Genomic DNA, 45,964 nt, shown 5'->3' with positions numbered 1-45,964 from the left:
AAGAAAAAATAGCACTTACTAATGACCATATCTTATCTTTGAAATCTTAAAACGCTCTTTCTTTTTTGGCTCTTCTTAGAGGGGATACCATCACCGGTACGAGGGGGTATCATCACCGGAATTTACACAATATGAGATTTAAGCCATTTGCGAATTTGGATGTTCGTAAGTATGGGCTTGATGTCAAGAGTGCCACTTCCAATAGTTGCTGATGCCATCATGTTATTCAATACCTGCAATACATTCAGACTTATTGAATTAATACATGACAGGTAAAAGGCCCTATCAATTGGTTCTTCCTCTAAAAGAATATTACTGGCAGTACAAATACCAGCTATCTGTGTTCGCAGTTCATGGGCGAGCATTCCAACAAAAAGCCGAGTTGTTTCAGTACTAACTTCTGGTATAGCATTGGGAATACAGTTGGGCGGTACTAACATTTGCATGTTTTAAGGGAGTTAATGACATAGAGAAGCCGCATGCCATTTAGGAACGGCAATTAACCGAGATCTAGTAAGTTGTGGGTAGGAGTGCTTGCTGAAAAGAAGAAGGTATAAAAGAAAAAGCGCAGGTCACACCTACTGCCCTGAGGTACTGGTATACCTGACTGCGAATAAGTGCGCCCACGCCGTAACGTGAGCGGTTCACCTATGTCTTGCAGTCGTAAAAATTACCAGTTTTCAGGACAAGACTTAAAGCGATACGCTAATATGAATATTTTTTATCTCCTATTAAGGGCGATAAATATACAACATGTTAGACTATGGGGGCAATGAAATCATGGGAAATAAGTTTTTTGTTATGCTTAAAATTAAAACAAAACCACACTAAATTAAATTAATATTTTAATTATTAAACCATATAGTTGTTTTATTAAAACACAATTTTAATAAATGCTTTTAAAACCAGCAATTTAAATATGATTATATTTGGTTATAACCAGTAAAAATGAGTATCAAAGATTATAACAGGATTAAAGCCGTATTAGCGGAGAAGAAAAAGACCAATAAGGAATTGGCGGCTTACCTTGGGAAGTCGGAGCAGATGATTTCTAAGTGGGCAACTAATAGTTCTCAGCCGTCTGTCGAAACACTATATAGTATAGCGAAGTTTTTGAAGGTGGGTGTTTGCGAACTTCTCGTGACACCGGAAATCTATAAGTTGAAGGAATAACAAATTCTTATGCGACAGACCCAAAAGTATATAATAATTAAATGATAAATCATTCATTTCTAAATGGATACCAATCATTTCTATAATAAACTCACTCCGTTTTTTCCTTAATATAGCCGATACGGCAGCTACCCGCATCCATTATAAAAAAGTCAGCAATTGTCTTGACATCGATATTAATAGAAGTCGCAATTAGGGTCTTTGCTTCATCTTCAGTCAACTCAATGCCATCATCTGTTTGCTTCCATTTCATAGGATCTTTCGTATATTTCTCTTCAACAACTTCTGAAGTCACCATTTTGACATATACAGCCAGTTCATTATCAACCCATTGCTCATTCGTTCTACATTTCATTAAAAAGGCCGAAGCAAAATCTGCAACAATAAAAGTACCAACCAATAAATCATTTTGTAATGCCAATATAGGGATGCCTTCAAATGTCCCAATAAAGTTGTTGCCTAAACCTAAGTATATAAATTCCTGAGGAATAACTGGATCAAAGGATGTTGCACTCCGAATGTCATTCTGTCGATATAAGTATTCACGACCAACCATAATAATAGTAGGTGTGATTCCATCTTTACGAAGGCTTTCTATTTCTGCCAATAGTAAATCACAAACATACTGCCCCTCTAATTTCTGCACATTTGATTTAGTAACAACTGTAAGAAACAGTGAATTTTCATTTCTCGCCACATCCGCCCCCAGACGTTCAATACCATGAATAGGCTGGTGATATGCTCCGTCAATAAAAGCAACTTTTCCTTTCTCCAAAAAGACATAAGGACCTAATCTCTTTAATTCAATTACTGAATCTCCAATATCTTCTCGATTTTGGAAATGCAAGAAAAGCTTTCTAATAACAGATCGCTTTTTCCATTCCGAGGCGACTATGTTTTGAAAATCACTAATTTTTTGGGGGCTTAAAGCAGCATCCGCAATATTACGTTCCTTTTCTCCTATAACTCTCCTTTCTACCCTTGCCACCGAATTAAGTAACGCATCCAATCGATCCAAAAACTCCTGTTTATTAGAAAGCGAAAAAATCTTATTCCATCTTGTAAAATCATTTAAAATTCGATTAGCCTCCTCATTAAATGATAATTTTAAATCCTTCACACTTCCAAGCAATTCGGTAGGAACAGCTATAGTTTCAAAGCGCGCATTATTATTAACTATTCGATCCAATAGAAACCCCATTGTCATCCAGTCGGATGCCATTGGAGGATAGTAAATTTTTCCGTCTGGTCGAGCCGTAAAGTCCCAATTCTCCCATCCCATGTATTTACGAAGATCTTGGGTTCGGAAAAATAGCAAATCGGCCACCTCATCATCGGGACTGTAGCGAAATTCATTTAACTCGGTAAAAATATCCATCAACTGTTCCGGCTTAATTAGGTCTTCTGCGTATAGAAACCATAACCAATAACGGAGAGCTAACAAGGTGCGCCTTTTATATTCAGCAAACTTTCCTGTGATTTCAAGTTCTTTGCTTATGACTTTAATTTGCTGATCGTTCTGGCTGTCAACATTCGATCTCTTAAGGTCATCCAACGCTAATCTCTTCTGAAATAAATCATCAAAGATCTCATTGGGAAGTTGTTGAAAATAATTCAACGCAACTTTCAACAACGCCCAATCTTGCTTACGGGATAGAATATAAAAGAAATCGTTAAAACTAACAAATGCGTGATAATAAAATTGATTTAAAAGCTCCTTCTCATCAGTCGTCTTGGCATTCTCTGAATAAAAGCCTAATTCAAACCATATTACTTCTTTAAGATGTAACGGTAATATAGGCAAGATTGTGTTTGCTAATCCAGAGTATAGTGTCGATCCAGTCGACTTAGCTGTTATTTCAATATAAATCCGAGAAGGAAAAAATATGTACTGCTGAAAATACTGGAGCTTTCGGTAGTCAACACTTTTACGAATAATTGAACGAAAAAAAGAAATAAAAGCCTCGACATTCTCGATTGAGTTTGAGGAGATTGCCTTTTGAGTCGATGACCATACTTGCCCATCGATTCCTTCTAAAAAATTGGTAGAGCGAGCCATGGTTATAAGCATTTCATTTGCAATTCATATATATCGTCAAAAAGATTAAGTATCTCCTTGACTTTTTGGGGCTTGTTATCTTTTATATATTCATCAAGCTTATCACGAAAATAGTCTTCGAATTCACTATCTACCTTTAACTGCTTGTTAGGATTAACAACTGAAACACAACTTGACAAATCAACATTTTTCCCATTCTTCCTTTTCAATTTGGGCCAGATATAATTCTGATGCTCATTAGTGGCAATATTGATGGAAAGTTCAATGGTGTAAAATAACTGCGTTTCACCTCGATACTTCGTCAAAATACCCTCTAGCTTAGGTAAATCTATATCCTGAATAAGGACATCCTTCACCGATATGAATGGATCTTCGTCTACAACAGTAACATCTTGAACATTTCCCCAGTCAACTTTATATTCCTTAATGTCCAGCTTGTTCATTAATACAACAAAATCAGTCCTACTATAATCAGTTAAAAGTTTAATGTAGATTTTTGCTTTTATTTCAGATAGGTACTCTTCCTTAAAACGGGCCATTATCGAGTCAGAGCTTGCAAAGTTAATAATGGTTCCAAATAAATAAGCGATAGCAATAGGTATCGTGATTGCCAGATACGTCCCGGCTAGAACGAAACGATCAAACCAATCCACTGACAATGTATTTCGAAGTGTGGAAATAATTATCAAACAGACTATGACAGACAATGTATAATAAATTATAAAATATAACTTTGATTTTACAAAGGCCATCCTATATGATTTCGAATCTTTTATTGCGAGATTACTAAGTAAAAGCCCAATAACGGCTAAAGTCATACTAATAATAGTTGCTACATTTGATGTCCGTTGATCAATAATTGTAGCACCTGTACCATCATTAAAAACGATAACGTCCAAAAATGGGAATCTAAAAGTAAGCAGACAAAGTAATCCAAAAACAAACGGAATTACAAGATAATATCCCTTCTTAGAAAACAGCAAATTGACGATCTTCCTTCTCCATCCAAAGTTATGAGGTGCAATTTCAGGATATTTTGATATAATTCGTGACTTTACATTATTCCTTAAAGAATTCCTTTTGCGTATTCCCATTGAACTAATAGTTCTATCGAATATACTAAAATATAGTCAATCCTCTAACGTCTGTAAATACAGACAGAGAACAACATTACAAATCTCATTTTCCAGTTATAATAACCGTTTGAGCATCATCGCTACAATATGGCAATTAACAGATTGTTCGTGTAAGCCTATTATTTAGTCTTGAACATAATATTCATCGTAACATTTTTTTGTTATATTCATTATTATAAAATATCAACATGGCACGTTCTCGCGATGGATTTACACCTAAAACGATACGAACTTTAGAAGTTCGTGTCGGTACGACTTGCTCAAACCCGACTTGTCGCATCAATACAACTGCAGCACATACTAATCCTGATGGGGTATTGAGAATAGGTGTAGCAGCACATATCAAAGCAGCTGCACCAGGGGGGCCTCGCTATGACCCTAATATGACTCCTGAACAACGTTCGGATATTTCAAATGGAATATGGCTTTGCCAGAACTGCGCAAGAATGATTGATGTCGATGATATTCTTTTTCCGGTGGATCTACTGATGGCGTGGAAAGCGGAAGCGGAAGGCAGAATCAGAGCAATCGTCACCAGCAGAAGAGCTCAACAACAGGAACAGATCGTACAGCCGGTACCTTACATGGATGTAGAATTAGTTTGGACACATGGAGGACGGTTTCGTCGAGGCATTAGCCATAAGAATCCCCTCACAGAGGTAGAGGGGCGGCAGGTGATTCTCGTTGACGTGGGAGATCCAATCATTATTCATTGGGATCTGGATTGGAATTATGAACTTCGTCTTTACAATAATTCAAGAAGGGAAATGTTTAATGTAGCTGTGGAATTCGGTGAAATTTCTTTTGATGAAATAACTAGCTTACCTAATATAAATAATCTGGAACCACTTTCTAATTTTTCGTTGACAGCCAGAGCAGAAAGTTGTTATGAAGGGATTTGGAAGGATGCTGATATAGAACTGAGACGGGATTATCCTATTTACATGGAAGGCATGACACTCACTGTTCGATATAGAGACGATCAACAACAACAATATACACAAACTTATCGTCTTCAAAACGGAGATTTTGAAAAAATGCCGTAGTTGGTTATTTAAAATTAACCAATGTGTGTCAAAGTTTCTTCATACTAACTTATGCTGGGCTAATGTATTTCTTCATGCAGATAGCCCTCATAGTAGAAGCTGTATTTTCTATTACACCCTTTAGATATGCTATTCTGAATTTTTAAAATATCGTGACGTAAATAAAGAAACTGCGTTCAATCCCCCATTTAATTCGGCTACAGCAGACATCGAACTAAAATGACAATTGATCTATCAATATTTGGAGTTCATATCCACTAGTATTATATGAGCAAAAGTATTACAAGGTTTTGGAATCCTTTTCAAAGTGTTATACATAAAAAAGATAGAACCAATTCTTTATTTCAATACTCAACTTGTAAAACTTGTTGTCTCCCCAAGAAATCAGCCTAGCATATCGATAATCACTGGATACACTAACCGCTTCGAGCAGCTGACCGTCACTAGATATCTCGAATTTTATATGTCCAAAATCTTTTGAAACTTTTAGTAAAATTTCGGTATCATTATCAAAATTAGTTATGACTGTATGATTATTAAATATAGGCAGGCCATCTTCACCATGTAAGGCCAAACGAATCTGATCATCAGTTTGTTCTATAGAAAATAGTAAATACCCTGTTTCCAAGTGCGGATGGATATGAACATTTGGCAACTTTCGCATTTTTAAACCGATTCGCCAATATTCACGTCTTGTATTCTCTGCTTTTATGAGAATTCTACATTGATCTTTTGAAAAATCAAAAAGTCTAGGAACTGCCTGAGTAACATAATCAGGGGCATCATACAATAAGTATATCTTACCTTTGGGGCGCCAACCAAATAACTGGAGGATCAAAGTCAGTCCTAATCCCATGGTCGATATAAGTGGTTCTATTTCTGCTGGATTTCGATATATCCAAATATAAGAATAGATAAACATCACAAACGTAACAACAATAGAGATTGCCTTTTGCAATATTTCATTCATAAAGGGAAACATATATTTATAAGTTACTAAGTGCAAAGACGATAATGAATATTATTTACTTCATTTCCACAATATAACACGGTCAATCAAGTATTAAAACTTAGAAAGTAATTTACTCCGCTGAGATCATTAATGCGTTAACTGGTTTACCGAATAAATTACTACATACATTCTCTCTTTTTACGATTATTGGCCTTAAATTATTTGCCAAAATTCGTCGATACAAACAATCCAATATACTGTAATCATTTCGAGGAATTCCATTTTCCAAAACAACGGAAATAAAATCCCCGGTGGACAATGGTTTCACTATTAAAGCATTGGGAACCCCAGTAACATTATGAAATGCTTCAATAAACTGACCATTGAACCCAGACAATAAAAATATGATACTTTTATACTTCGCCTCAATCGCAAGCTCATCAATATCTTTATATATCAAAGTACCTTCAGCCAGTAATGGAACGGTTGCAATAGGACTTGGATCTATTTTAAATTGACATAAAGCAGACGCACTATAGTACCTTTCCTCTGGCAATAATGTTTGTTTTAATAATAAGGCCAATTGCCTTGATGCCCAGTTTTGGAGAACATCAACGGGAGCTGAAAATTTCCCTTCGTCTCTCTTAGCTGAATTGGGAATATAATTAATATAGCCAACTATAAATTGATCATGTCGTCCTTGAGCAGATAGCGCTAGCCCCCCAATTGCTTTGATTCCCATGAAACCGCTATGCCGATCAGGAAGAGTATTTATAGCTGCGAATCCACATAAAATTTCATTGTTAATAATAGGCTCAAGTCTCTCAATAACATTATTCAAGTTATTGGAACTTTCAAAGTATGATCCAAAGCCTAAAAGAGAAATATCCTTCAACCATGCCCCGACAGCTTCAATACTTCTATCTGCAATCAATTTAGACACACTTCTATGAATAATCCTTTCTTCCTCTTTGTCAAAGCTATAAAAGAGATCAATATCCAAACCTACTGCTAGAGAGGCGATAAACTTATCTAAGGGCATCCGGAAATCCGCTATATCTGCCAAACCAGGCTTTACTTCCACCATTAAATCTTTATCGATAATATGTGGTTTAAGCTTTACTTTAATTTGTGTCGAAATTGAAGAGCCAAAATCTTCTGGCCTTCCCCTTGATAAAATAGGTCTTAATGTTAAGCCAGTATTAAACTTCAATGTTTTTACCTCATGGATTCCCAAATTGAAGTTCCTTGAAGCAACATGTACTTGATCGGAAATCATAAAAATAGAGTAGAAGCCGATACCAAATTTGCCAATGGATCTGTATTTTGATGATCGGAGCCCTGGGAACTCAGATTGAATAAGGCTAGAAGTCCAGAAACTTGTTCCAAAATCAAGTAAGGGACCAGTTAAGACTCTTTCTGACATTCCAATACCATTATCTTCCAATATTAACCAAATATCATTTCCCTCGGCAATTATCTTAATTGACACCTTACTCGAGACACCCTTATCATAACTTTCTCTTGCCTTAACTGCATCCCTCGCATTTTGAATTAACTCCCGGATCACAATTTCCAATTGATTAGAAGCTACGCCATATAACATTTCTCCCCCGAGATTAGTAATAAGTTTTTCTATGTTACTTACATGTAACATAGACGAATTTGGTTGCCAACCATCCGTTTTAACATACTGAGATAATACTTTTGGAGAGTCCACTCCTTTAACACTTTTCACCTGAAACCCACCTTCAATTCTATCCTCTAATAAATTATTACAGGCTCTCAGTTCTTTATCTACGAGGTTAATTGCATCATATGCCACAAACCAAGCCTTTGCATCTTCTTCCTTAAATCCTACTGTCGAAGTAAATAATAACATGTCCCTATCTTTCCCATTTTGATCTATATCAACTTTTGCCAATCTATTCTGAGCTTTCCAATGATCCAACGACATACCACTGATCTTCAATAAAGCCATTAGAAAATCTGGTGCCCTCTCATTATCAATATGTGCAGCATCCGCACATCGAAGTATACATGCAATCTTTATAGGATCAATTCTCCATTCTCGTGGAAATTGTGCGAGCGCATTTACCTGAGTGTTAAAGGATGCTACGACATTCTCTAAGTCCCAATGATGACTCGAGGCCAATTTCCCAATTAATTCACCCAAATGAATTCTCAATACCTGATTTTCAAGTAAAAAGAAATCATCTGATCCTGAAAAATTCCATTTCCTTTCGAGCAATTTCTCTGCTTGGCTAGCATGCAAATTACGTAACGTCGAAAAATCCGCCATGTGCCGGATTTCCTCATCCGAAAGTTCAGCCGATTCCTTAAAGTCAACATATGCATCCTTCCATTGATCAGTTTCCCTCAAACCATCCATTCCTCCTTCATAAGCTTCAAAACACAGAGCAGAGTCATGCAACAAAATGGCACCACCTAACACGAAGCCCTCTAAGGGAGTTAGCGGAAAATCTTCACCTATTATCAAACTAGCAGTTTCCCATAAAGCATCCAAATGGGTTATATCATGTTGTGTTAACCCGGGTAAAGTAGACGAGACTCGAGACACCAAACGATCTGTATTTCTCCGAAAGTCCCAAAAAGCATTTCTTAAAGATTCCCTCTCATTTTTATAGACGTCCTTTTTTTGTTCTCCAAGGGTCCTTTTCCATATGGAAGTTCGTTCAATTCTCTCCCTAGACATAATTATTTCCTATATATTATCTTACAAAGATCTATACTTACATACTGTCAATTAGCAATGGCATTGTTGCATAATTCATTCAGCTCATTCACAATGAATTACGAAACACTCTGATGAAGAAAATATGCGTGTTTTACGCTTTCTTCTAAAATTTATAAACGTATATACCTCATAATGAAATGATTAAATTGGCAACAAATGCCATTAGCAATTAAGACCATTTTTGAAATGCCTTAATTATAAGTTACAACTTATAATTGAATATTAAATCGACTGAAAAAAAGGAAATAAATAAAATAATGACGACAACCTAAACTAAATAATATAAATGCAAAACTATGACGCACACATACTTGACCAAGTCAAGCTATTGTAATCAATTTCACCTTTCCAATACCGCCTTGGATATAGTGTCATTAAAATCCTCCACCCAACAGTTCGACACTTGTCCGGCCCGTTGTACGAAGAAAAGGAACATCAAATGATGTTCCTTTTTTGTTTTAGCCGCTTCCGGGATTTCCTCCCCTCTACCTGGACTATGAGAAACGATAATTAAAGTATACTTTAGAAGATAGACTATTCTCCCTTTTCAACATGAAGACTATTTTCTACTTGGTTTTGTTGCTACCCTTATCAGTTATCGCACAACTGTCCCCTGGCGCACCTAACAAATACGATTCACTTATTCCGGAAATTAATAGCATTATAAAAAACACAATACAGATGTGTTGTCCCTTTTTTGTTTCCTGCACAATAGCACGGTTTACCTGGATCAAAAATGGTATAAAAACACCACATCACCCGTGTAAGCCGGCTTGGCTTTACCTTTAATATTGAGAGTGGCAGTAATTATCACTTTTGTGACACCCCTTAAATCAACTATAGATTTAAGTTTCGCATTCAATTGAACTTCGTCATTCACAAGCACTGCCTGACCAAATTTAAAAGTCTCGATACCGTAGTTTATTTCCATTTTAACATTGCGGATATCTGCAATCTGCTTCCATAGATAAGGAATTAACGACAACGTCAGATAACCATGTGCAATGGTGGTTTTGAAGGGTCCTTCATTTTTTGCTCTGTCCTCATCGCAATGGATCCATTGATGATCAAGCGTTGCATCTGCAAATTTATTGATCTGCTCCTGATCTATTTTATGCCATTCAGAATTACCTATTTCTTTACCCTCGTACGCTTGATATTCTGCGAAACTATTGACGATTACCATAATTTTTTCCTTTTAGTATTCAAAGATATAAGAACCTGAAGATACTTTGTATCGTTATCAGGATACGCGAATTTATAACATGCTCCTGTTTTTCCTGCTTCTAAGCGCTATAACATTTCCATTTATTTTAAGATAATTGTTACTTTTTGTTACCAGGTTCATCTACTCAATACGCTATCCCGCCCTAATTCCCTATATCGCTTCTGGTCAGAATGGTCTTATTGGTTAACCCATATTCTGCCAACCTATAGTTTAAATTTGCCAGAATATAATTCTTCTCCTCCGGAAATTTTTCAGCGATCCGTTTATAGTGTTCCAGGAGCTTCTTACTACGTACATCAGAAAGTGCCTGCAATGTTATATGAATGACCTGATCTGAGTGATCATTCAATCCCTTTATAAAGGTGTCTAAAAAATCACTTTTATTTTTTAATTGTCCTAGTGTATAGAATGCTGTTACCCGTATTTTCTCATCATCTTTTTGTGTGAATGGAACGATCAGATGGCCGAAATCTGTCTTTGTTCCAACCAGTATATAGGTACAAAACCTGAAATCTTCAGCATCATCAATACTTCCTATATACTCACTGATCAAGGATAACCATTCGGCACTTTTGCCTTTCGCATACCAGTGAACAAACTTACAAACAGATCCTAAATCAGTCCGGACCAGTTGAACCAGGTAGGGCTTTGCTCTTTCATATGCAAATTTGGTAAGTATTTGAAGCAGTTCCATTTTAAATTCATCGGCGCCATTCACATATTGTTCTTCAACAATTTGTATTGTTACCGCTTCAATTTTTTTCTTACTTAAAATACCTGTTAAACAATCTTCCTTCTGTTGAATGCTGCTAGTTTCCAGGAATAGATGGATCATTGCTGAATCGGGCCCTCCCATTGAATAGCCGAACCAGCCAGGGCCATCGTCCAGTAGTTCTCCCGAAATAATTTCGTCAAGCCATCGTTCGTACCAATCCAGGAAATTGTTCTCAAAAGTGAATTTAGGCTTTTGTCCGTCTGCAGATAGATTTACTACACGCCCCCGGTATCTTCCATTTATAATAATTCCGTGAAGATATGAGCAACCCTGAGATCCTACGGGAAGAATTCCCCCAAATATTTTGCCCTTCTCTTTCTCATAGTCCTCATCTGAAATATCATCATTATCAATGTTCACATTCAATGATTGCCAATATTCGTCAGACATTCCAGGATAAATGATACAATCGTTCCTCAGGTATATTTCTGTGTTATCTCCAATAAGCTCGTCAATGTTTTCCCCCAATGGATAAATTCCATAAAAAGGTCCTGCGGCAGAATTCAGATATGCAATACCGCCATTTCCAACCTGCAGTATAAAGGATTTGTAGCAGTCTGGTAATTCAATACCGTATTCTTCTTCCAGTCTTGATACCCTCTCTGCAGTTGCCGGATCATTTATTCGGTATTTATGATTGCTTGCACCAAATACCGTTAAATCTTTATCTCTTTTTCGGGCCTGGGAAAGTTTATCTTTTATTCTTTGTACCTGATCTTCAAATAATGCCATATCCTTTGCGAAATTATTTACATACAATGGAGGTTAAACATACAATTTAAGTAATTCAAATCCATAAATTACTATACAGAAAAAAGCTGGGGCGATCTTTTCTACATCATTTTAATACAAGATGAACGAAAAACCGCAACTAAATGATTTACAATACTTTTAATGAGAAAAAATCCAGATTTATCCTTGCAAATCGAACATTCAGTGTTATAATTACAAGGATGATACCCCATAACACACTGCCCAATACCTTCAGCAATTAATCCTATCTTTATGAAAACCAGTTCCATTGTATATGGCCCAACAAAATTCCATACTCCCATTCACCGGTAAACTCGGTAACCTGATCGGCTATAGGCGCAACGGAAAATTCCTCCTGCGTAGCATGCCGGAAATTGTCCGGCAAACCAGAGGTACCCGTCGTGCTGCCCAACGTTTTGGCATGGCCAGCAAAAAGGGAGCACTCATCCGCCATGCTTTCTATTCTGAATTAGACGTTTGCCATGACAAAAGTCATATCAACCGGCTAACAGGAATACTTATTCCATCCGCAGGCAATAACATAAAAAGCATAACTGGCTTCCGGTTCAACAAACATACCGGAACAGACAGGTTCTTTATCCAGGCGCCTCAGCTATCTGCGGATGGCATCCTGCACATTCCCGCGCAAACATTACCTGTATGCAAAGGTATTACCTCCCTGGAAGCAAAAGTGATCGTAACGCGTATCAATTTTGCCACACACCAGGTCGTAGCTACAGAAAGCAATGTCCTGGTCATAGACCTTCATGAATCTTTTAACGGTGCGGTAGTCTCTGTAGATATACCGGGTAAAGGTGCCCTGGTCGTAACCTTGCAGGTAAGAGGCGTGCAGGATAATATCCCTTCCCGCAACACCAGGTACCTCGCTGCCGATATTGTTGCCGTCCAACTACCTCAAACGCTGCCGGTCTTTCACAAACAGGTATATCCGCAGCCTCAAAATATATTATACACTAACTACACTCACTCACAACCATCCATCATCCTGCGGGAATAAACCATCCCGGCCCTATAGATGATACTGGTAAATGCCCCTGTCCTTTGAGCTCTTCTCTCATCCCACTTGCCTGCAGAACACCTCTGCAGCTGTATTTCCCTTGGCCAGACATACCATTATACCCCTTCCTGGTAGACTTTACTCATACTGCATACCTGAAGGTCACATCCGTATCATGTCCACGTTTACTCCTACTATACTATATAGATAGTAGCTGGATAGTAGCTATATACAACCAGGGTAATATCCCTCCCTGCAATAAGCAGATACCGTTACAATAAAAAAAAGCTGTGCAGCTTCTTTTTTCATTATTCAGCTATGACACGTTAAAGACCTTACTCCAAAATCTATCACTAATAGTATGAATAGCATTTTCTGCCTTATCCTTCTCTTTTTGCAGCTTACCAATGTTCGCTGAAGGATGAGCTCCCAGCAGCTCAACGGCTACCTCCGTATCATGCCATCTACCAATAACATCCTGCATCTGGCCAAGGTAATCAATATTCAGCGGCAATACAGCTGCTAACCGTTTATGAAATATCCCATGCACATATATGAGGTTCTTTATTCTCTTACGGGCGCTATGAAATTTATTTGTAGATGATGTAGTTACAATAGCAGCTATCTTCCTCAATTGCCGGGTAACCCAATCATTGATATCGCTATTCCTGATAGGGTGTAATAGCTTTGTAAGAGATTTTATCATACTCCTGATCTGCTTATCATAATGAGCCATATCTAAACGGAACCTCTCAGATTCCTTTTGTATGATACGCTTTGCATTAGCAGTAAATGCAGGATAACTGATATGGAACTGTTTTACTATTTGCAGGTTAATACCCGCTTCGCGGATCATTCCCGCATGATGAAACATTTCCCTGACGGACTTCAACTCTATAGCTGTTTTCCTCCCCTTATATAATTTTATGACTGCCTTTATTTTCTTTACCTCCACACGCAGTTTATGCAATGCTTCCTGGCTTCCGGATTCGGCAAAGTCATGCAGCTGGTGTTGTATATCCAGTTGTCTTTTAAGGAGATATTGCCGTTGCCGTTTTCTCTTAAGCATACCTCAAAGTTAGCACTAATTCCCCGCCTGTGCTGCAAAAGGAGATCCCATGATTTTCCTGACAGGAAGATTTTCTTTATTTTACAACACAATAATTAATTACATGAAATACCCTATACTGCTTATTACTGTTATACTTTCGCTGAGCCAATTCCATTTATCCGGACAGATACTGAAACAATTACCTGGAAAATGGTCCATAAACAATGTCTTAATGAAGCCGGAAATGGATACCGTTTCTCAAACAGCTATGGCATTTTTAGCAGGTAAAAACAGTTTCAAACAATTCACTGCCAACAACAGGTTTATTGAGTTTGAAAAAGATTCTTATACCTACGGCGACTGGCTATTGAAAGGAAATAAGTTACTCCTTCTCAGAGATGAGGGCAGTATTATTTCCTATGAAATAACAAGGGCTTCAACAGATACGCTTTCACTATCAATAGGCAGCTACATCTTTTCTTATGTAAATACCCGGGATTCATTGGCTGCTGATAAAAAGCCGGCTGTAAATAAAAAACCGCTGGTTAAGGCAAACAAAAGCCAGCTTGCTAAAAAATGGTTCTTCTCAAAGACCATAGACCTTTCCGGCGGTCCTGAAAACCGTTCCGGTATTGGAAATCTCCTGTTCAAAAAAAGCTGGTATGAATTCAGGAACGATGGTACATGTACACGTAGATTTACTAAACCGGTACAAGGGACCTGGGAACTGACCGATAACGGGAAACGGCTGTTGATCATTGATGATAACGGAGTAGGACAGTTCTGGGACATTGCAGGTATTTCCGGTAAGGAATTAATACTGCAAATGCCAAATGGCCAAATACAGCGTGTTTATAGCACTGAAGAAACGCTCTAAATACAATCTGCATGAACGCAGCCCCCAAAAGCCACCCTCAAAGGATCGATTTCGCTGAAGGTGAGATCGATCCTTTGAGCGGTTTCCCTACATTGAATATCACGAACTGGTACACTTCCCTTTCCAATAAATCTTGTTTATCGTATATAATTTCTTTAAATTTGACAAAACCATATTGTTCACCTTGCCAAAGGCTGAAGATTGATAACAGTGAACCTTTGACCCTTTATTGCCTTTGGTATTAACCACTAAACCCACTTTAAATTCAACACTTATTTTTAGAAAACCCATAGTTACAGGCATTAACATATAATCGTGCTGCTGGCGGTATACGCTTTTATCTTTCTGTAAAAACCTATAAAAGACCATCAAAATTCAAAGACTATGAAAACAAAATGTAGCATCTTAGCTACCGCCATTTTGCTAATGGTGTCCCTCAAATTCACCCATGCACAAACCTTCAATTATGCGGAAGCATTACAAAAATCCATGTTCTTCTACGAATGCCAGCGATCCGGGCAACTCCCTTCGGATAACCGCGTAACCTGGCGTGCCAACTCTGCCCTGAACGACGGCAGCGATGTTGGCAAGAACCTGACAGGCGGCTGGTATGACGCCGGCGACCATGTCAAATTCAACTTCCCAATGGCCTTTTCTGCTACTATGCTGGCGTGGGGAGGTATCGATTTTGCTGCAGGTTATAATACCTCCGGACAAATGAAATACCTGAAAAGCAACCTTCGCTTTGTAAATGATTACTTCATACGTTGCCATACCGCACCCAACGAATTATACGGACAGGTAGGCAATGGAGGTACCGACCACGCCTGGTGGGGCTCTGCAGAAGTAATGGCCATGTCCCGCCCCGCTTATAAGATAGATCAGACCCATCCGGGCTCTGACCTTGCTGCAGAAACAGCAGCAGCGATGGCAGCAGCCAGTATGGTGTTTAAAACTGACGATCCCACGTACAGCGCCACATTGCTCACCCACGCTATACAGTTATACAACTTCGCTGATAACTATCGCGGAAAATATTCCAGCTCCATCACCGATGCTGCCGGATATTATCAATCCTTCAGCGGTTACAATGACGAACTGGTATGGGGCGCCATATGGTTATACCGCGCCACCGGCGATGCAGCATGGCTGACAAAAGCAGAGAGCTATTATGCGAACCTGTCTTCAGAGCCGCAGAGCACTATCAAGTCTTATAAATGGGGTATTGCCTGGGATGATAAATCCTTTGGCTGTTACGCCCTGCTGGCAAAGCTGACAGGTAAATCCCAATACAAAGAAGATATAGAAAGGCACCTCGATTACTGGACAGATGGCTATAACGGACAACGTATTACTTATACTCCCGGCGGGCTTGCATTCCTGGACGTATGGGGCGCATTAAGATATGCTGTCAATACCAGCTTCCTGGCCGCCTACTATAAGGATGCCGCTACCACAACAGCTAAAGGAACTAAGTACTATAACTTTGCGAAAGCGCAAATGAACTATGCGCTGGGTAGCAATCCCAACAACCGCAGCTATGTATGTGGCTTTGGTAACAATCCTCCTGTCAATCCGCATCACCGTACAGCTCATGGCTGCTGGACCAATAACCAGAATGGTCCCCCGGCTGTAACAAGGCATATCTTATACGGCGCACTGGTAGGTGGGCCCGGAAATAACGACGCCTACACAGACGACCGTTCCAACTATGTGAACAACGAAGTTGCGTGCGACTATAACGCTGCTTTTTCAGGATTGCTCTCAAAGTTTGTTGAAGACTATGGCGGAACACCACTGGCTAATTTCCCGGTTGCCGAAACACCTACCGGCGAGTACCTGATCGAAGCTAAACTTAATGGCAGCGGAAGCACTTACACCGAATGGTCTGTTTGGGTAAACAACCATACCGCCTGGCCGGCACGTGTTGCTTCCAAACACACCTTCCGTTTATTTATTGATATTTCAGAAGGGGTAACCGCCGGCTACACTCCCGCCAGCTACGTGGTTTCATCCAACAACGCTGATGTTACCTTTACCCAGCTACAGCCATGGGATTCTGCCCGCCGCATCTATTATACTGAAGTGACTTTCAACTCCAGTATCAAGATCTGGCCCGGCGGACAGGGAGAATCAAGGAAAGAATCACAGATACGCATACGCCTTCCCTATGAAGCAAATGCTTCTGCATGGAACCCTGCAAACGACTGGTCATCTCAAGGTGTTGACGGTACCCTCAAAGAGGTTAGCAACATTCCTCTTTATGTAGATAATACGCTGGTATATGGCAATACCCCAACACCAGGCGTTGTAGTACCTGCTACAGGTGTAAGCGTAAGCCCTGCTACCGGTTCCCTGAATATCAACAACACTTTACAGCTTGCCGCTACTGTAGCGCCAGCCAATGCTACCAATAAAAGCGTAAGCTGGAGTTCCAGCGCTCCTGCCATTGCTACTGTAAGCAGCACTGGCCTTGTAACAGCGCTGGCACAGGGTACTGCTGTCATCACTGCTACTACTGCAGACGGAGGCTTCACCGCCAGTTCTAACATTACCGTTACCAATGTTGTAGTACCTAAACAATACACAGTTACTACAGCCGTAACAGGCTCAGGATCTGTTACGCTCAATCCTGCAGGAGGTATTTATGCAGAAGGCACACAGGTTACTATGACAGCTACTCCATCAGGCGGATATAAATTCAGCAACTGGAGCGGAGCCGTATCAGATACCATCAACCCTGCTACTATAATGGTAAACGCCAACAAGTCGGTAACTGCTAACTTCACACAGGTTATCAACCAGGGCAACTGTGATAATCCTTCCCCTGTTACACTACCATTCCAGAAAGAAGGTGCGGGAGAATATTGCTTCGTTATTTCAGGTAATATTTCTTTCATCAACTCCTGGAACCTGAGCCTGCTGGAGATCAACGGTGTTAACTATACCAATACCTGGTCTAACAGTATGCCGGCCAGAGTGAACGGCAATTACTATGTTCATTACGTTGGACAGTATGGCTGGTCGCACTTTGAGGCTAATGGAACAGAATCCGGTGCAAGAAGGGCTCTCACAAATAATACAGCTGAAGGAAAACTTTCCGGCTCCATCTATCCTAACCCTGTTACACAGCATAGCTTTACTATCCGTTTATCCAATACTGCTGTTACTGATGTGATAGTAACTATTACTGACATGTCAGGTAAAGTAGTAATGAGGAAGGGTGCTAAAGCCAATCAGCTCTTTACTATCGATTCTTCTATACCTGCCGGCATCTATCATGTTGATGTAAGCAGTAAGAATAAAAAAGTGATGAGCACAAAGCTGATGATACAGTAATTGTTTTTAAAACAGAAAGATATACAAACAAAAAGGGCTGTCAGTATTGACAGCTCTTTTTGTTCAGCTTATATAAACCGGAGTTTTTCTTCCTCCGGTTCACGGCGCAAAACTGATTTTACTTTACAGATAACGCAGTTATGATCTTCTCTGCCACCAGCTCTGCAGATGCAGGGTTCTGGCCGGTTATCAGCAAACCATCCTGTACTGCAAACGGGGCCCAGTCTGCACCTCTCTCATACTTCGCACCTCTTTCCTTCAGCATATCTTCCAGGGAGAACGGTGTCAGTGCCGGAGCGCCACCTGCTTTTTCCTCACTGTTGGTAAAGCCTGACACTGTTTTACCTTTAACCAGGTATTCGCCCTTTTTATCTTTCACATTCTTCAATATTGCAGGTGCATGGCATACCAGGGCTACCGGCTTCCCCTGTTCAGAGAAGGTACGGATCAGGGCAATGGACCGGGCATCATCGGTAAGGTCCCACATAGGACCATGTCCGCCGGGATAAAAGACAGCATCATAATCCTGTGCCTTTACTTTACCAAGAGCTACCGTATTATTCAGCTTGTGCTGAGCGGCAGCATCTGCCATGAATTTCTTAACTGAAGGTGTTGCAAACTGCTCTCCCAGGCTCTTGGGGTCAATCGGAGACTTACCTCCTTTAGGAGAGGCAATAGTTACCTGCACTCCTTTTTCTGTAAGCAGGTAATAGGGAGTAGCCAGTTCTTCCGCCCATAAACCTGTTTTACCTACATTCTTCACTTCACCAAACGAGGTAACAACGATAAGTACCTTTTTTGTTGTTTGACCAAAAACCTGTAATGTTGTTAAAATCAATAATACAAGCGCATATTTGATTTTCGTTATCATATTTTATTTTTTTACAAAATTAGGTCAGTGCGCCCTCCCGGTACAAGGACATACATCACTCTTTTGGTGTGAGGTAGATCACAGGCGGCACTTCAAAGGCTTATGACTGATCCGTATAAAGTCCTCAGAGAACATTTTGAGGAACTGATAACTCTGACTGACGCAGAATTCGAGTACATATCCTCCCATTTTCAGCTTAAAAAACTGAGAAAACATTCTATTGTTATCCACCCCGGAGAGATTTCCAGGTATGAATACTTTGTAGTGAAAGGACTGTTGAAAACGTTTATGGCAGATGACAGCGGGAAAGAACATATCTGGCAGTTTGCCATGGAAAACTGGTGGGTATCTGACTATCACTCCTTCCATACCCAGGAGCCGTCTTCTTTTACTGTACAATGCCTGGAAGATGTTGAACTGCTTTGCATGTCTTCGGCAGACAGAAATAAGCTCTGTGCAGAGATGCACAAATTTGAACATTTCAGCCGGTTGAAAATAACCTCCGGGTTTCTAAGCATGCAGAAAAGGGTAATGGCCCTGCTTCAGAATGATGCCCAATCCAGGTACAAACAACTGCTGGAGCAGTATCCCTCCCTTTTCCAGCGCGTTCCCAAAGCGCTTATTGCTGCATATATAGGGGTTTCAAGAGAGACATTGAGCCGCTTACAGATCTGAGTTATTCAAACTTCAGCGCCTTCCTGGCCAGCTCCCTGTAGCTGACTCCCACAGGGACCTCATATTTTCCCAGCTCAATACCGGTAGCAGAGAAAGCCGTGACCTTCTGCATATTCACAATAAAAGAACGATGGGTCCGGAGAAAGCCACGGTTACTGATCTCTGCCTCCAGGTCGCTGATCTTGTATTTGGCAACGATCTCTTTCTCACCCGTCAAGATCTTAACATAGTCTTTCAGGCTCTCGATATAATAAATATCGGCAGTAGGAATACGCTGGTATTTATTGCCCGATTTTATTACCAGGTAAGGATCTTCTGATGGCCCCACATTTACAGGGGCCGATTGCTGCTGTTTCCAGAAGCGGTCAATAGCCTTAATAAAGCGTTCAAACGAAATGGGTTTAAGCAGGTAATCAATCACGCCCAGGTCGTAGGCATCCAATGCAAATTCCCGGTAAGCAGTGGTAAGAATGGCAGGAGGAGGATTTCTGATAGTCTTGAGAAGGTCTATACCGGAAAGCTGTGGCATCCTGATATCCATAAACAGCAGATCAATATCTACAGTCCTCAGCACTTCATATGCCTTTGCTGCGTTTGAACAGGTAGCCACCACCTCAAAATTACTTAGCTGCAGAAGATGTTTCTCCAGCAGTTTAATTGCCAAAGGCTCATCATCTACCAGCAAACATCTTACCTTCATAAGTTTATCGCTAAATGTACCCGAAAATAACCGTTATCTGTCAATATCTGTAATATGTGCTTTCCCGGATAAATAAATTCCAGCTGCTGCTTCAGGTTCTGTAATCCTATCCGCTCCTCCTTACCTGCCTGGCTGCCCGAAGCTACAGAATTGATCACATCAAATTGTATATGCCGGGAGGTAGCCTTCAGGTAAATGCTTATCTGCGGACTGCCCATATCCTCACTGGCTCCATGTTTAAAGGCATTCTCCACTATAGATACCAGCAGCAAAGGCGCTATCTCCACATTCTCTTCGATACTGATCTGCAGATCGAATTTCAGCTGATCATCATATCGTAAACGTTCCAGTCCGCAGTAATTTTCTATCAGCGCAGCCTCTTCCTTTACAGGTACGAAAGCCAGGTTACCACGATACAGGATATAATCCAGTATCTCCGACAATTTAAAGATAGCGCCTGAAGTATGGGGAGAATTATCCAGGGAAAGCGAATAGATATTATTAAGTGTATTGAACAGGAAATGAGGATTGAGCTGCGCCTTCAGCAGTTTAAGCTCAGTCCCTATTTTCTCTTTTTCCAGCTGCAGCGTTCTTTCCCGCATTTCATTCTCGTTTTTGAACAGCTTTATAGCCAGAAATACAAAGGGGATAGCCAGCGTGTGATAGAAATATACCCTGAACAGCTTATACAGGTCAAGACATATCTCTGCAAAAGATTCCTGTCCCGGTTCCACCACACAGTTCGTAAACAGGGTTATCAGGGGCTCTGCAACATATACTATCAGCACCCTGGCCAGTACTGCCAGTATATAAGCGCTCAGCAACCAGACCAGGATAGTGAAAATATTCTTTAGCCGGGGAAGGATATAATAGGCTAAAAAGTAGGTAGCAGGCATCTGGATAAGCAGCAGCACAAGTGCATAGATCATTGAAGGAACGGGCGTCCAGGACGTATCTCCGAAATAGTTGGTGCCGGCAGATAAGATAAACACGCCTATCCAGAAAAAAACATGCGACTGAAACCGGTGTTTCCTGCAATAGTTCAAAAAAGCATACAGCGCGCCCATAGGCAGCAAATATTGAATTTTCACCACACTTCTGCAAAAGCAACGACCGATTCACGAAAATACCCCCTCAATTCACAAATAAAGGGTATCAGCTGATCCTGTCAGTCGTTCTGCAGCTTCTGCCATCCATCAGCCTGTATCTGTCTTACAGGTACCCTTCCATTCTATACCAGGAATACTTTTGCGCAAAAAAACACATGTCTGACAAACGGCTGAACGGGCTGGACCATTTACGCGCACTGGCCATTATACTGGTTTTTCTATTTCATTACGGACGGCTGTTCCCTTCCCCCCAATGGGTGACTGCCATAGGCGCCTTCGGATGGACAGGCGTAGACCTCTTCTTTGTATTAAGCGGCTATCTCATTGCCTCTCAACTATTCTCAGATCTGCAAACAGAAGATGGCATTTCGTTTAAAGACTTCTTCCTCAAACGTTTTTTCAGGATAGTACCGGCATATCTGTTCACAGTAGCCGTTTACTTCCTGCTACCTTCTTTCAGGGAAAGGGAAGCCCCTGCCCCATTATGGAAATACCTGACATTTACGCAGAACCTTGGGCTTGACCTTCGTTACCAGGGTACATTTTCCCATGCCTGGTCACTTTGCATAGAAGAGCAGTTCTACCTCTTGCTTCCCCTGGTACTTATCCTGCTCTCTTACTTCAGGCTGATAAAAAGGGGATGGATCTTACTGTTGATACTGTTCCTGGGAGGATTTTTCATACGTGCATATAACTGGCACTACCAGGTAAGCCCTTTTATTGCGGATGGCGAAGCCTGGATCAACTGGTACAAATGGATCTACTATCCCACCTTTACCCGCCTGGATGGTCTGCTCACGGGCATCTTTATTGCCGGTGTATTTCAATTCAGACCAGCATTAAAGGAGCGCATCAGCCGTTATGGCAACGGCTACCTGCTTCTAAGCATCTTTATCCTGGCAGCAGCCTGGTTTGTCTGCACTGACACTGAAAGCTTTCATGCTTCCGTTTATGGGTTTACACTGACAGACCTGGGATATGGGGTAATGGTGTTGGGGGCTGTGAGTAACACAAGTATCCTGTATAAGTTCCGGCTGCCAGCGGCCTCTCGCCTGGCGATATTGTCTTACGCAATATACCTGCTACATAAGATCACCATACACCTGACACAACTGTCCCTGTCAAAGCTGCACATTGAGAAAGACAGCAACCTGATGTTTGTGCTTTGCATCATCACTTCTGTTCTGGCGGGCCTGATACTCAACCTGTTTATTGAAAAACCATTCTTACGGCTCAGGAATAAACTGTTTTTATGAAAAAAATTCCCCTTCCTTATCAAAGTATCCTCCTGCTCCGTTGTCATTATATAGACCGTGCTTTTTTTTAAACCTCTAAATAAACCATTTATTATGTACAAAATTGCAATGCTCCTGTTAACCGTAGCAGTTCTAAGCAGCTGCGCCAAAGACACCGCTCCAGAGATCAGCGAGGAAACAACTAACACTACTACAGATGCCAATGCCAGGGTATCTGCAGCTGCCGCTACCGTCAATTTCAGCGGCTATACCTGGCAGATAAGACAACAGGGTTTGTCTGCTCCCGGCCCTAACTACTGGAGCAGTAACAACGTATGGGTAGACAGCAATGGCTGGCTGCACCTGAAAATAAGCAGGGACGCCGCTACAGGCTTATGGTATTGTGCTGAAGTGATCTCCAACCAGACCTTCGGCTACGGTACCTATCTATGGGAAGTAGAAGGCGCTGTAGATAAGCTGGACAGGAATATTGTGCTGGGCCTGTTCAATTATAAGTCAGGCGATAACGGGCATCATGAAATAGATATTGAGTTTGCCCGCTGGGGTAATGATGCCTGGCATAACTATAACTATACTGTTTATCCTGCAACAGGTTCAGGAAGCGTAAGCCAGACCAACGAGCTGAAACTGAATGGTACTTATACCACTCATACGTTTACCCGTAACAGCACCTCTGTTTCCTACAAAGGATATCATGGTTTCACTACCAGCGAAGCCAATGCCTTCTTCCCGTGGACAACCCCTGCCGGGTATAATGTAAGTACGCTGGCTCTGCCCATACATATGAATTTATGGCTTTTCAGCGGTCAGGCGCCTGCCAATGGCGCTGAAGTTGAGATAATCATACATTCATTCAGGTTCATTCCGGCATAAAGCAGAATGGCATCGGTTATCATAAACAGAAAAGAGGTTGTAGTTAATACAACCTCTTTCTCGTTTACAAAGCAACTCATCGGCTCTGTCTATATATAAACCTTCACAGACAAATCTATTTTAGTAATTCTCGTTCTGTATCAGCACTCCGTTACTCTTATCGATCTCTGACTGTGGCAGCGGGAAATAATAGTGCTTAGGTCTTACAAAGGTCCTTGCAGCTACCAGTATATTCCCGTTCTTACCGTACTTAGGTTTGTTATAATAGGTAGTGATATCTATCAGTTTGGCTTTATCCCAGCGAATCAGGTCCTGGTGACGCTCATTCTCACCACTTAGCTCACAACGGCGTTCGTGCATCAGTGCCGGCATACCTGCACCACTCACCTCAGCCAGTCCGGCTCTCTTCCTTACCTGGTTGATCTCTGCATCGCCGGCGCCGGCGCCCTGTGTACGGATCTTGGCTTCAGCTACCAGCAGCATGATATCGGCAGTTCTCAGCAGTGGTGTTTTCAGAGAGTAGTTCAACCCTCCGTTAGATTTCCAGGAAGAGAACTTACGGAAATGATATCCTGTTTCTGACATGCTTGCGCTATAGGTAGCTATTTCAGTGCCTATATCTACTTTATCTCCAGGCCCCATTACAGATACGGCCTTACGTGCATCTCCCGCTTCAAATTCATCTACAAGGGTCTGCAACGGCTGATGGAAGTTCCAGCCGCCCCATTCACGTGGCGTATGGTAAGTGGTGAAGTCTGAATACCCCCAGGTATCGCTTGTCTGCACAGCAAACAGCATCTCGTCGTTGTTGCTGGTGGCTGGTGTAAAATTCTCCAGGTAGGTAGAAGCCAATTTATAGTTAGGGCTGGTAGTTACTTTTTCTCCGTAGATAAGAGCCTGGTCCAGCTTTTCCCAGTTCATATACAGTTTACACAGGAAACCCCATGCTGTGCCTTTGGTAACACGGCCTTTATCATTAGCGCCATAAGTGTCAGGCAACAGATCGGCTGCTGCCAGCAGGTCTGTCTGTATCATTCCGCGAAGGCTGTCTGCACTTACTTTAGGATGGTTATAGCTGCTGGCCAGCACATCATCTTCTGTAACCACCGGTACTTCTCCATAGATCAGCATCAGCCGCCAGTAAGCAAATGCGCGCAGGAAATGCGCTTCTCCCAGGCTACGGTTCCTGATATCCTCATCCATCTTTTCTATTTTAGGAATATAGATCAGCGCATTATTTGAACGGTTGATCATCTCATATTTCCATCTCCAGCTGAACCTCACCTGTGCATTGGATGCGTCGTAGGTAAAGTTCTCGATGGCAACATCTTCTGAGTGGTCGCCCGCACGGTATTCATCATCAGAGCAGATGTCGAACGTGAACTCGGCATGCCCTGTAAAGTCTTCTTCCAGTAATATGTTGTATATCCCCGTGATACCGTTCACCGCATCTGACTGTGTGCGCCAGTAGGTTGCGGTAGTATAATTGCCCTTGGGTGTTACGTCCAGTACCTTATCACATGCAGTTACGGAAAGCAACATACCCACTGCCAGTATAATATGTTTAGTTGTCATGATCCCCTGATTTAAAAATTAAGCGAAGCGCCCACAGTAATACTTCTTGCCTGCGGATAAGTAGCTACATCCACACCTCTCTGCCTGTTTCCGTCGGTATATCCCAGCTCCGGATTCAGACCGCTGTAGTTGGTAAGGATGAACATATTCTGTCCTGCCACATACACCCGGATACCAGGGCCGCCGGCGTTACCCCAGAGTTTTGCAGGAATGGTATATCCCAGCGCTACGTTGCGCAGCGCGAAATAATCGCCTTTCTCAATAAACCTGTCTGACGTACGGTAGTTGCCGTTATTGTCTGTCAGCGTCATACGGGGAATGCTGTTGCTGGTACCTTCTCCATGCCAGCGGTTCATCTCCTCTTTATAATAGTTATAAGAGTAAGTAGGATCAAGGCCCTGCATCTTATCAGCGTTATAAAGCTTCACACCTGCTACGCCGGTAAAGGCCAGGCTGAGGTCAAATCCTTTATAGTTGCCACTCATCTGTATACCGTATTGCAGGCGTGGGTTAGGATCTCCCAGGTTCACACGGTCAGCTTCAGTGATAGCGCCATCTCCGTTTACGTCTACAAAGCGAACATCGCCGGGCTTAATGTTAGCGCGCCTGCTGTCGTTTGCCAGGTAGGCGTCATTATCTATCTCACTCTGGGTCTGGTACAGGCCTGCTGTTTTCCAGCCATAGAAGGATGCAATAGGCTGTCCTTCATAGGTACGGGAGATCTCCTGGTTCTGACGGCCATAGTTGGAAGAACTGATGTAAGTATCTTTAGCATACAGCTTCGTTACTTTGTTCCTGATCATTGTAGCGTTGGCCGCCACAAAATAGGTGAAGTCCTTTTTGCCACCCTGGTAAGACAGTTCAAGCTCCACACCATGGTTGTTCAAACGGCCTATGTTCTGGTCAGGCACTACCGATGTACCATGTGTATCCATCTGCACCGCAGGTACCAGCATGTCAATTGTATTCTTATTGAAGTAAGTAACGGTCGCGTTCAGCGCACTTTGCAGGAAGCCCATTTCCATGCTGATGTTTGTCATGTGCGCTTTTTCCCAGGTGATGTTCGGGTTGGCAATACTGGCATTCCAGGTACCGGTTACTGGCAGGTCGCCAAAATTGTAACGGCGGTTCTTGGCTACAGCTGCCAGGTACTGGAATTCACTTACGTTCTGGTTACCCAATACACCCCAGCCTCCGGTAACTTTCAGGTTGCTCATGAAATGAACGTTCTCTTTAAAGAAGTTCTCATCAGATACACGCCAGCCGGCAGATACTGCGGGGAAATATCCCCAGCGATGGCCTTCTGCAAACCTGGAAGAACCGTCAGCACGCATTGTGGCAGTAAGCAGATATTTACCTTTAAAGCTGTAAAAGCCCCTTACAAAACTGGATGCCAGCACATTGGTAGCATGGTAATTACCGGCTGCATCAATTACAAGGGAACCGTTGTCCAGCACCAGCATGTCAGGCGATTCATCATCAAAGCCATTACGTTTGGCAGCAAAATAGCTACCGGTATATTTCTGGTAGGAAACACCTCCTGTCAGGGTGATCTGGTGTTTCTGCGCCAGTGTTTTGTTGAAGGTCAGAAATGCTTCTGCCAGCTGACTGTTGGAGGTAGTATCACCCTGTGTTAATTCAGCGTCGTCCCTGGTACGTACCTGTGTCAGAGTCTTGGGCAAAAAGGTATATGAGTTGCTAAGAGTACCGTCAAAGGCGTAATTCACGCGGAATTTCAGGTCGCGGACAATTTCCAGTTCAGCAAAGGCATTGGCCAGTACCCGGTAGCTTTTCACCCAGGCATCGGTAGTTTCTGCAGTATATACCGGGTTGTTGATGTCCCCCAGTTCATTGCTTGCCTGTGCAGAGCCATAGGCGCCCGTTTCATCTTTCACCGGTATGGCAGGATTGAAACGCAGGGCGCTGAAGATAAGGCCTGTCTGGGAAGAATATGTATCCAGCGCGTTGCGTTTACGGGCGGTCAGCTGCAGGTTCTCGCCCACTTTCAGACGTTTATTCAGCCTGTGCTCTGAGTTGATACGTACTGTATATCTTTTGAAATAGGTATTGGTGATCATGCCTTTCTCATCATAATAACCCACTGAGAAAAGGTAATTGGAAAATGCACTTCCGCCCCTGATCGATATATCTGCATTGGTGACATTTCCGGTATTGAAAAGCGCCTTCTGCCAGTCAGTACGCTGTACAGCATAATAAGGATCCTGCCAGATAGCAGGTACAGACAATCCGTCATTGGTATAACGCTCCTGTTTCAGCGTTACCAGTTCCGGAGCAGTAAGCAGGGGAATATAGCGGCGTACGTTGGAAACGCCCCTGTAGATATTCACCGAAGTATTCAGCTTTTCATTGTAACTGCCCTTTTTGGTAGTGATAATGATCACACCATTTGCAGCGCGGGTACCATAGATAGCAGAGGAAGACGCATCTTTCAGCACTTCCATGGAAGCAATGTCATTATTATTAATATCACTCAGGCTGCTGGCAGGCACTCCGTCTATAATGATCAATGGTTCAGAGTTGTTGATAGTACCTGTACCACGTATGCGGATAGAAGGGGTGGTACCCGGCGATCCGTCAGAGCGTACAATGTCCACACCAGCCACACGGCCCTGAATGGCCTGGGCAGCATCGCTCACTGGCAGGTTCCTGATATCGGCGCCTTTTACAGTAGTGATAGTACCTGTCAGGTCGCGTCTTGTCTGGCTGCCATAACCTACTATTACTACGTCACTGAGGCTGGTAGTGCTGGGAGAGAGGGCAATATTGCCCAGGTTGCCTCCTGCGCTTACAGTCAGTGGAGCAAATCCTATAGCTTTAAATATCAGGGAATCTTTTTCATCTGCCCTGATGGCGAAATTACCGCTGGCATCTGCAGCTACTCCCCTGTTCTTGCCTTTTATGGTGATAGTCACACCTGGCAGGGGTTGTCCTTTATCATCCCTTACTTTGCCCTGCGCAGTGATGGAAGTATCTGCCCATTCCACCATTGTGGGGATAGCCCTGTTCAGGGTGGCAAAGGTCAGGTCCTGCGTGCGTGTAATGATAACCTGCGCTTTGTTCTGCTCAAAACTGAAGTGGTTGGGAGTGAGCAATTGCTGCAGGATAGTCTCCACAGAAGTATTGGTGACATTAATACTAACCGGCGGAATAGCTTTGACCTGGGAAGAATTATATACAAACCGGAAGGGAGTGAGCTGCTGGATCTTGCCCAGGACCTCTTCCAGTTTCTGATGACTGGCGTTCAGGTTTATCTTCACCTCCCTGATATTCTGCCCTTCCATTGTACTGGCAAAGAGCGTGAACGTGGAAGTGCAGATAAAGGCCAATATATAGACCGAACATCGCATAAGGAACAATATGGCTTGGATACACGGCACCCGTGTATGCGCTGTTTTTTTCATAACTTTAATACGATTTATTATTTATTAATAAATAGTAGCACGGGCATACAGGTTTGGCGACATGAGATGCCCTGCTGTAAAACATTCCCCTGTGCCTCCGGGTACAGGGGTGTTTTATCCTGTCTCAGGTACTGTTGACGACGATATTGTTCATATATACAGGTGAAATTTTAGGCTTTTCGTATCAGGGACATCCCTTTCCACTCACGGTTACTACGCTGCTGTCTGCATTGAAAGTGTAACTGGCATTATTGATCCTGCACAGCAGGTCCACAACACGGCTTACAGGCGTTTCTTTCTCGAAACTTGCGGTAAACATGCAATGCTGCAGTGATTCACTGGCAAACACCACTTCTATGTTGTAATTTCTTTTAATAGTCCTGGCTATCTGTACAAATGACTGGTCGTAGAATTCAAGTTGTCCCCTGGTCCATGCGTAGGCAGCTGCTGCCTTGACCTGCGCTACCACAGGCCGATTCTGGTTGTTATATTTCAATTGCCTGTCCGGCGTCAAAAAAGTAATGGTCCTGGTCTTCTTATCCTCCAGCCTGATCTTTCCGCTGGTAACCGTTACGTAGAACGGCTCTCCGGGATATGCTTTTATATTGAATGCTGTTCCCAGTACCCTGGTGGTCATGCTTCCGGAATGAATAATAAATGGTTTCTGCGGATCCCGTACTACATCAAAATATGCCTCCCCTGTCAGTGACAGGCTACGTTCATGTAACAGCGGATAATCTGTATATACCAGCCTGGTATCTGCATTCAACCATACTTTACTCCCATCCGGCAACATGGCAAACCGTGGCTGATGCCCTGTGGCATAGACTTTCCTTCCTTGCAGGATAATGGCCAGCAGTCCTGTGGCCACCAGCAAACATATTGCTGCTGCTACCCGGTAACGACGCATCTGTACCAGCAATCCCTTACGTATGTTCCTTTCCCTGTCTATTTTTTCTTTCAGCCGCGTTTCCAGCATACCCTCGTCCACTCCTTCAGGCAGTTCTGCCACCAATTCTTCTCCTTCAAAAGAATGGTACCACTTTTCCAGTAAGGTTTTTTCTTCGGCATTGGCAGTACCATCCAGGTACTTTCTGGTTAAGACGGATAGCTGTTCTCTGGTCATACAGGGAAATAGTATGGAAAAAGAGGAGTATACCCTACCTCGGGTCTAAAAAAAATTTTCCTACCAGAAAAAAATGAAGTGTTTCAATTGCACCCGTAACTGGCGGAGCGCCCGGGTAATATGCTTCTCTACTGCTTTGGTGGATATATTCAGCTTCTCGGAAATACTTTTATTACACAATCCTTCTTCCCGGCTGTACCTGAAAACCAGCCGGCATTTCTCCGGCAGTTTGCTGATCTCGTCACGGATCTCCCTTTCCAGCAAACGGCTATCGGCCGGGGAAAGTGTAACATCCTGGCTGTTCATTAACGATTCAAGTGAAGTGGTTTTGCCTGCAGGCTGGCTGAAATGGCTAAAAACGGCATATTTGGTGGCGGTGGCCAGGTAAGCGTATAAAGAGCGGATATTGGTCCGTTCCCTGGAAGCCCACAGGCTTACAAAGATCTCCTGTACCACATCTTCGGCCTCACTGCTATCTTTCAGATGATAATAAGCCAAAGCATACAGCTTACGCCAATAGCGCTGATAGACCTCGTCAAAAGCCTTCCCGTCAGAGAGCTTGACCAGATCCAGTAATTCATTGTCCTCTAATGTCCTATATGACATAAGCGTGTGTAAAAAGTACCTTAAAGTAGCAATAATTTTCTAATGCTCATATTATTTTCCGAAGAAGTCCATAATCCCGGAAATGACCTAACTTACCAATCATAACCATTCATTTATGACCAACGTAACCGTAGAATGGCTGCATTCCATTGAAGCCTTACAAGACGTTCCTGCCGATCAGCTCCAATGGCTGATAGACAACAGCGAATGCCATATTCTCCAGCCGGGAGAAGCCCTGTATGAACCTGGCGCCCAGCAGACAGGCACTCACATTCTTGTTTCCGGTACTATACGCCTTACCCAGATACAGAATAACGAGAAAAGGGAACTGCTCATCCTCGAACCTAAAAATATAGGTGGTTACCTGCCCTTCTCCAGGGGATATACTTCTTCGGTGCTGGGAGAAGTGCTGGAAACAGCAGAAGTCATGACACTACCCATAAGTAAGATCCAGGACCTGATACGCCAGCATTTTGAGCTGACCCAGGCACTTGTACATGTCATGACCACCCGCGTCCGGGAATACACCTCCTTCCTGCGCCAGAGTGAAAAGATGATGGCATTGGGTAAATTATCTGCCGGACTGGCGCATGAGCTGAACAACCCCGCAGCAGCAGTAGTAAGAGGAGCGCTGACACTGAAAAAACATTTACAGCTGGAACCAGTAACCTTTAAAAAGGTCATGTCCATCCGCATGGAACCGGAAGATGTGGATGTAGTCAGAGATAAACTGTTCGAAATACTGGAACAGCATAAAACCACGCCGCCTCTTACACTCATGCAACGTTCAGAGAAAGAAGATGAACTGATAGACTGGCTGGATAACAATGATGTTGAAAATGCGGCTGAGCTGGCAGAGAACTTTACAGAGTTCGGGTTCACCACCGCAGATCTCGACAAATTCAGGGAACGCATCAATAAAAATATATCTCCTGTGTTCAACTGGATCAATGACAACCTGGTCATTGAAAAGATAGTAGCAGATATTGAAGAAGCCTCCAGGCGCATCGGCACCCTGGTAGGATCTGTCAAGATGTTCACCCATATGGACCAGGGTTATGATAAACAGCTCACAGATATTCACGATGGCCTCCGGAATACCCTCACTATCCTTCATTATAAACTACGCAAGGCCAATATAGAAGTAGTACAGGAATTTGACACCACCCTTCCTCCCATCAGGGCATTGATAGGAGAACTGAACCAGGTATGGACCAATATTATTGACAATGCCATAGATGCCATGGAGGTTAATAAGAAAGGTAAACTGGAAATAAAGACAGAACGGGACAGGGACTGTTTAAAAGTTATTATTAAGGACAATGGCCCCGGTATACCAGAAAATATCCTCACCAGGATCTACGATCCTTTCTTTACAACAAAAGAACCGGGTAAAGGCACCGGACTGGGACTGGATATCGTTTCACAGATAGTAAGACAACATAAAGGCTACCTGAAAGCAGAATCCAAACCAGGCGAAACAAAGTTCATTATTTCTTTGCCTATCAATGGCTAAGTCTATTTACAAGAGAAACAGTAAAACCGACAATAATTATTCAGGATCATAATAATTATTTTTGACACGGATTTATGCCATTATAAGATCAGAACCATGAGTCAGAATCAACCCTTTATTCTTTGTATTGACGATGACGCGCAGGTGCTGCGTGCCATTGCCCGCGACCTCAAAAGTAAATATCGCGATAGCTATAAAATATTAAGCACAACGGTGGTAAAAGAAGCCCTGGAAACTTTACTGGAGTTAAAGAACAAAGGTGAAACCGTTGCCATGTTCATTTCAGACCAGCGCATGCCTGAAATGGAAGGAGTAGCATTCCTTGAAAAAGCAATGGAATTTTATCCTGACGCGAGGCGTGTACTACTCACCGCCTATTCAGATACCGACGCCGCTATCCGGGCTATCAACTCCGTACAGCTGGACTATTACCTGGTTAAGCCCTGGAGCCCGCCGGAAGAAAAGCTGTATCCGATCATAGACGGACTGCTGGACGACTGGCAGAATATTTATCGTCCTGATTTCAAAGGGATCAAAGTAGTAGGCTACCAGTTCTCTCAGAAATCGCATTCCATCAAGGATTTTCTTGCCGGTAATCTCATCCCCTATCAGTGGCTGGACATACAATCAACCGAAGAAAGCAACAAGCTGCTGACGCTGAACAACCTCTCTCTGCAGGACCTGCCTGTTGTTTTCTTTGAGGATGGCAGCTTCCTGCCCAGTCCCTCTATCATGGAAATAGCGCATAAAGTAGGGCTGAATCCGCAGGTGAAACATGATGTATACGATGTGGTGATCATAGGGGCCGGACCGGCAGGGCTGGCGGCAGGTGTGTATGGCGCTTCCGAAGGATTGAAAACATTACTGATAGAAAGACGCGCTCCCGGCGGACAGGCAGGCACCAGCTCCAGGATAGAGAACTACCTGGGCTTCCCCACAGGACTGAGCGGAGCAGAACTAACCCGCCGTGCACTTACCCAGGCTACCCGCCTTGGTACAGAGATCATCACTCCCCAGTCAGTAAAAGATATACAACAGAGAGACGGCTATAACCAGATCATCCTGGAAGATAACACCGTCATCACCACCCGCAGCGTGATCATCACCACCGGTGTTGATTACCGGCAGCTGGAAACCAAAGGCATTGCAGACTTTACAGGGGCCGGCGTTTATTACGGCGCCGCCATGACAGAAGCTACTGCCTGTAAAGACAAGGAGGTATATATAGTAGGTGGCGGCAACTCCGCCGGGCAGGCCGCTATGTATCTCTCCAAGTTTGCGAAGAACGTATACATCCTGATCCGCAAGGAAGATCTGAGCAGCACCATGTCTGCTTATCTTATAGATCAGATCAACGGCACTCCCAACATCACCATAAAACCAAAGACCGAGATCACCGAGGCAATAGGCCATGAGAAACTGGAAAAGCTGGTGATCGCCAACGTAGATACTAAAGATAGTAATACTGTCAACGCAGACGCCCTCTACATTTTTATTGGCGCCAAACCATTTACCGACTGGATAGCTCTTAATATTATCAAGGATGAGAAAGGGTTCATTGAAACCGGCAGGGAGCTGAAAAATTACGATAGCTTCAGGAAGATCTGGAAACAGGAGCGTGACCCATACCTGCTGGAAACCAGCTGTCCCGGCATCTTTGCCGCCGGCGATGTGCGCGCTACCGCAATGAACCGCGTAGCGGCAGCCGTAGGAGAAGGTTCTATGGCCATCAGCTTTGTGCATAAATATCTTGCGGAAGTTAAATAGGTGTTTTAGCTATTTGTACGACATTTGCTACCCTGTTTTTGTAGTATCTGAGTTTGTCCGCCACGGCGGACAAACAATTCCTTATAAAACAGCTCAAACAGATGTTGATTTACTATGAAGGTTTGCATTGCTGAAAAACCAAGCGTAGCCAGAGATATTGCTGAAATTATCGGGGCCAAACAACGCAAAGACGGATATTATGAAGGCAATGGGTACCAGGTAACCTGGACCTTCGGGCATTTCTGTACCCTGAAGGAACCTCATGATTATACAGAGCAATGGAAATTCTGGCGGCTGGAAGATCTGCCTATGATACCTTCCAGCTTTGGCATCAAACTGATAGAAAATGATGGGGTACAAAGGCAGTTTAAAATAATAGAACAGCTGGTACAGCAATGTGAGGAAGTGATCAACTGTGGTGACGCCGGCCAGGAAGGAGAGCTGATACAGCGCTGGGTATTGCTCAAAGCCCAGTGTACCGCTCCTGTTAAAAGACTGTGGATATCTTCCCTTACAGAAGAAGCCATCCGTGAAGGATTCCAGAAACTGAAAGATGCAGCTCAGTATAATAACCTCTATGCCGCCGGCAGCGCCCGTGCTATTGGCGACTGGCTGCTGGGTATGAATGCTACCCGGCTGTTCACCAAGAAGTTTGCTATGGGGAAAACCGTACTATCCATAGGCAGGGTACAGACACCTACCCTGGCTATGATAGTACAACGCCAGAAAGAAATAAACGCCTTTGTTTCGGAAGAATACTGGGAGCTGAAAACAATTTACCGGGAAACAGAATTTACAGCTACCATAGATCGTATCAAGGTGCTGGACAGGGCACAGAAAGGATTGGCATATCTTAAGGAACATCCTTTTGAGATCACTTCCTTCGAACGAAAGGAAGGTAAAGAAGGCAATCCCCGCCTCTTTGACCTGACGGCCCTGCAGGTGGAAGCCAATAAGAAATACGCTTACTCTGCAGACGATACATTAAAATACGTTCAGAACCTTTATGAGAAAAAGCTGGTCACCTACCCCAGGGTAGATACCACTTACCTCTCGGAAGACCTTCATCCGAAAATTGAAGGTATTTTAAAAGACCTGACGCCATATGCAGCGCTTACCGCTCCCCTGCTGGCTCAACCTATACCCAAACTCAAAACGGTATTCGACGATAAAAAGGTGACAGATCACCATGCTATCATCCCTACCGGTATATATCCGTCCGGCATCAACCTGGAAGAAAAACGTATCTATGACCTGATAGCACGCCGGTTCATTGCGGCATTTTACCCTGAATGTAAGATTGCCAATACCACCGTGTTAGGGAAAGTAGGACAGGTGGAATTTAAGGCTACCGGTAAACAGATACTTGAACCAGGCTGGAAAGAAGTATATGCCAATGATGTGGCGCCCAAAAAAGAAGGTGAAGAGGAAGAAAAAATACTACCTGTATTTACTGCAGGTGAAAGTGGCCCGCATACGCCCCGTATCCACCAGGGTAAAACCACTCCTCCCAAAGCTTTTACGGAAGCTACCCTGCTCAGGGCTATGGAAACGGCAGGCAAGCAGGTAGATGACGAGGAAATGAGGGAACTGCTGAAAGATAACGGTATTGGCAGGCCTTCTACCAGGGCCAATATCATTGAAACCCTTTTCCGCAGAAAATATATAGAGAAACGAAAAAAGAATATCTATGCCACGCAAACAGGCATAGACCTGATAGATACCATTCAGACAGAATTGCTGAAAAGCCCTGAACTGACAGGTATATGGGAACGTAAACTCCGGCAGATAGAGAAAGGGGAATACGCCATGGAAACCTTTAAGCAGGAACTGATACAAATGGTAATAGATCTTACCATTGAGGTTAAGACTGCCAATTACAAAGTGATCACCGTTACCCAGGAACAGCCTCCTGCTCCTGAAGAAAAAGAGAAACCGAAAAAGGAATCCAAACCCAAAGAGCCCAAAAAAGCTGTAGTTATAGCAGAACATGCCTGCCCTAAATGTAAAGACCACCCGCTTAAAAAAGGAAATACCGCTTACGGCTGCGCCAACTTCAAGGTGTGCGGCTTTAAAGTACCATTCGAGATCTTCGGTAAAAAACTGACAGACAAACAAATAGCAGACCTGTTAACCAAGGGTAAAACCGGTAAGATGAAAGGCTGGAAACTGCCGGGGACTGAAGGAGAAATTGAAGGGAAACTGGTATTGAGCCCTGCATTTGAACTGGTAGTTGAGAAATAAGGTATTTACTTTATATTACAGATAATATTATCTGTTTTCAGGGACAATTATTTACTACCAGATATTCAACCTATATACAACATCCAATGACCACAACATTCAAATCAAGATTATGGAGAGTGCTCCGCTGGGCAGCACTTGTTTTTTCCCTGTTCTTTATCTTCCGGTTCATTTACGGCTATGTGTCCGCAGATAACCGGCAAACAGGAGATTACAGTGTAGATTTCTTCGAAAGCATCAGCAATCTCCGTAAGAACTATGCTTCTGAAAAATCATATAAAGGAGAAAGCCTTCAAAGCAGCAGTCCGCAGCAGCATAACTTCTCCACCAATCAGAAGTATGAAAAAACGGCTTCTGTTAAAACTAAATCATCCCAGTTTGATAAAGACAGCAAACTCATTGCAGAGCAAACAAAAGCCTTTAAAGCTATTATTCAATATGAACAGGCGCTGGGACAGAAAGGCAGCAGAGAATTACACCTGCTTATAGGTGTAAACCCTGAAGCATTTGATTCTTTCTACCTTGCCATCCAGAAGATAGGAGTGATCAAAGGTACTGTGGTAACAAAAGTCGACAAGACAAATGAATACCGCCAGCTCAATGCTCAGAAGGAATCCCTGTTGAAAACCCTGCAATCTCTGGATGAGTTAAAATCAAGACCAGGGCCTATTACAGACTTTGTATCCCTGCATGACAAGATACTGGAAATAGAAGGGAAGCTGCAGGAACTGGGCGTTGAACTGGGTAATTTTGATACAGAGAATGAATTCTGTACCGTAAAAGTGTCACTGTATGAAGGAGCTACTGATAGGAAGATCAGTCTGATCCACCGGGTAAGAGTTGCCTTAGAGTGGAGCATTCATTATTTCACATATAGTGTATTTGCAGCGGTATTCGCATTGTGTGGCGCCTTTGTGTTGCTGCTGATCATTGACAGGCTGAAAGTGATTAATCGTATTGCGGAGAAGCTGGAAGAATAGTATTTAAAACTACAACATAAAAAAACGCTTTTGCCTTGGGCAAAAGCGTTTTTTTATGGAAAGAGATCTGGTCTGCAGCGGCTAAGAAAATGGTTAAACTTTCAGGAATAATTTATTCCTGTATAAAAAATATAGTAACACCAGTTGTATCAATGTTACAGATACAGCCGCCAGTACAGGTTGCCAGATAACAGGCAGCAAGTGGATCAATCCACCAAAAATATAGTTGGCTGTATGGGCAAAGTTAACCATACCTTCAGCAGCCATATAGATCACAATTGAGTTCATGCCAATGATCACAAACGGGAAAGCCCAGCGCTTCCATCCTATTACATCTATCACATAATAGAAAACGGCGAATAACAGTAAACTCAATCCTCCTACATACAATACGAAAGAACTTGACCAAAGACGCTTATTGATCGGGAAAAACCTGTTCCACAATAACCCCAGTACTGCCAGCACTACACCGGCGGCACAAAGCAGGTATGCTTTCTTCCGCATATCTATACCAGGCCGGTCACGTTGAAGGAAAGTACCTGTCAGCATTCCCAGCAAAGCGGTCCCTATAGCGGGGAGGGTAGATAACACGCCTTCCGGATCATGTACTTTATCATGCAGTTTGCCAGGCAGCAATATCCTGTCCAGGTATGATTCAAGAGAGCCATCCATCGTCAGCACGCCGGCGCCATACCCAGGTACGGGTACCCACATCATCAGCGCCCAGTATCCCAGTAATAAACCTGTTAGCCAGATAATCTGACCACGAACAGTAGTATTAAGGTAGATCAATCCACCAAAGAACCAGGCCAGCCCTATCCGGCCCAATACACTGGGAAAACGGGTATTTTCCAGGCCATTGAACTTCAGGAGGCCATTCACTATCATACCGAGGATAACCAGGGTAATAGTACGACGCAGCATGCTGGCGTATAACTTCCGTTTTTCTGCAGCCGGTAATAGCTCAGGACTATCCACGCCCGCCAGCTGTACTTTCTTCTGCAGGGAGTAAGGCATAGACACGCCGGCTATGAACAGGAATAGCGGAAAGATCATATCATAAAAGGTAAAACCATTCCACACGGTATGATGCAGCTGGCCGGAAAGCCATACAAACAGTGGCCACCCCGTAGCCTTTGCCAGTTCATGAATGATCTGATCGCCACTCATTATCCAGAACATATCAAATCCCCTCAGGGCGTCCAGTGAAAGTAACCGGGCAGGGCGTGTGGATAAAGTATTACTCATATGCCGCTACTATTGTATGATGATATTTCCTGTACATCTCCTGCGATACCTTCACAGGATCTCCGGTAGTAACAACAGGGAAAGCTTTCTGTTCATTCACCCATTTCCATTCCCAGCCACTGATAGTATACTCAAATGTCTTAAGGTCTGGCGCTACTCCTGTTTTCAGGGATTCTTCCAGTAAGGTAAAGAATTGTTGCCAGCGTTTTTTATAAAAATCATTCAGCAGCCCACTCCATTGGCGGTTGGCATATTCATGCAGGGGGCTTTCAGCATCTCCCCAGAGGGTGATCAGGTCCCGTGCATTCATTTCATACAGTGCTTTCTCTGCCGGCGTAGTACCCCACTTCCTGGCAGATGCCAGCCAGGGGGCCAGCAGGAAATCCTTGCGGGTAGCCAGCAGCTTATCCATATCAGAGATCAGCTGCAGGAATTCAGTACTGTAACGGGTAAATGCCTGTTTATCTCCTGTCCTGAATGCTTTCACCCATTTTGCCTGTAATGGCAGTGCATAATTAGCCATTACCTGCCGGGAGATGTCTACCAGGTCATAAGTAAAGCCATCGGTTTTAACTCCTGTTCCGGCAGCCTGTATAAACAGGTCCCAGGCAGGAATGAGGTCCTGTGGAGGATAGTTCAGTAATGTTCTTGTCCATTTGGTAGTAGAGTCGAATGTTGGCCGGCCGGTAATAATGGATTCGGCGCCATCCCTTATCAGCTTTCCGTTATAGGCTGTTTTACGGAGTATCTGCCATGCTTTGACCAGAGAATCGTTGTCTTTGCCGTAACGGTTCCTGGCATATTTACGCAGCCAGGCGTTCAGTTCTACAGGTTCTGTTTGCCAGGTATGCTGCATGGTCAGCTCATAAATAACAGGGTTCTGTTCTATGGCTTCCATAGTAAGGCCTATACCTGACAGCTTACCGGAAGCGGTATCGTGCAATGCTGCTGCCGGCCCGCTGGCTACGCCATCCAGGCGGCCAAACAGGTTCACATTCCCTCCAAAGTTGTTCAGCATATTCCATATCCAGGGCTTGCCATAGAATGCAGCGGTCCTCTTCCATACAGGCTCTATTTCGGCTGCCAGGTCCAGCAGGATCATCTTATTATCCGGCACTGCTTTCAGCAATGCTTCTATCTGCGGATCATGCCAGAATTTCCGGTCGCTATAAAACAGCCATCCCTGCATTACCCATACTGCTGCCGTATCTGCCTGGCGCATGCCTTCATAGATCTTTGCGCTTAGTTCAGACAGGTATTCCGGTGCATCTGACGGGGGCTCATTCTCATTGAAAGTATCTGCAGAGTACAGATGATCCGTACCGTAAAGCTTAGTTTGTTTTTCCAGGAAGCGTTTCCCTATCTCTGCAAAGAGCGGGTCTTCAGCATCCAAAATATAGGTATCGGCAAAACCATTGGTCCAGTTGGTGGTCTTGAGTTTTGCATTGGGATATTTCTTCCTGAATGCTGCAGGCACATGCCCGGTAAACGCCGGTAGTACAGGTTTCATGCCCAGCGCCCTTTCCTGCCGTACTATTTTTTGCTGCAATTCTTTGTGGCTTTTCATCCAGCTGAGAGGCAGCGGGCCTCCCCAGCCATCCAGATTACCCATCCAGAACCAGGAGAAATAAGCCGGGCCACAGAAGAAATCTGCCAGGTCTTTATCGGAAAATCCCATTTCCTTATACACCTCGTACCAGGTATACTCCTCTCCTGTTACCGCCAGTGGCATGTTAATGCCGTGCAGGGCCATCCAGTCTATCTCTTTCTGCCAGCGCTCCCAGTCCCACCAGCTCATGCTGTAGTTAAAGGTGCAATAGTTCAGATAATAGCGGTACTGGTAAGGCGTTGTTTTCCTGACTGGCTTTTCAGGCATTGGCAGCTCCGCCGGCAATTGCAGGTTGCTGCCGTTCCAGGTGATCTGGCAATGACCATACTCTGTAAGGTAGTAATACAGTGCAGAAGCTACCGCTACGCCATTGTTTCCTTTCAGTACTATCTTTCCATTGTTCGCTGTGATCTCAAAAACATCCTTTGCTTCTTCCTGCGGTAATGCTTCCACTGTAAATGAAACCGCCCGTTGCGGTACTACCCTTTTGATAAGCGCCAGTGCGGCCGCTTTATCCAATTGCGCCCTGGCCTGTGTAATGGTAAAGGCAAATAAGATCACTGCCACACAGCCTGTGCGCAGCCAGCCAGTCAATATGTTCATCATCTTTTATTTCTTTGATAAGCGGAACAACAATGTTCCGTGAGGCTTTACCTCCTGTTTAAAACTGTTCTTAGCAGTACCCATTGCCTGCTGTGTCCAGATATTTTTTGCTTTCCAGCCGCCCTTAAGGCCCAGGTCTGCAAAGTTGAGACTTACTTCTTTTGCGGTGTCGTTCAGGTTGAAGAATGCGATGTTCCAGTCGCCCGTTTCCGGCATTTGTGAAACCCATACCACCAGTTCTTCCTTACGGTATAGCTGACGGTTGTTGATGCTATGCTGATCTATGTCCAGTACGTCTTTGTTGGTGAGCAGCTGTTTTACAAACGCTGTGTTCTCCGGCATGTTTCCTCCCATCATTAAAGGAGAACGGAACATGCACCAGAGTGTCATATGTGTAAGCTGTTCATCCTCTGTAAAACGGGAATAACGTTCCTGTAGTACTGGCCCGCGTTTGGATACTTTACCGAATTGCAGCATGTCAGCATCCGGCCAGTAGCCTGGCGCACCTACTCCCATCCATTCGGCACAATGATCAAACTGGCTTTTCAGCTGTTTCCAGCTATCCCAGAAGTCGTCAGAAATACGGGACAGGTTGGAATTGGCCTTTATGTTTGCCACCTCTTTGATCAGGTGTTTGGGCGACAGGCTCAGTACAATAGGCCTGCCATTCCGCACTATAGCTTTGTGGATGGCTTCAGCTTCTGCCTGATGGTATTCCCGTACTTTGGCATCAGCCGTCATATCGTCCATCTTAATATAATCGACTCCCCAGGAAGCATACAGATCTATCAGTGAATTGTAATATTCCTGTGCTCCTTCTTTTGTCATGTCCAGGCCGTACATGTGGTTCAGCCAGGGACAGATGGAAGCTTTATCGGCAACGGCTGCAGCGGTTGCAGTAGTGCCCGGTATCTTTGTATTGGCCCATACAGCCTGACGGGGTATGCCTCTCATAATATGGATACCGAATTTCAGTCCGAGAGAATGTACATAATCTGCCAGTGGTTTAAAGCCGTTACCATCTTTAGCAGAAGGGAATTTAGATACATCAGGTGTCAGTCTTCCGTATTCATCCATAGAGCACCAGGGTACATATGCTCCGTCTTCCAGCTGGAACTGCGGTGCATTTGAGACCTTTGCTAATGGAGGATGCGGATAATACCAGCAGTAATCCACCACGACATACTCCCATCCGTAAGGTTTCAGGTATTTTGCCATGTAGTCTGCATTAGCCTTTACTTCATCTTCATGTACCGCGCCGCCAAAGCTGTTATAACTATTCCAGCCCATAGGTGGTGTGGCAGCAATCTGACCTATGGCAACATGCCCGGCAAAACAACAAAAAAGGATCGCGACAGAACGTATAAATTGCATGATAAAAAAGGTTTCGTGGAATAAGTGTCTTAAAAACACATAAATGTATGCTTTTTTAGGCAGAGTAGCACTCTTAGTATTTTCAGGGCAGCATATTCTTTCGAACCGATTTGAATTTTTTCTGATGCCGGCTGGTCTGATTATTCAAAAAAATTGCTTTTGCCCCCGGCAAAAGCAATTTTTTTGATAGGAGCTTGCTGGTTTGCGGCCAGCTGGAATCAGTAGCCGGTATTCTGATCCAGTAAGGGGTTTAATGTCCTTGCTGAAGTAGGTATCGGGTAAAGGCGGCGATTCGGATCTGCATTTGTCTTATATCCCCATGAACCTTCAAACTTATCGTAACGGATCATATCGTTACGGTTCCAGCCTTCCCATACCAGCTCGCGCATCCTTTCTGCATAAATGGCTTCCAGGTCTACGCTTGTCAATGTTGTAGTTTTACGGATAGCCCTCAAGTCATTTAGGAGCGATAAAGCGGTCTGGCCGTTAGTGGCAGCAGCACCACGCTGTATTGCCTCTGCTTTTGTAAGCAGGATATCTGAATAACGGAAGATAGGATAATCATTATCCTGGTTCCTGGAAGTAGAGGTACTGTCAGGATAGAACTTGATACAGCGGTAACCTTCTGCCCAGCTCTTCTCATCATTACCTGCATCAAAGTTAGGCACGTTGGTCAGCACGATATTCGGCGTAAATGTCAGCTCATAATTGTATGCCGCTGTAGGGTTGGCGCCGGAATAGGCGGCGTCATATCCTATATTGGTAGTGGAGATCACAATAGGATTTCCGCTATAGTCATACTGTTTTCCTGTAAGCCAGATATTGTTACGCACATCTCCCGGCTGATTGAAGTAACTGTAGAATTCCGGTAATACGCTCACAGCACCGCTTGGTGTAAAAGGCAGCTTGTATTTAGCTCTCAGCGCGCGGTGCAGGTAGTAACGGGCAAAGAACTGGCCGTTAGTCTGCGAATTTGCTGTAGCTGCATTAGTGTTGGGTACTGCAAAGATGAATTCTTTGATCTGGGGACCGTTGTTAATAGCAAACATGCCCTTATAATCACTTTCCAGCGCATACTTACCAGAAGTAATGATGCTGTCACACATTCTTACAGCATCTGCGTTCCGCTCAGTACCGGTATACACTTTTGCATTCAGGTACATCTTTGCCAGGATAGCAAATGCGGCATATTTTGTAGGGCGGCCGTAAGTGCTTGAGTTCACAGTGGTGCTTAAGTTAGGCAATGCGGTATTCAGCTCATTCTCCAGGAAGGTGAACACATCTGCTCTTTTAGTAGTACGTGGCTGTGCAGTATCCCCGAAAGTGGTTACTACAGGAATATTACCGTACAGGTCCATCATCAGGAAGTAAGATAATGCACGCATTGTTTTTACTTCCGCCAGTATCTGCGGATCTGCCGCCACCGGTGAAGAAGCAAAAGTAGACAGCACCTGGTTACAGGTACTGATAGTTGTGGTCAGCAAAGACCAGCCCATGTTTACACAACCGTTGTCAGGCGTCCAGGTATGCAGGTGCATCTGCTGATAGTTGGCCCCATCAAACCAGTTACCGCCCCTGGCAGGAAGTATACATTCATCTGTGCTGAGCGATTGCAGGAACCAGTATTCCCTTGTCAGCGTAGCGCTGCCAAATGCAGTATATACAGGGCCGGAAGCCAGGATAAACTGTGACTGCGTCTGTGGAAAGTTGGAAGGGTTCAGTTTACTTTCCAATGGCACATCCAGGTCGTGACAGGCGCTTAAACAGCCTGCTGACAGGAGTGAGAAAAATATATTTCGAAGTACCTTATTCATGACCAATACTTTTAAATAATTAGAACGTAGCATTCAATCCTACCAGGACAGTGCGTGTTTTTGGATAGAAGTTGTTTGCATCAACACCAGGTGTTAAACCACCCAGGTTCACTTCCGGGTCAATACCTTTATATCCTGTAATAGTGAACAGGTTGTTACCGCTTACATATAACCTGAGAGAACGGAAGTTTTTGGAGATGTTCTTAAAAGTATATGCAACAGTAGCGTTGTCCAGACGCAGGTAATCACCTTTTTCAATGAAGCGGGAAGAATACCTGTAAGCATTAACGTCTTTAGCAGATTCGTTAGCTGAAGAAACCGGCAGGTTGTTGATAGCAGCTGTAGCAGGGCGGTTCAGGTCTGCCTGTGTAGCGTTAAATATCTGGTTGCCCAGGGTAGAGCGGAAGAAGAAATTAAAGGACAGCTGTTTGTAGGTGAAAGAGTTGTTCCATCCCAGCAGCAGCTTAGGCTGTGCATTACCTGCATAATAATAATCTCTTCCGTTCACCAGTGAAGAGACATTTGAAGTAGCTTCTCCTTTTGCATTATAGAACTGGGAGATACCATCAGCGGTTTTACCGGCATATTTAAAGGTGAAGAACTGGCCAATCGGGTGCCCTGATTTTATGAGCTGTAATGTGGCGCCTGTTTGTCCGCCACCATCCGGCTGCATCAGTGGAATAGAGTCCAGCTTGAACCTTTCATTAGACATAGATTCGATCAGGTTCTTGTTATGCGCCAGGTTGAGTGAGCTTGTCCATGAGAAGTCTTTGCTCTTAACCGGCGTTACATTGATGGTCACCTCTATCCCTTTATTCACCATCACACCAGCATTGGCAGTAAGTGTACCTACAGGATATTGCGTGGTAGGTACAGGATAGTTCCATATCAGGTCTGATGTCTTCTTCTTATATACGTCGATGGTACCGGTAATCATACCATTCAGTAATGAATAGTCCAGACCTATATTGCTCATCGCTGTTTTTTCCCATTTCAGGTCAGGGTTAGCATTCTGGGTAGGACCGATAGCAGTTACCCACGCGCCGGCATTATTGAAGTAACCGGCCGTACCATATTGCAGTCTTGAAATGAAAGGATCGAAGCCGAGAGAGTTACCAGTCACGCCATAGCCACCGCGCAGTTTCAGTTCATCAGCAATACCCTGTCCTTTCATGAATCCTTCTTCTGTAATATTCCATGCTGCTGATACAGAAGGGAAGTATCCCCACTGGTTCTGTGTACCGAAGGCAGAAGAGCCGTCACGGCGAACAGTAGCCTGCAGGAAGTATTTGCCGGCATAGTTATAGTTCAGACGGGCATAGTCAGAAATAAGGCGCAGTTTGGTATAATAAGTATTTCCCCAGTCTGTACGGAAATTAGCACCGTTGCTTCCCAGACCTATGCCGTAATAACCCAGCGCATCTGAAGGGAAGTTATAGTTATTGCTCTGGAAACCGTCTCCATTTCCATCTTCCTGGAAAGAGTAGCCAATGAGTGCGGTAATAGAGTGTTGCCCCAGTTTCTTGTCGTAGGTAAGGTAGTTTTCAGCGATAGTATTGGTATTCTGGTAGGAGGAGCGATATGCCAGGCCATTAACGGCTCCCACAGGCAATAAGCTGCCGTAATTGGTAGTGTAATAGCTGTTATAATAAGTACCCTGGTTTCTCTGGATATTCTGCCAGGCCAGGCTGAGGTTGTATTTAAAGCCGAAAGGCAGCTTCAGTTCAGCAGTTACGTTGGCTACTACTGCTTTGGTTTGCAGCTTGCTGAAAGCATTGGTCTGCAGACCTACCGGGTTGAAATATTTCTCTCTTTTGAAGTTCTCTGTCAGGCTGCCGTCTGCCTGGTATACAGGTACAGTGGGCAGGTATTTCACCATGTTTTCCAGGAGGTATCCTTTATTGGTGTTTTCAGGAGAGTTACTTGCAGTGGTCAGTTCTGTCACCTGCAGGTTAGGAATATTATCTGAATTGGTAACAGAGTTGCTGAGGGAGAAGCCCAGTTTCAGGTTGTCGTCAAACGCTTTCTGCTCAAGGTACAGGCGGCCGTTAATACGTTCTGACTGGGTGCCTTTGATGATACCCTGCTTCTTGAAGTAGTTCAGGCTTACGTTATACACTGTTTTATCAGTGCCGCCGCTTACTGAAACGTTATGGTTGTGAGATATGCCTGTATTACGTTCTACTTCTTTCTGCCAGTCGGTATTTCCATTCTGATCGTCTACAGGATCAAAAGCCAGGCCGTTCTTACTCACAAAATCCCTGATCTGTGCGCCGTTCATCATCTTCAGCTTATTGGCTACTTTTTCAAAGCCCACATAACCGCTGTAGGACAATTGCGTTGTCCCTTTCTTAGCACGTTTGGTAGTAACCATGATCACACCATTGGAAGCACGTGTACCATAAATGGAAGTAGCTGCTGCATCTTTCAG

At 43.6% G+C, this 45,964-nt stretch carries 31 protein-coding genes (1 of these 31 only partly in view); 12 read left to right on the top strand and 19 right to left on the bottom strand.

Annotated features, from left to right (window positions below):
• Positions 1-948 precede the first annotated feature (948 nt).
• Positions 949-1,173: a helix-turn-helix transcriptional regulator gene (locus GO493_RS06050; RefSeq protein WP_157305192.1), complete on the top strand. Its 225-nt coding sequence runs from the start codon at positions 949-951 to the stop codon at positions 1,171-1,173.
• A 91-nt stretch (positions 1,174-1,264) separates the two neighbouring features.
• Here the strand turns inward: GO493_RS06050 and GO493_RS06045 are convergent, their stop codons facing one another.
• Positions 1,265-3,232: a hypothetical protein gene (locus GO493_RS06045; RefSeq protein ID WP_157305191.1), complete on the bottom strand. Its 1,968-nt coding sequence runs from the start codon at positions 3,230-3,232 to the stop codon at positions 1,265-1,267.
• A 2-nt stretch (positions 3,233-3,234) separates the two neighbouring features.
• On the bottom strand, positions 3,235-4,326 hold the full coding sequence (locus tag GO493_RS06040; protein WP_157305190.1) for a hypothetical protein: 1,092 nt from the start codon (positions 4,324-4,326) through the stop codon (positions 3,235-3,237).
• Between the two features lie 230 nt (positions 4,327-4,556).
• Here GO493_RS06040 and GO493_RS06035 point away from each other — a divergent pair, with 230 nt between their 5' ends.
• Positions 4,557-5,414 carry a hypothetical protein gene (locus tag GO493_RS06035; protein ID WP_157305189.1) on the top strand — a complete coding sequence of 286 codons (858 nt, stop codon included), beginning with the start codon at positions 4,557-4,559 and terminating at the stop codon, positions 5,412-5,414.
• A gap of 310 nt (positions 5,415-5,724) precedes the next feature.
• On the opposite strand, the gene GO493_RS06030 is transcribed toward GO493_RS06035, so the two are convergent.
• The 4 genes from GO493_RS06030 to GO493_RS06015 all read right to left on the bottom strand — a co-directional run bounded on the left by GO493_RS06030 (position 5,725) and on the right by GO493_RS06015 (position 11,859).
• A complete protein-coding gene (locus GO493_RS06030; RefSeq protein WP_157305188.1) occupies positions 5,725-6,384 on the bottom strand; it encodes a hypothetical protein in 660 nt (219 codons plus the stop codon).
• A gap of 112 nt (positions 6,385-6,496) precedes the next feature.
• Positions 6,497-9,082, bottom strand: coding sequence for an HD domain-containing protein (locus tag GO493_RS06025; RefSeq protein WP_157305187.1), 2,586 nt, complete (start codon positions 9,080-9,082; stop codon positions 6,497-6,499).
• A gap of 772 nt (positions 9,083-9,854) precedes the next feature.
• Positions 9,855-10,310, bottom strand: coding sequence for a MaoC family dehydratase (locus GO493_RS06020; protein ID WP_157305186.1), 456 nt, complete (start codon positions 10,308-10,310; stop codon positions 9,855-9,857).
• A gap of 184 nt (positions 10,311-10,494) precedes the next feature.
• Positions 10,495-11,859, bottom strand: a complete 1,365-nt coding sequence (locus GO493_RS06015) for an SMI1/KNR4 family protein (RefSeq protein WP_157305185.1) — start codon at positions 11,857-11,859, stop codon at positions 10,495-10,497.
• Between the two features lie 295 nt (positions 11,860-12,154).
• Between GO493_RS06015 and GO493_RS06010 the strand changes: the two genes are divergently transcribed.
• Entirely contained in the window at positions 12,155-12,898 is a 744-nt protein-coding gene (locus GO493_RS06010; protein ID WP_157305184.1) for a hypothetical protein, read from the top strand.
• Between the two features lie 316 nt (positions 12,899-13,214).
• On the opposite strand, the gene GO493_RS06005 is transcribed toward GO493_RS06010, so the two are convergent.
• Positions 13,215-13,967, bottom strand: coding sequence for a CHAD domain-containing protein (locus tag GO493_RS06005; RefSeq protein WP_157305183.1), 753 nt, complete (start codon positions 13,965-13,967; stop codon positions 13,215-13,217).
• Between the two features lie 103 nt (positions 13,968-14,070).
• On the opposite strand from GO493_RS06005, the gene GO493_RS06000 reads away from it, so the two are divergent.
• Both GO493_RS06000 and GO493_RS05995 read left to right on the top strand, forming a co-directional pair.
• Positions 14,071-14,826: a hypothetical protein gene (locus GO493_RS06000; RefSeq protein ID WP_157305182.1), complete on the top strand. Its 756-nt coding sequence runs from the start codon at positions 14,071-14,073 to the stop codon at positions 14,824-14,826.
• 384 nt (positions 14,827-15,210) lie between these two features.
• On the top strand, positions 15,211-18,165 hold the full coding sequence (locus GO493_RS05995; protein WP_157305181.1) for a glycoside hydrolase family 9 protein: 2,955 nt from the start codon (positions 15,211-15,213) through the stop codon (positions 18,163-18,165).
• Between the two features lie 118 nt (positions 18,166-18,283).
• Here the strand turns inward: GO493_RS05995 and GO493_RS05990 are convergent, their stop codons facing one another.
• Positions 18,284-19,036, bottom strand: a complete 753-nt coding sequence (locus GO493_RS05990) for a type 1 glutamine amidotransferase domain-containing protein (RefSeq protein WP_157305180.1) — start codon at positions 19,034-19,036, stop codon at positions 18,284-18,286.
• A 102-nt stretch (positions 19,037-19,138) separates the two neighbouring features.
• Between GO493_RS05990 and GO493_RS05985 the strand changes: the two genes are divergently transcribed.
• Entirely contained in the window at positions 19,139-19,711 is a 573-nt protein-coding gene (locus GO493_RS05985) for a Crp/Fnr family transcriptional regulator (protein WP_157305179.1), read from the top strand.
• 1 nt (position 19,712) lies between these two features.
• Here the strand turns inward: GO493_RS05985 and GO493_RS05980 are convergent, their stop codons facing one another.
• A complete protein-coding gene (locus GO493_RS05980) occupies positions 19,713-20,411 on the bottom strand; it encodes a LytR/AlgR family response regulator transcription factor (protein ID WP_157305178.1) in 699 nt (232 codons plus the stop codon).
• Complete coding sequence (locus tag GO493_RS05975) at positions 20,408-21,478, bottom strand: sensor histidine kinase (protein ID WP_157305177.1); 1,071 nt, start codon at positions 21,476-21,478, stop codon at positions 20,408-20,410. The genes GO493_RS05980 and GO493_RS05975 overlap by 4 nt, the downstream gene beginning before the upstream one ends.
• Positions 21,479-21,675: 197 nt before the next feature.
• Here GO493_RS05975 and GO493_RS05970 point away from each other — a divergent pair, with 197 nt between their 5' ends.
• Positions 21,676-22,776, top strand: a complete 1,101-nt coding sequence (locus GO493_RS05970; RefSeq protein ID WP_157305176.1) for an acyltransferase family protein — start codon at positions 21,676-21,678, stop codon at positions 22,774-22,776.
• A gap of 93 nt (positions 22,777-22,869) precedes the next feature.
• On the top strand, positions 22,870-23,649 hold the full coding sequence (locus GO493_RS05965; RefSeq protein ID WP_157305175.1) for a glycoside hydrolase family 16 protein: 780 nt from the start codon (positions 22,870-22,872) through the stop codon (positions 23,647-23,649).
• A 120-nt stretch (positions 23,650-23,769) separates the two neighbouring features.
• Here the strand turns inward: GO493_RS05965 and GO493_RS05960 are convergent, their stop codons facing one another.
• The 4 genes from GO493_RS05960 to GO493_RS05945 form a co-directional block, all read right to left on the bottom strand.
• A complete protein-coding gene (locus GO493_RS05960) occupies positions 23,770-25,224 on the bottom strand; it encodes a RagB/SusD family nutrient uptake outer membrane protein (protein WP_157305174.1) in 1,455 nt (484 codons plus the stop codon).
• 11 nt (positions 25,225-25,235) lie between these two features.
• Positions 25,236-28,592, bottom strand: a complete 3,357-nt coding sequence (locus GO493_RS05955; RefSeq protein ID WP_157305173.1) for a TonB-dependent receptor — start codon at positions 28,590-28,592, stop codon at positions 25,236-25,238.
• A 238-nt stretch (positions 28,593-28,830) separates the two neighbouring features.
• The gene (locus GO493_RS05950; RefSeq protein ID WP_157305172.1) at positions 28,831-29,772 is read right to left on the bottom strand and encodes a FecR family protein; all 942 of its coding nucleotides are present in this window, start codon (positions 29,770-29,772) and stop codon (positions 28,831-28,833) included.
• Between the two features lie 60 nt (positions 29,773-29,832).
• Complete coding sequence (locus GO493_RS05945; RefSeq protein WP_157305171.1) at positions 29,833-30,378, bottom strand: RNA polymerase sigma-70 factor; 546 nt, start codon at positions 30,376-30,378, stop codon at positions 29,833-29,835.
• Between the two features lie 115 nt (positions 30,379-30,493).
• Between GO493_RS05945 and GO493_RS05940 the strand changes: the two genes are divergently transcribed.
• The 4 genes from GO493_RS05940 to GO493_RS05925 all read left to right on the top strand — a co-directional run bounded on the left by GO493_RS05940 (position 30,494) and on the right by GO493_RS05925 (position 36,885).
• Positions 30,494-31,894: an ATP-binding protein gene (locus GO493_RS05940; protein WP_157305170.1), complete on the top strand. Its 1,401-nt coding sequence runs from the start codon at positions 30,494-30,496 to the stop codon at positions 31,892-31,894.
• A gap of 96 nt (positions 31,895-31,990) precedes the next feature.
• Positions 31,991-33,661, top strand: coding sequence for an FAD-dependent oxidoreductase (locus tag GO493_RS05935; RefSeq protein ID WP_157305169.1), 1,671 nt, complete (start codon positions 31,991-31,993; stop codon positions 33,659-33,661).
• Positions 33,662-33,775: 114 nt separating this feature from the next.
• Positions 33,776-35,905, top strand: a complete 2,130-nt coding sequence (locus GO493_RS05930; RefSeq protein ID WP_157305168.1) for a type IA DNA topoisomerase — start codon at positions 33,776-33,778, stop codon at positions 35,903-35,905.
• An 86-nt stretch (positions 35,906-35,991) separates the two neighbouring features.
• Positions 35,992-36,885, top strand: coding sequence for a DUF4349 domain-containing protein (locus GO493_RS05925; protein WP_157305167.1), 894 nt, complete (start codon positions 35,992-35,994; stop codon positions 36,883-36,885).
• A gap of 93 nt (positions 36,886-36,978) precedes the next feature.
• Here GO493_RS05925 and GO493_RS05920 read toward each other — a convergent pair whose 3' ends face one another.
• The 5 genes from GO493_RS05920 to GO493_RS05900 all read right to left on the bottom strand — a co-directional run.
• On the bottom strand, positions 36,979-38,133 hold the full coding sequence (locus tag GO493_RS05920) for an acyltransferase family protein (protein WP_157305166.1): 1,155 nt from the start codon (positions 38,131-38,133) through the stop codon (positions 36,979-36,981).
• Positions 38,126-40,348, bottom strand: coding sequence for an alpha-N-acetylglucosaminidase (locus GO493_RS05915; protein WP_232538746.1), 2,223 nt, complete (start codon positions 40,346-40,348; stop codon positions 38,126-38,128). The genes GO493_RS05920 and GO493_RS05915 overlap by 8 nt, the downstream gene beginning before the upstream one ends.
• Before the next feature lie 3 nt (positions 40,349-40,351).
• Positions 40,352-41,719 (bottom strand): glycoside hydrolase family 27 protein, encoded by a 1,368-nt coding sequence (locus GO493_RS05910; RefSeq protein WP_157305165.1) that lies wholly within the window; start codon positions 41,717-41,719, stop codon positions 40,352-40,354.
• A 218-nt stretch (positions 41,720-41,937) separates the two neighbouring features.
• On the bottom strand, positions 41,938-43,533 hold the full coding sequence (locus GO493_RS05905; RefSeq protein ID WP_157305164.1) for a RagB/SusD family nutrient uptake outer membrane protein: 1,596 nt from the start codon (positions 43,531-43,533) through the stop codon (positions 41,938-41,940).
• Positions 43,534-43,552: 19 nt separating this feature from the next.
• Positions 43,553-45,964, bottom strand: the 3' portion of a protein-coding gene (locus GO493_RS05900; protein ID WP_157305163.1) for a TonB-dependent receptor. 885 nt of this gene lie beyond the right edge of the window; 2,412 of the gene's 3,297 nt are visible here — the last part of the coding sequence; the start codon falls outside the window, past its right edge — the gene reads right to left on this strand; its stop codon occupies positions 43,553-43,555.

This window comes from Chitinophaga tropicalis (genome assembly GCF_009758205.1).
Taxonomy (GTDB): domain Bacteria; phylum Bacteroidota; class Bacteroidia; order Chitinophagales; family Chitinophagaceae; genus Chitinophaga; species Chitinophaga tropicalis.
Note: the sequence above shows the minus strand (reverse complement) of the source record. Positions and strands in the feature narration are given on the sequence as shown.

Bases quoted from the DNA above. Each gene is read 5' to 3' on its own strand.
- GO493_RS06035 (WP_157305189.1), top strand. From the start codon at position 4,557: ATGGCACGTTCTCGCGATGGATTTACACCTAAAACGATACGAACTTTA.
- GO493_RS06020 (WP_157305186.1), bottom strand. From the start codon at position 10,310: ATGGTAATCGTCAATAGTTTCGCAGAATATCAAGCGTACGAGGGTAAA.
- GO493_RS05955 (WP_157305173.1), bottom strand. From the start codon at position 28,592: ATGCGATGTTCGGTCTATATATTGGCCTTTATCTGCACTTCCACGTTC.
- GO493_RS06000 (WP_157305182.1), top strand. From the start codon at position 14,071: ATGAAATACCCTATACTGCTTATTACTGTTATACTTTCGCTGAGCCAA.
- GO493_RS06045 (WP_157305191.1), bottom strand. From the start codon at position 3,232: ATGGCTCGCTCTACCAATTTTTTAGAAGGAATCGATGGGCAAGTATGG.
- GO493_RS05920 (WP_157305166.1), bottom strand. From the start codon at position 38,133: ATGAGTAATACTTTATCCACACGCCCTGCCCGGTTACTTTCACTGGAC.
- GO493_RS05990 (WP_157305180.1), bottom strand. From the start codon at position 19,036: ATGATAACGAAAATCAAATATGCGCTTGTATTATTGATTTTAACAACA.
- GO493_RS05965 (WP_157305175.1), top strand. From the start codon at position 22,870: ATGTACAAAATTGCAATGCTCCTGTTAACCGTAGCAGTTCTAAGCAGC.
- GO493_RS05930 (WP_157305168.1), top strand. From the start codon at position 33,776: ATGAAGGTTTGCATTGCTGAAAAACCAAGCGTAGCCAGAGATATTGCT.
- GO493_RS05910 (WP_157305165.1), bottom strand. From the start codon at position 41,719: ATGCAATTTATACGTTCTGTCGCGATCCTTTTTTGTTGTTTTGCCGGG.
- GO493_RS05915 (WP_232538746.1), bottom strand. From the start codon at position 40,348: ATGATGAACATATTGACTGGCTGGCTGCGCACAGGCTGTGTGGCAGTG.
- GO493_RS05975 (WP_157305177.1), bottom strand. From the start codon at position 21,478: ATGGGCGCGCTGTATGCTTTTTTGAACTATTGCAGGAAACACCGGTTT.
- GO493_RS06015 (WP_157305185.1), bottom strand. From the start codon at position 11,859: ATGGCATTATTTGAAGATCAGGTACAAAGAATAAAAGATAAACTTTCC.
- GO493_RS05925 (WP_157305167.1), top strand. From the start codon at position 35,992: ATGACCACAACATTCAAATCAAGATTATGGAGAGTGCTCCGCTGGGCA.
- GO493_RS05950 (WP_157305172.1), bottom strand. From the start codon at position 29,772: ATGACCAGAGAACAGCTATCCGTCTTAACCAGAAAGTACCTGGATGGT.
- GO493_RS05985 (WP_157305179.1), top strand. From the start codon at position 19,139: ATGACTGATCCGTATAAAGTCCTCAGAGAACATTTTGAGGAACTGATA.
- GO493_RS06050 (WP_157305192.1), top strand. From the start codon at position 949: ATGAGTATCAAAGATTATAACAGGATTAAAGCCGTATTAGCGGAGAAG.
- GO493_RS06025 (WP_157305187.1), bottom strand. From the start codon at position 9,082: ATGTCTAGGGAGAGAATTGAACGAACTTCCATATGGAAAAGGACCCTT.
- GO493_RS06030 (WP_157305188.1), bottom strand. From the start codon at position 6,384: ATGAATGAAATATTGCAAAAGGCAATCTCTATTGTTGTTACGTTTGTG.
- GO493_RS05940 (WP_157305170.1), top strand. From the start codon at position 30,494: ATGACCAACGTAACCGTAGAATGGCTGCATTCCATTGAAGCCTTACAA.
- GO493_RS05970 (WP_157305176.1), top strand. From the start codon at position 21,676: ATGTCTGACAAACGGCTGAACGGGCTGGACCATTTACGCGCACTGGCC.
- GO493_RS06010 (WP_157305184.1), top strand. From the start codon at position 12,155: ATGGCCCAACAAAATTCCATACTCCCATTCACCGGTAAACTCGGTAAC.
- GO493_RS05945 (WP_157305171.1), bottom strand. From the start codon at position 30,378: ATGTCATATAGGACATTAGAGGACAATGAATTACTGGATCTGGTCAAG.
- GO493_RS05960 (WP_157305174.1), bottom strand. From the start codon at position 25,224: ATGACAACTAAACATATTATACTGGCAGTGGGTATGTTGCTTTCCGTA.
- GO493_RS06005 (WP_157305183.1), bottom strand. From the start codon at position 13,967: ATGCTTAAGAGAAAACGGCAACGGCAATATCTCCTTAAAAGACAACTG.
- GO493_RS05980 (WP_157305178.1), bottom strand. From the start codon at position 20,411: ATGAAGGTAAGATGTTTGCTGGTAGATGATGAGCCTTTGGCAATTAAA.
- GO493_RS05935 (WP_157305169.1), top strand. From the start codon at position 31,991: ATGAGTCAGAATCAACCCTTTATTCTTTGTATTGACGATGACGCGCAG.
- GO493_RS05995 (WP_157305181.1), top strand. From the start codon at position 15,211: ATGAAAACAAAATGTAGCATCTTAGCTACCGCCATTTTGCTAATGGTG.
- GO493_RS06040 (WP_157305190.1), bottom strand. From the start codon at position 4,326: ATGGGAATACGCAAAAGGAATTCTTTAAGGAATAATGTAAAGTCACGA.
- GO493_RS05905 (WP_157305164.1), bottom strand. From the start codon at position 43,533: ATGAATAAGGTACTTCGAAATATATTTTTCTCACTCCTGTCAGCAGGC.